We start from the raw sequence: 49,559 nt of genomic DNA on the forward strand, positions 1-49,559 counted from the left end.
TACCTCAGGTTGAAGGATAACCTCAGGCCAGCGCGGTCAATGTGGGAGATTGTTGGGGCTGCTTTGCAGCCCATCGCAGGCAAGCCAGCTCCCACAAGGACCGCGCAGGCCCTTGAACTCTGTGCACAACCCCTGGTTTCCTCAAGTGGAAGGATAACCTCAGGCCAGCGCGGTCAATGTGGGAGATTGCTGGGGCTGCTTTGCAGCCCATCGCAGGCAAGCCAGCTCCCACAGGGACCGCGCAGGCCCTTGAACTCTGTGCCCAACCCCTGGTTTCCTCAGGTTGAAGGATAACTTCAGGCCAGCGCGGTCAATGTGGGAGCTGGCTTGCCGGCGAATGGGGCGCAGAGCGCCCCCAAAGATCTCAATACCAACGCGGCTCGCCAGCCGGGCGCTTCTTGAAGCGCTTCATGCTCCACATGTACTGGCTCGGGTACTCGCGCACATAGCGCTCGACCACCTTGCTCATCGCCGCCGCCGACACATTCACGTCGGTGCTGTACATCTCTTCCGGTGCCGCTTCGAGGAATACCTTGAAGCCCGAGCCATCCGGCAGCCGCAGGGCATGCAGGAACACCCCCACCGCCTTGCCACCCGCGAGCATGTTCGGCACGAACTTGCTGGTCAGCGCCTGGGTGCCAAGGAACGGCACGAACACACCCGCCGATTCCGCCGGTTCCGGGTCAGCCGGAATGCCCACCTGGCCACCGCGGCGCACTTCCTTGATCACGCTAAGGATGCCTTCCTTGGTCGAAGGCGCCACGCGGTTGCCCATCTGCACGCGCTGCTCACGCAACAGGTCGTCCACCGCCTTCAGCTTCGGCGGCCGGTAGAAGATGATCGGTTTGCACTGGTTGCAGTAGAAGTGGTTCAGCACTTCCCAGTTGCCCAGGTGGCTGGTGATACCCACCACGCCCTTGCCCGAGGCCAGGGCCTGCTCCAGCACTTCCAGGCCATGCACTTCTTTGACCAGCTCAAGCGAACGCTGCGGCGGCCAGATCCAGGCACAGGCGCTTTCGACAAAGGACTTGCCGATATCGCGCAGCGCCTGGCCGACCAGTTGCTCACGGGCAACCGGGTCCATTTCGGGGAAGCACTTGGCCAGGTTGATCCGCACCACGTTGCGCGAACCGTTGGGGAGCTTCCACATCAGCCAGCCGATGCCGGCACCCACGCGCTGCACAGCGCCCCAGGGCAGCTTGGCAAACAGACGCAGCACCCCGACCATCAGGGCGCCCTTGAACTTTTCCACAGGCGAATTCCTTATTTCAGCAAGGCGCGCATTGTAACCCCTCAGCGCAGCAAGGCGGGGTAGCGATCGCAATCGGTGGTGTGGTCCATGACCATGCCAGTGGCCTGCATGAAGGCGTAGCAGATGGTTGGGCCGACGAAGGTGAAGCCGGCTTTTTGCAAAGCCTTGCTCATCGCCTTGGCTTCATCGGTCACCGCCGGCACCTCGCTGCGGCCGGTGAAGTGGTTAACCTTCGGCGCGCCGCCAACGAACGACCACAGCCATTCGGCGGGGTTATCCACAGCCAGCCAGGCCTGTGCATTGCGCCGGGCAGCCTTGAGTTTGAGGCGGTTGCGGATGATACCGGCATCCTGCATAAGTTCTTCGATGCATTCATCGCTCATGGCCGCCAGTTTCACCGGGTCGAAGCCATGCATCACTTCGCGATAACGCTCGCGTTTGCGCAAAACGGTGATCCATGACAGCCCCGCCTGGAACCCTTCGAGCAAAAGCATCTCGAACAGCAACGCCGGGTCACGCTGGGGCGTTCCCCATTCCTGGTCATGGTAGGCCTGGTACAACGGATCGTCGGTACACCAAAAGCAGCGTGGCATAAGGCTCCAATGAGTAGAGGGCGAGGCGAATCAGGTTATACTCCCGCTCTTTACATCCGCATCCCCAGATACAGGTGAATTTCGTGAGCCAGCCTACGCCAGCCGTGCGTACCTTCCAAGACCTGATCCTCGCCCTGCAAAACTACTGGGCAGCTCAAGGTTGTGTGGTGCTTCAGCCCTACGATATGGAAGTAGGCGCCGGCACTTTCCACACCGCTACATTCCTGCGCGCTGTGGGTCCAGAAACCTGGAACGCCGCCTACGTGCAGCCTAGCCGTCGCCCTGCCGACGGGCGGTATGGCGAAAACCCCAACCGCCTGCAGCACTACTACCAGTTCCAGGTAGTGCTCAAGCCGAACCCGGCCAACTTCCAGGAGCTGTACCTTGGCTCGCTGAAAGCCATCGGCCTGGACCCGCTGGTGCACGACATTCGCTTTGTCGAAGACAACTGGGAATCGCCGACCCTCGGCGCGTGGGGCCTGGGCTGGGAAATCTGGCTGAACGGCATGGAAGTCACCCAGTTCACCTACTTCCAGCAGGTAGGTGGCATCGAGTGCTACCCGGTCACCGGTGAAATCACCTACGGCCTGGAGCGCCTGGCCATGTACATCCAGGGCGTAGACTCGGTGTACGACCTGGTATGGGCCGATGGGCCGTTCGGCAAGGTCACCTACGGTGACGTGTTCCACCAGAACGAGGTGGAGCAGTCGACCTACAACTTCGAACACGCCAACGTCGAGAAGCTGTTCGAACTGTTCGACTTCTACGAAAGCGAAGCCAACCGCCTGATCAAGCTGGATCTGCCGCTGCCGACCTACGAAATGGTGCTGAAGGCCTCGCACACCTTCAACCTGCTGGACGCCCGCCGCGCCATCTCGGTAACCGAGCGCCAGCGCTACATCCTGCGCGTACGTACCCTGGCCCGGGACGTGGCACAAAGCTATCTGCAAGCCCGCGCACGCCTGGGCTTCCCGATGGCCACCCCTGAACTGCGTGACGAAGTGTTGGCTAAGCTGGAGGCTGCACAATGAGTGCTCAAGATTTCCTGGTAGAACTGGGCACCGAAGAGCTGCCACCCAAGGCCCTCGCCAGCCTCGGCGACGCCTTCCTGGCCGGTATCGAGAAGGGCCTGCAGGCCGCTGGCCTGAACTACACCGGCAAGCAGGTATACGCCGCGCCGCGTCGCCTGGCCGTGCTGATCCGTCAGCTGGACGTGCAACAGCCTGACCGCAGCATCAACATCGACGGCCCACCCCTGCAGGCTGCATTCAAAGACGGCGAGCCGACCCAGGCTGCCCTGGGCTTCGCCAAGAAGTGCGGTGTAGAGCTGGCCGAAATCGACCAGAGCGGCCCCAAGCTGCGCTTCTCCCAGCACATTCCAGGCAAGGCTACCGCCGGCCTGCTGCCAACCATCGTCGAAGATTCGCTGAACGACCTGCCTATTCCCAAGCGCATGCGCTGGGCGGCCAGCCGTGAAGAGTTCGTGCGCCCGACCCAATGGCTGGTGATGCTGCTGGGCGACCAGGTAGTCGATTGCACCATCCTGTCGCAGAAGGCTGGCCGAGAATCCCGTGGCCACCGCTTCCACCACCCGGAAAACGTGCTTGTCACTACCCCGGCCAACTACGTCGAAGACCTGCGCAAAGCCTACGTGCTGGCCGACTTCGCTGAGCGTCGCGAGCTGATCAGCAAGCGCACCGCGGAGCTTGCCATGCAGCAGGAAGGCACAGCCATCGTGCCACCGGCGCTGCTGGACGAAGTGACCGCCCTGGTCGAGTGGCCGGTGCCGCTGGTGTGCTCGTTCGAGGAACGTTTCCTCGAAGTGCCGCAGGAAGCCCTGATCACTACCATGCAGGACAACCAGAAGTACTTCTGCCTGCTGGACAGCGAAGGCAAGCTGCTGCCGCGCTTCATCACCGTGGCCAACGTTGAAAGCCGCGACCCGAAGCAGATCGTGCAAGGCAACGAGAAAGTCGTGCGCCCACGCCTGACCGACGCCGAGTTCTTCTTCAAGCAAGACAAGAAACAACCGCTGGAAACCTTCAACGAACGCCTGAAGAACGTGGTGTTCCAGGCTCAGCTGGGCACTGTGTACGACAAGGCCGAACGCGTTTCCAAACTGGCCGCCTTCATCGCCCCGCTGATCGGCGGCGACGCCCAGCGTGCTGGCCGTGCCGGCCTGCTGTCGAAGTGCGACCTGGCCACCGAAATGGTCGGCGAGTTCCCTGAAATGCAGGGTGTTGCCGGTTACTATTACGCGCTCAACGACGGTGAGCCGGAAGACGTCGCCCTGGCCCTGAACGAGCAGTACATGCCACGCGGTGCTGGCGCCGAGCTGCCGCAGACCCTCACTGGTGCTGCCGTGGCCATTGCCGACAAGCTCGACACCCTGGTCGGCATCTTCGGCATCGGCATGCTGCCTACCGGCAGCAAAGACCCGTATGCCCTGCGCCGTGCCGCTCTGGGCGTGCTGCGGATCCTGATCGAGAAGCAGCTGGACCTGAACCTGACCGGTGCGGTCGAGTTCGCGGTCAAGCAGTTCGGTGCCAAGGTCAAGGCTGCCGGTTTGTCCGAGCAGGTGCTGGAGTTCATCTTCGACCGCCTGCGTGCGCGTTACGAAGACGAAGGCATCGACGTGGCCACCTACCTGTCGGTACGTGCGCTGCAGCCGGGCTCCGCCCTGGACTTCGACCAGCGCGTACAAGCGGTGCAGGCGTTCCGCAAGCTGCCGGAAGCCGAGGCCCTGGCTGCGGTGAACAAGCGTGTGTCGAACCTGCTGAGCAAGGCTGAAGGCGCCATCGCCGAACAGGTCGAGCCGAAGTACTTCGACAATGCCAACGAGTTCTCCCTGTACTCGGCCATCCAGCAGGCCGACCAGGCCGTGCAACCGATGGCTGCTGCACGCCAGTACAGCGAATCGCTGGCCCGCCTGGCGGCCTTGCGTGATCCGGTCGACGCCTTCTTCGAGGCGGTGATGGTCAACGCCGAAGACGCCAAGGTACGTGCCAACCGTTATGCCCTGCTCAGCCGCCTGCGCGGCCTGTTCTTGGGCGTGGCTGACATTTCGCTGCTGGGGTAAGCCTTGAAACTGCTGATTCTCGACCGTGACGGGGTCATCAACTACGACTCCGACGCCTACATCAAGACGCTGGAAGAGTGGATCCCGATCCCTGGCTCGGTCGCAGCGATCGCGCAGTTGAGCAAGGCGGGCTGGACGGTGGCCGTGGCCACCAACCAGTCCGGCATTGCCCGTGGTTACTACCCGCTGGCAACCCTGGAGGCCATGCACGCGCGCCTGCGCGAGCTGGTGGCCGAGCAGGGCGGCGAGGTGGGCCACATCGTGTATTGCCCGCACGGGCCGGACGAAGGCTGCGATTGCCGCAAGCCCAAGCCTGGCATGCTGCGGGCGATTGCCGAGCATTACCAGGTGGGCCTTGAAGGCGTCTGGTTCGTCGGCGACAGCAAAGGTGACCTGGAGGCCGCCCTGGCCGTCGGTGCACAACCCGTGTTGGTGAAAACCGGCAAGGGCGAACGGACCCTGGAAAAAGGTGTCCCGGAAACTACACTGATTTTCGACGATCTGGCTGCTATCGCCAGAGAACTAATTTAAACAGTGCGCCTACGGGCGCATTTTTCTCAGGCGGGCATGCCCCGCAATGGTACAAGCCACTATGTCGATCCTGCAGGCGATCAGAATCTTTCTTTTTTACCTGCTGCTGGGCACCAGTTCACTGCTGTGGTGTTCGCTGAGCTTCTTTGTCGCGCCATTCTTGTCGTTCCCCAAGCGCTACAAGTTCATCAACGTGTACTGGTGCCGCTGCGCGCTGTTTTTGGTGCGCACCATCCTGGGCATCGACTACAAGATCACTGGCGCCGAGAACGTGACGGCTGAGCCCTGCGTGATCCTGTCGAACCACCAGAGCACCTGGGAAACCTTCTTCCTGTCCCAGTATTTCTCGCCACTAAGCCAAGTGCTCAAGCGCGAACTGCTGTACGTGCCGTTCTTCGGCTGGGCCATGGCCATGCTGCGGCCGATCGCGATCAACCGCGACAACCCCAAGGAAGCGCTGCGCCAGGTGGCGAGCAAGGGCGATGAGCTGCTCAAGCAGAAAACCTGGGTGCTGATTTTCCCGGAGGGTACCCGCGTGCCGTTTGGCACCATCGGCAAGTTCTCCCGCGGCGGTACCGCGCTGGCGGTGAATGCCGGGCTGCCGGTGCTGCCGATTGCCCACAATGCCGGCAAATTCTGGCCGAAGAATGGTTGGGGCAAACGCGCCGGTACCATCGAGGTGGTGATTGGCGAGCCGATGTATGCCAACGGCACCGGGCCACGTGCCATCGCCGAGCTCAACGACCGCGCTCAGGCGTGGAACGAGGCGACCCAGCGGGCCATGGGTTCGCTGCCTCCAGCGGAAGAAAAACCGCAGGAGCAGATGGCCTGAGAATCTGTGGATAACTTGTGAGCAGTTTTTCCATGAAAAGCTTGAAATAGGCTCTAAGTGATTGAATTAACTGTTTATTTCTCTACATGACATTTTTCTGAAAAGCGTGCATAAGTTTTTTCGGGGCATAAAAAAACCGGCTTTTACAGCCGGTTTTTTTATGGCTCCATGCAGGCACGGATCGCTTTGTGTAGGAGCGGCCTTGCGTCGCGATCGGGCCGCAAAGCGGCCCCAGCAATTTGTGCATCAAGGCAGACATCCTGGGGCCGCTGTGCGGCCCGATCGCGACACAAGGCCGCTCCTACAAGGGTTCCCATCGGCCGTTAGATCTTGTCGATATCCACATCCTTGGTTTCTTTCAGGCAGAAGATCCCCACCACCAGGCTGATCCCGGTGACCAGCACGGGGTACCAAAGCCCGTAGAAGATATCCCCGGTATACACCACCAGCGCGAACGACACCGTCGGCAGGAAGCCACCGAACCAGCCGTTGCCGATGTGGTAGGGCAGCGACATTGAGGTATAGCGGATGCGGGTGGGGAACAGCTCGACCATCACCGCCGCCAGTGGCCCGTAGGTCATGGTCGCGATCAGGATCATCGCCACGATCAGTATCACCACCATCACCTGGTTGACCTGCGCCGGGTCGGCCTTGGCCGGGTAGCCAGCCTGTTCCACCGCCGTACGCATGGCCGCTTCGTCGAAGCCGTTGATGGTCTTGTCGCCAATGTTCACCACCACATCACTACCGGCCACGCTCACCGAGCTGTACGGCAGGCCCTGCTTGACCAGGAAGGTTTTGACCTTGTCGCACGGGCTGTCGAAGCGTGCTTTACCAACCGGGTCGAACTGGAAGGTGCAGCTTTGCGGGTCGGCCGTTACCACGATGGGTGCATGACGGCTGGCGGCGTCGATCTGCGGGTTGGCGTAGTGACTCAGCGCCTTGAACAGCGGGAAGTACAACACGGTGGCCAGCAGCAGGCCGAGCATGAGGATCGGCTTGCGGCCAATACGGTCGGACAACCAGCCAAAAAATACGAAGAACGGTGCACCAATCACCACACTGATGATCAGCAGGGTGTTGGCCTGGGCCGGGTCCATCTTCAGCATCTGGGTCATGAAGAACAGCACATAGAACTGCGCCGTGTAGAAGGTCACGGCTTGCCCGGCGTTGATGCTGAACAGCGCGGTAAGCACCACCTTCAGGTTCGGCCAGGAGGTGAACGATTCACGGATCGGCGATTTACTGACCTTGCCCTGAGCCTTCATTTTCACGAAGGCCGGCGATTCGTGCATGCTCATGCGAATCCACGTGGAGATGGCCAGCAGCACAATCGACAGCAGGAACGGCAGGCGCCAGCCCCAGGTTTCGAACTGGTCGCCACTGATGTAGCGGCTACCTAGCACCACCAGCAGCGACAGCAACAGGCCCAGGGTGGCGGTGGACTGGATGAAACCGGTGTGGAAGCCACGCTTGCCCTGCGGCGCATGCTCGGCCACATAAGTAGCCGCACCGCCGTACTCACCGCCCAGCGCCAGCCCTTGCAGCATGCGCAGGATCACCAGGATGATCGGTGCAGCGATGCCAATGCTGGCGTAGGTGGGCAACAAGCCCACCGCGAAAGTGGACAGGCCCATCAGCACAATGGTGACCAGGAAGGTGTACTTGCGCCCGATCATGTCACCCAGTCGGCCGAACACCAGCGCGCCGAACGGCCGCACCAGAAAGCCGGCGGCAAATGCCATGAGGGCGAAGATAAAGGCCGTGGTGTCGTTCACACCCGCAAAGAACTGCTTACTGATGACCGCTGCCAGCGCGCCATAGAGAAAAAAGTCATACCACTCGAAAACCGTCCCGAGGGATGACGCGAAAATGATCTTGCGTTCTTCACGGCGGCTTGGGCTGCTGGCCGCCGCACCCTTTTCCTGGATGTAATCCGACATCGTTGCTGTCCTCGGCCCGCAGGCCACAGTGATTATTCTTGTTGTTCCACTGCCGACAGCTTTCGACCGCAAGCTGCCGCTACTGCACGCACCCGGGTCAGGGCGTCGGTAACGCGTCTTCGTTCAAGTAGGTTTGGGTAGCCGCTCCTTTGAGGATCAGTTGCGCCGCCTTCTCGGCGATCATCAGGGTGGGGGAACAGGTATTGCCAGAGGTGATCTGCGGCATGATCGAAGCATCAGCCACGCGCAGGCCGGGGATGCCATGTACGCGCAGCTGGTTATCCACAACGTCCATGGCGCCATTGCCCATGCGGCAAGTACCGACCGGGTGGAAAATGGTGGTACCGATCTTGCCGGCGGCGTCGAACAGATCCTGCTCGGTTTGCAGGGCCGTGCCTGGCAAATATTCACTAGGCTCGAACGCGGCGAGGGCTGGGGCCTGGACAATGCGCCGGGTAAGGCGGATGGCATCGGCGGCAACGCGCAGGTCCTGGGGGTCGCTGAGGTAGTTGGGGTCGATCAATGGCGGGCTGTTCATGTCGGTGTTGCGAATATCGATACGCCCGCGACTGGCCGGGCGCAAGTTGCACACCGAAGCGGTGAATGCCGGGAACCGATGCAACGGTTCGCCGAAGCGCTCGAGTGACAGCGGCTGCACGTGGTACTGCAAGTTGGCAGTGGCCTGGTCCGGGCTGGAACGTACGAACGCGCCGAGCTGGCTCGGCGCCATGGTCAGCGGGCCGCTGCGGTCGTAGAGATAGCGCAGGCCCATGCCCATCTTGCCCCACAGGCTGTTGGCCATCTGGTTCAAGGTGCGGGTGTTGCGGACCTGGTAGATCAGCCGCAGTTGCAGGTGGTCCTGCAGGTTGCCACCAACGCCAGGCATGTCATGACGCACACCGATGCCCAAACCTTCCAGCAGTTGGCGAGGGCCAATGCCGGAGCGCTGCAGGATGCCGGGCGAGCCGACAGCGCCAGCGCAAAGAATGATTTCGCGGCGTGCGGCAAACTCGTGCCAGGCACCTTGCCAGAGTGCCTTCACCGCCCGTGCGCGGGTGTTGTTGAGCAGTACCTGGTCAACCTGCACGCCGGTCAGCACGGTGAGGTTGGCGCGGTCCTTGATCGGCCGCAAGAACGCCTTCGAGGCATTCCAGCGCACACCGCTGCGCTGGTTGACCTGAAAGTATCCACAGCCCTGATTGTCGCCGGTGTTGAAGTCATCGACCTTGCCGATGCCGCTTTGCTCGGCAGCATCGCGGAAGGCATTGAGGATTGGCCAGCTGTAGCGCTGGCGCTCGACTCGCCATTCGCCGTCACTGCCATGGTGTTCGCTGGCGCCGGCAAAATGGCTTTCGCTGGCCTTGAACAGTGGCAGCACGTCCTTCCAGGCCCAGCCGTCGTTGCCTTGCTCGGCCCAGTGGTCATAGTCAGCGGCCTGGCCGCGCATGTAGATCATGCCGTTGATCGAGGAACAGCCACCGAGCACCTTGCCCCGTGGATAACCCAGTGCGCGACCACCCAGGCCGGGCTGTGCCTCGGTCTTGAAGCACCAGTCGGTGCGTGGGTTGCCGATGCAATAGAGGTAACCGACGGGGATATGAATCCAGGGATAGTTATCACGCCCGCCCGCTTCCAGCAGCAGCACGCGGCAGGCAGGGTCGGCGGACAAACGATTGGCCAGCAGGCACCCGGCGGGACCGGCCCCTACGACCACGTAATCGAAGACAGAATCGGCTGATGGCATGTGCAACCTCGGGCCTGATTATTATTCTTGTCCCGATCCATCTTAGTGAGTAATTTCGTGGGGGAAACACGAGATTTCGCGCAGCCGTTGTGCGTTTTAGCACAGCGACCATCATTGCGACGGTGCGGTCCTGTAGGAGCGGCCTTGTGTCGCGATGGGGCGCGCAGCGGCCCTGAATTCAGCAAACTCGGTCCATCTGAAAAACCGCAGGTGCTGATTCAGGGTCGCTGCGCGCCCCATCGCGACGCAAGGCCGCTCCTACAAGGGGTACGCCGTCTGGATGCATAGGGACAAGCATGTTCGACTGGAACGATCTGCGGTTTTTCCTCGAGTTGCAGCGCAGCGGCCGCCTGCTTACCGCCGCCAAGCGCCTCAATACCACCCACAGCACCGTGGCCCGGCACATCGAGAGCATCGAGCAGAGCCTGGGCACTGCGCTGTTCGTGCAACATGCCCAAGGCTACGAACTGACCCCTTCAGGCCAAGCCTTGCTCAAGCACGCCGAAGCCATGGAGAACGTTGCCCTGCTGGCGCAGGAAGAAATCACCCAGGCCATTACCCCGCTGGGCAAAATTCGCCTGGGGGTGACCGAAGGCATCGGCATCATGTTCTTCACCCCACGCATGAACGCCCTGTTCGAGCGCTACCCGGGGCTGGAAGTGGAATTGGTAGCAGTGCCGCGCTTCGTCAGCATCCTCAACCGCGAAGCGGAAATCAGCATCCACCTGGAGCGGCCCAACGCCGATTTGCTGATCACGCGCAAACTCACCGACTACCGCCTGGCGCTGTACGCCAGCCAGGCTTACCTGGACCGTGCGCCGCCACTGCACAACCGCGAAGACCTGGCCCGGCACAACTGGATCGGCTACGTCGACGACCTGTTGTTCAGCCAGGAACTGCTGTTTCTCAACAGTTTCTGCCGGGCACCCAACGTGGTGTTCCGCAGCACCAGCGTGATCGCCCAGCAAACCGCCGCCCGCGCCGGGCTAGGCATCGCCGTGCTGCCCAACTACATGGCCCGCCATGACCCTACACTGGTACGCGTGCTGCCTGGCGAAACCATCCAGCGCAGCTACTGGATCTGCACACGCCGCGAGCTGCACAAGTCGGTGCGCCTGCGGGTAGTGTGGGACTACCTGCTGGCGCTGTGCGCAGAAGAGCAGAGCGAGCTGCTAGCTCAGTAGCGCCTTGCCGGCCAGCAACAGGGCCGCGGCCCAGCCTGCTACGGCAAACATCTGCTGCAGGCGCGGCCCGGCCAACCTGGCCGCCAGCGGCCGCGCCAATAGCAAGCCGAGCACTGCACCAACGGCAAACGGGGCACCCACCTGCCAATGCATGACACCCGCAAGGCTTGCGCTGACCACACTGCCGGTCGATACCAGGGCAATCACCGCCAACGAGGTTGAAACGATGCTGGCCATGCGCAGGTTGGTGTAGCGGTTAAGGGCCGGGATAATGACGAACCCGCCGCCCACACCGAGCAGCCCGGACAACAAACCCGACAACGCCCCGGTGAAGGCCAGTGCGCGTGCACAGGGCAGGGTCCAGCGCAAGCGCCCCTGAAGCGGGTTCAACACACAAGGCTCGATAAAGCGGTGAGCATCATTGCCTTCGCCGCGTAGTTCCTTGGCCGCCTTGCGCCAGATGCGCAGGCAGGCATAAACCAGCATCCCGGCGAACACCAACTGCAAGGGTGTATTCGGCAAACGGTGCGCCAGCATCAACCCGAACGGCGCTGCCGCCACACCCATCAGGGCAATGAACAATGCCGCCCTGTAGCGCACCAAACCTTGGCGCAAGCCCAGCACCGCACCCACCGCCGCAGCAAGACCTACTGCCAACAGGCCGACCGGTGCCGCCTCCACCATCGACAACCCAAGGCCGAACACCAGCAGCGGCACGGCGAGAATCCCACCCCCTGCGCCGGTCAACGCCAGCACTGCGCCGATGATTGCACCCAGGCCTGCGCCCAGCAATTGTTGTTCGATCACTGCCCACCCTCGGCTGCCAGCGGCTGTGGCCGCGCCAGCCACTCGCGGCCCTTGAGCATGCCTTGCCAGTACAGCGGCGGCAGCGCCTGAGCCTTGAGCAACCAGGCCAGGCGCGTCGGCTTGCGGCCATCCAGCAGCCAGTTGGGGAAGCTCGGGGCCAGCTTGCCGCCATAGGTGAACTCGGCCAGCACAATCTTGCCGCGCTCAACGGTTAGCGGGCAGGAGCCATAGCCGTCGTACTGGGCCAGGGTCGGCAACCTGCCCAGCGCCACCAGCACGTTGTTGGCCACGACCGGTGCCTGCTTGCGAGCAGCCGCAGCGGTCTTGGCGTTGCTGGTATTGGCTACATCGCCCAAGGCATGAACGTTGCCGTACTTGCGATGGCGCAGGGTGTGCGGGTCGACATCGACCCAGCCGGCGCTGTCGGCCAACGGGCTTTGGCGGATGAAGTCCGGCGCGACCTGCGGCGGCACCACATGCAGCATGTCAAAGGCCTCGGTGCAGGTTTCGCTGCTGCCATCGGGCAGGCTACGCACGAAGGTGGCGCGTTTGTTCGGGCCGTCCACGGCTACCAGCCGGTGAGAGAACTTCAGGTCCACGGCGTACTTTTTGATGTACTTCATCAGTGCGGGCACGTAGTCCGCCACGCCGAACAATACTGCGCCGGCATTGAAGAAGCTGGCCTTCACCGCCCCCAGATGGCCGTTGCGCAGCCAGTGGTCGCACGAGAGGTACAGTGCCTTCTGCGGCGCACCGGCGCACTTGATCGGCATGGGTGGCTGGCTGAACAGGGCACGGCCTTGCTTGAGCTTTTGCACCAGTTCCCAGGTATAGGGTGCCAGGTCGTAGCGGTAGTTGGAGGTGACACCATTACGGCCCAGGGTCTCGCTAAGCCCTTCGATCGCGGCCCAGTCCAGCTTGAGGCCGGGGCAGACCACCAGCTGTTCATAGCTGATGGCGCGGCCATCTTCGAGCATGACCAACTGGCCCAACGGATCGAAGCCCTGAACGCGCGCCTTGACCCAGCGCACACCGCGCGGAAGGGTCGAGGCCATGGTGCGGGCGGTGCTCGGTGCATTGAACACACCGGCGCCGACCATGGTCCAGCCGGGCTGGTAGTAGTGCACCTCGGCGGGATCGATCAAGGTGATGTCCAAAGACGGGTCGCGGCTGATCAGGCTGGAAGCAGTGGCGATACCAGCGGCACCGGCACCGACGATGACCACCTTGTGGTGGTCGGTAGTGGCAGGGGACAACAAGGCAGGCATGGCGGTAAATCCTGGAAATCTGGCTATGGGGGCAGGGCGCTTACAGCTTGTTCAGCGGAATCTTCAGGTAGCTCACACCGTTGGCTTCCGGCGCAGGCAGTTGGCCGCTGCGCATGTTCACCTGCACCGAAGGCAGGATCAGCACGGGCATGTCGAGGGTCTTGTCACGGGCTTCGCGCATGGCGACGAAGCTGTCCTCATCGACACCCTGGTGGATGTGGATGTTGCTGGCGCGCTGCTCGGCCACGGTGGTGACGTATTGCATTTCCCGGCCACCTGGCAGGTAGTCGTGGCACATGAACAAGCGGGTCTGGTCGGGGAATGCCAACAGCCGACGGATCGAGCGGTACAAGGTGCGGGCATCGGCGCCGGGGAAGTCGCAGCGGGCGGTGCCGTAGTCGGGCATGAACAGGGTGTCACCGACGAACACGGCGATCTCGCCAGCGTCCTCGATCATGTAGCTCATGCATGCGGGCGTATGCCCCGGGGTGTGCAGTGCGCGGGCACGCAGGTTGCCAATGCGGAAGCCTTCCTCGTCTTCGAACAGCACGTCGAACTGGCTGCCATCGCGGGCAAAACCAGGCTCGGCATTGAACAGGGCCCCGAACACTTTCTGCACCTGGGTGATGTGCGCACCGATGGCGGTATGGCCGCCGAGCTTTTCCTTCAGGTAGGCCGCTGCTGAAAGGTGGTCGGCGTGCACATGGGTTTCCAGCACCCAGCGCACGCTGGCATTCAGCTCGGCCACGCGCTCGATCAGGCGATCCGCCGACGTGCTGCAGGTGCGCCCGGACTTGGGGTCGTAATCCAGCACGCTGTCGATCAACGCGCACTGCCGGGTTTCACGGTCCATGACCAGGTAGCTGATGGTCGAGGTCGCCTTGTCGTAAAAGGCGTCCACGTGAAGGTTGTTGCCGATGATCATCACGTTCTCCAATTTATCCGCCGCGCCTTGTAAGGCGTAGGCAGTGACAGGAGGTTTATCAAGATGCATGCCAGGCTTTTTCCTGCGCATGGCTCAATGAAACCGGCCGGGCGCTGACAGCTGTGGGCAATACTGGCAGCACCAATGGCAGTCGACTGTCAGCCAATGGCAGTGTTTGGCAGTCCTTGTTACCCTGCGCCGGTCATCCAAACGGTGCCGTCATGCCTGAAGCCCATCCCCTCATCCTAGCCCTGGTTTCCTACCTTGAGCACGATGCCCTGCCCACCATCGTGCTGGACACCGACTACAACATCCTGGCTGCCAACGCGGCCTATCGCCGCCAGTTCGGCCAGCATGACCAGGCACCGCTGGGCGAAAAGTGCCACAAGGTCTCGCACCACTACGCCGTACCCTGCGACCAGGCTGGCGAGCATTGCCCGATGCGCAAGGCGTGGGACAGCAAGGTACCGGAGCGGGTGTTGCACATTCATCACACGCCACGTGGCCCGGAACATGTCGATGTCGAGCTGCGGCCGATTCTGGACGAGCAGGGCAGGGTGGTGGCCTTTGTCGAACGCCTGACTACCATCACGCTCGCTTCGGCACAGCCTCAGGAGCAGGGCCTGGTCGGCCGGGCGCCCGCCTTCAAAGCGGCCCTGGCCAGCCTGCAACGCGCTGCGCCAGCACAGATCCCGGTATTGCTGCAGGGTGAGTCGGGTACCGGCAAGGAGCTTTTCGCCCGCGCGCTGCACATGGGTAGCCCTAGGGCCACAGGCCCGTTGGTGGTGGTCGACTGCACCGGCCTGACCGAATCGTTGTTCGAGAGCGAATTGTTCGGCTACGAGAAGGGCGCGTTCACCGGTGCCAACCAGCGCAAGATCGGCCTGGCTGAAGCGGCCCATGGCGGTACGTTGTTTCTCGATGAAATTGGCGAAGTGCCGCTGGCGATGCAGGTGAAGCTGCTGCGCCTGATCGAGTCTGGCAGCTTCCGCCCGGTGGGCAGCCTCCGTACCGTGCATTCCGATTTTCGCTTGGTATCGGCGACACACAAACCGCTCAGGCAGATGGTTGCCGAGGGTAGCTTCCGCGAAGACCTCTACTACCGCATCAGCGGTTTCCCGATTCGTCTGCCGGCGCTGCGCGAGCGGGTAGAGGACCTGCCCTTGCTGGCGCAGAGCCTGCTACAACGCATGGCCGGCAAGTCGACGCCCAGCTTGAGCGACAATGCCTTGCAGCAGCTTGGTTTGCATCCGTTCCCGGGCAACATTCGCGAGCTGCGCAACATTCTGGAACGGGCACGGTTGTTTGCCGATGACGGGGTGATTCGGCCTGAGCATTTGCCGGAAGACATAGGGCCATCTTCGGTGGTGAAGTCAGGCGGACGGCGTAATGACCTGGGGGAGTTGGCGCAGGCCATTGAGCAGTTCAAGGGTTCGCGTAGCGAACTGGCCAGCCACCTTGGCATGAGTGAGCGCACGCTGTATCGCCGTTTGAAAGCACTCGGTCTGAACTAGGTAATGCAGTCAGACGCGGTCAGTGCAGCAGCGGCCTTGCATCGCGAAAGGGATGCGAAGCAGCCCCAGGGCTTTCGGCACAGGTGCAAAAATCTCTGGGGCTGCTGCGCAGCCCATCGCAGGCAAGCCAGTTCCCACAGGTACCGCGCAGTCCTCAAGAATTGCGCGGTCCTGTGGGAGCTGGCTTGCCCGCGATGGGCCGCAGAGCGGCCCCAATAGCGTAAGTGAACAGCATTACACCTTTACCGGACCTTTACCTCTGTCCTGACATTAAACGGTCAAAACCATGGTCTGATTGGTTAACCGTACAGAGGACCGCAACAAATGAATAAAACCCTAACCGTGATCTGTGCCGCGCTCATGCTCAGCGCACCTCTGGCCAGCTTCGCCCAGCCAGGCCCACCTGACCGGCACGACAGCGGCCCATCGCACCAGGGCAACCCTTCGCATGGCAAGCCGCAGCAACAAGGCCGTCATGACAATGGCCGCGGGCCAGCGTACCGCGACCCGAATTTCCGCCCGCAACAAGGCATGCCGGTACCGCATCAACAATGGCAACGCGGCCATGCAGTCGACCCGCACTACCGTGGCGACCGATACTGGGTGACAGACTGGAAAGCACGCCACCTGTATGCACCGCCGCGCGATCACCGCTGGTTGTACGTGAACGGGGACTATGTGCTGATGAATATTGCCAGCGGTGTTATCGTCAATATCCTCAGCGGTTACTGAAGGCCTGTTTCACGTGGAACGTAGGAGTGACCACTTATGAACATCCGCTCAATCCTCACCGACGACAACTACCGGGCAGTGCTCAAAGACATCTCTCCGATGTTCGAGAATGAGCCAGAACCAGGAACGCCTGAGGGAGATTTTTTTGAAACCATGATCACCTTGATCGAGGCTTACGAGACCAAGCATTTTCCGATGCAGTAGCCAGGCCCGATCGAAGCAATCTAATTTCGCACCAAGCCTGTAAAACCGGGGTTTTTACCCACCCAGAATTCTTTTCATTCCAGACCGATAAAAAGAAGAACCCCAGTAAAACTGGGGTTCGTTCAAACTAGCTTCTGGAGTAGGTGGGAACCGTGATGTAGGTTCACAAAATAGGTGATAGGCCAGACCCCGTGAAATTGGAATCTTCGCCATTTTTTTTGTGAAATGAAGGGGTGCTTTTCACAGAAAAGCCGAGAAATCCCTACTCACCAATCACAAAAGTTGATTGGCCTGGAAAGGGCCGTTTACGACCGACGCGTGACTTTTCGGTAAGGGATGAGGAGTAGTCGCAGCGATCCTTTAGCTCCTAGTCTGGCGACCTTGGGTTCAGAATCCGACTGGCAATGCCCGCCGTCACTACTTCAGAGGAACCAGCTTCCTCTGCTGCCAAAATTGCGGGGGCTCATGCTGGTACCCAGGCCCGACAAATGCGCAGTTGCAGCCCTCAATTGCAAGGCTATCCAAAGCGGCACGCGTGTCAATCAAGATCTGATGCATGACGATGGCCGGCCTCACGGAGGTGAAACCGGAGATTCAGAATGACTAAACCGACCCCGTAGACACCAACCTCCACGAAGGCCGCTATCGACCCAAAGCTGTCCTTCAAGAAAGGCAGCTAACGGCGAGAAGCGGTCATTTTGTATCTACAGGTTTCGGGGCGATTCACTCGTCTGATGCTCAGGAGCACCAGGATGGGCGTCAAGGAGGTGGTCATCTTGAGGTGGACTATGCTGACCAGTTGCTCTCAAATCTAATCGTGAGGTCCTCCATGGCAAACCCCAATCTGCTGGCTCTATTCAGAGATGAAGTCCTTCTGACCGGGCCTGAAAGCTCCCTACCTAGCAACCTATCTCAGTTCTGGCTTGAGGAGCTCCAGAATCATCTGGAGAGGTATTTCGACGGTTTGAACTCGGAGTCAGATGCAGAAGAGAAGGATCTCGACATCTCCCTCCCACTCGCAGCGATCATCCACATCTTGTTCGCAAAAAATGGTGGGGAGGAGATATCCGAGAGCTCTGAAAAGCTGTACGAGTATTTCCAAGACTACCGGCTCGAACTGGCCCTTGAAGAGATCACGCGAAAGACTCATGTGGCTGCCGAGGCTGCAACCATTGAGACCATCTTCACCAACCGAGACGTCCTGGTGGAGCAAAGCCCCCTTCTTCAATAGGTACCTCCACCGATGCCATCGCCGGCGGGCACGCTCCGAGGCATTGATGGAATGCATTTTGACGACTGCCGAGATCAGCGAATGAAAGAAATTGCTGCGCCGATGTTCGATCTAATCGCTTTGTCGCTTCCACGAGGGTTGGGGTTTGGGGACAGCCCGCCAGTAGGGGCATGGCTTAGTGAGGACGGAATTTCTTGTGCCGCTCTAACCCGAAATATCAATTCCGGCAGCTTCGGAATTGTCACCTTGCGGCGTCGTGTCGATAGCGTGTGGGTGCTCCTCAGCCATGGTGAGTGCACCACTGGCGAGTCCGAAGCCCGCGCCTCAATCAGCCATTTTCTCTATACCCAAGCCCATCCGCTTCCACTCCCTTCAGGTGAACGACGACGTGCTCCTCTAAGCAGAATGGGTAAGCGCACACCAAGCGTGGTGTTCAAATCACTATTTGATCCAAGCCGCCGTATTGGGGCGTGGGCGCTGAATCAACTGTATCTCGCACTGCCATCCCCAGACAGAAATTGGGTTCCCGATTGCCAGACTGAGAATTTTCACACCCGCCTCTGGGAAGCCCACCTATTAGCGATTTTTCGTGAACAGGGACTCTTGGTCACCCAGCCTAAAGAATCACCCGATTTTCACATCGAGAATAGGCTGGGAGATGAGGCCTGGGTTGAAGCAGTGACAGCCAACCCGGAAGAGCGGTATGAGCATTTTGGCGCCTCGCCGGTCCCCCCACCCGCTGACCGACATGAGCGTTTCTTAGGAGCGGCTGCAGAAAGGTTTGCGAGGACCATCCAAAACAAATTGGACAAGCGTTACGAATCCCTACCGCACGTGGAGGGTAAGCCGCTCATTCTGGCCTTAGCCGATTTCCATGCGCCCAGTTCAATGCTGTGGAGCAGGGAGTCGCTCATCAGCTATCTCTATGGCTTTGCAGTTCACTCATCTGCGCATCGTGGTACGCACCTGATAACTGTGGAGGAAGAGACATCTCTGCTATCAGGGCGCCCCAACGGCCTATTTACGCTAATGGAAAATGCCCATCTTTCAGCGGTCATTTTCACCAATGCCTGCACAGTGCCAAAGCTCAGCCGAGTGCCGATCTCAGGTGGAGCTCATCTAGACGGGTACCGATACTTGCGGTTTGGTGAGTTTTTCGACCGTTCTCCGGGAGCATCACGAGGTATCCCATTTCTGTTGGATGTAGCGTCCAGCGACTACGGTCAGCTCTGGCCGCAATATGGCTACGAGCCGTGGTCTGCTGAAGTGGAGGTATTCCATAACCCTATGGCACTATACCCGGTGCCTAATGAGTTGATACCAGAAGTCACCCACTGGAGAGAAGTAAACGGAAGAGTCGAGTGCGAATCTTTCTTTGATGTATCCATACTCCGATCCAGAACACTCGTCCTCAGTGCAAACGCTAAGGTTCCGTCACTCGATGAGTTGCTGACAGCAGCCAGTCCTCCAGAGCTCTGACGGCGGCGGGGTGGCCGCATCGTTGCCACGCAGGTAGATGAGAATTTCTCAGCAAGCTACCCAGCCAGGGGAAGGACATGAGATCCCCTGCGCAATTCAGGACCGTTGAAGCGTCACCTCTCTTCGGGTAAAAGCATGACCGTCATACAACGCTACAACAGCGTCATACCCGAGAGCATAGGAAGAAAAATGTCGATCCAAGGACTAAAACGATACTTTGGAAACAAGATTCACGCAGTGATAATGATGGCCCCGCTTAAGCGGGAAATGATACGCCTCGGCATATGCACCCTTATGGCGATTATTCTGAATATCATCTTGTATACCGGCGTTGAAGTAGACGGCACCATCAAGCCGTGGGCAGAAACCCCGATAAAACTGTTTGCATCGTCGATGTTATTCGCCTTCATGATCAAGGCTTTTCTGCCAGTTCTCGGCTGGACGATACTGAAAGCAATGCTGTTGAGTGCGAACAATGCCTTCAGCGGCATACTGAGTTTTTTGGGCAATCAGTTCACAGGCGTCATGTACTGTACCGGAATTATTATGGGTTCTATCACGATTAAATTGTATATGGTTTCCGGGGTTTTAGACTCTGAGTTTGCTTATCTGTCCGCAATCGTATTTGCTTCCGGGGTTTTATATTTCTATGTGCTGCAATGCGCCATTCAAAAAACAATGAGTCCGGCCCTGCGTACACCAGCAGTACCGCGTTAAACCACTAGGCTGTGACTATTCATCTCTGGTGCTCAGTAGGCGCTCGCTCTGCTGAACCCTCACCCATACACAACCATTAATGGACTGGCCCGCCTTCGACTTTATGAAGAAGGCGAGCGAGCACGTGACTGATTGCGCATGTATTCCGAGATGAGACTTTCGAAATTGATGTCCGCCTCCTCAACGAGAATATTGACGTGACAGTACAGCTCTTCAGGACCTCTGAGATAATTGAAAATCCTTGATCTAACGATGCCGCAAACCCCTTCTTTGACCGCCGTAGAGGGGAGGTTGATAACATCGCCAACGCACGGGATAAGAGCTAGGCCATGGTCGCTGTTGAAGACAATGTCAGCTGGACAGGCATCAATGCTGGCATCGGATTGTCCTTGCGAAACCTGCTGATAATCAATGCTATACCTCATGTACAGCCTACCTCATTTGTTGAGTGAGGAATCAGCGCCGCGGATCGTAAACAGAAACCTCAAGTTCGCAAGCGACGGGAGCATGTAGCGGATTTTCGGTACTAGAGAGCTTGGCAACTATCGTTTTTCAAGCACATACCCTACGCCCCGAAGCGTATGTATCAGTTTGGTCTCGAAAGGGTCATCTATCTTGGCTCTGAGTCTTCGAATCGACACCTCTACAACGTTTGTGTCGCAGTCAAAATTCATATCCCAAACCTGCGAAATAATTTGGGTGCGGCTCAGCACCACACCGGTATTACGCATCAGGTAATGCAGTAACGCGAATTCTTTCGTGGTCAGGTCAATGCGCTGACCGTCCCTGAATGCCCTGTGCCGGCTCTGATCAAGCTCCAGGTCAGCGACGCGAATGACCTCTACGGATGCAGGGTGATCTGACCTGCGCATCAAGGCGCGAACCCGGGCCAGCAGCTCAGGGAACTCAAATGGCTTGATCAGGTAGTCATCTGCTCCGTTCTCCAGCCCCCGGACCTTATCCGCCAGCCGGCTTCTCGCCGTCAGCATCATGATACGGGAAGGGCAGTTTTTACGACGCAACAACTCAAGGACCTGCCAACCGTCCATCTCTGGCAGATTTATATCCAGGATAATCAGCTCATATTCGTGCTGCTTAGCCAAGAATAATCCATCTGACCCGGTGTGGACGCAATCTACGACATAGCCACATTCCGTCAGACCTTGACGCACATACTCCGCAGTTTTTACTTCATCCTCAATTACCAGAATTCGCATGGGATTTTGTCTCGATATCACTGAGCAATTAACCGCGCACGCGCGCCGGCATTATTGAAAGGGATGGTAAATCAAAATGAGCGTGCCGGGGCTCAAATGACGGATTTGTAATTTCTAGGTAATACAGTTGATAGTCTGGCGGTATATCTTGTCGCGGTTTGGGTTTGACAGTTGCGGGCCCTCTCTCCAGCAGGTGATTTGACCTTATGAAGTATTGGGTTATTTTCTTCTTTGTGCTGGCTTCGTTCCGCTCAGATGACGGCGAGGTCGCTCACATTGAAGAGACTGGTCATTGGTGTAGTCATGAACTTCACCGGCATGCGATGCGTACAATCGAACGCCTACTTGAATTTTAGGCAAAAAAAAGGCGCCCAATGGGCGCCAAATATCCACCTTTTACCAAAGGAGCACTTAAGCCACTCAAGGTGAATGCGTAATGCTCGTTTTACTAACAGGACCCGCCAATGGATAACTGGCCCAGTTAGCGAATTACAGAATCGAAAGCGGGTACTCGATGATTACACGAGTTTCATCCAGATCCGATTCGAAAGCAGTGGCACGCGTGGTTGCCTGGCGCAACCGGAAGGACAGATCTTTTGCCGGACCGGTTTGGACAACGTATTTGACTTCGACGTCACGCTCCCAACGCTTCTGATTGTCGAGCGGGTTGCCGTTGTCGTCGGTGCGCATGTAGAACTGGTTAGCGTTCGAGTAATCCGCACCCGAGCCTCTGGCGTAGCGCGTCATGAACGTCAGGCCTGGAATGCCGTAGCTGGTGAAGTTCAGGTCATAGCGCAGCATCCAGGAACGCTCTTTCGGCGAGTTGAAGTCGCTGTACTGGATGGAGTTGTCGACGAAAATCGAGTCCGACTGACGCAGGTAGTCGAAATCGTCGTCGCCGTTGTTGCGCTGATGCGACAGGGCCAGGGTGTGGGCACCGTAACGCACACCGACCTTGGCACTCCAGATGTTGTTGTCGAATTCACCCAGGCGCTTCTTACCTTCATCTACGGCTTTGTAGTAGTTGAAGCCACCGATCAGCGCCAGATCGTCGCTCAGCGGGTAAACCACGCTTGTGCCGGCGTAGTACTGATTCCAGACGTCTTTCAGCTGGCTGGCGTAGACGCTCACAGTCCAGTTGTCGTTGATCGAGTAGTCACCGCCACCGTAACCGATCCATGGCGAGTTGACCGGGCCGCCGTAGAACGTCACGAAGTTGTCGTTCAGGTTGCTTGAGACCGGCTGGCTCATCGCATGCAGACGACCACCCTGGAGGGTAAGGCCCTGGATGCTGGTGTTCTCAACGGTCACACCGCGGAAACTCTCTGGCAGCAGGCGAGAGTCACCCGATGCGACGACCGGGGTCGATGGGAAGACATCACCCACTTTCACGATGGTATCGAACAAGCGGACTTTGGCTGCGCCGCCGACCTTGGTGTATTCGTCGCGAGCTTCACCCTTGTTATCAACGGGCAGCACGTCGAAGGAGCTACGGCCGCCGTTGCGCCCATCACCGGTGTCGAGCTTGAGGCCGATCATGGCAAAGGCATCAACGCCAAAGCCAACGGTACCTTGGGTAAACCCGGAGTTGAATTTGCTGATGATCGCGTGCGCCCAGGCTTCGGAGTAGCCGTTCGTATTGCCCTTGCCACTGTTGTAAGTGGGGGCGGTGCTGTCGCGGTTATCACGGTTGAAGTAGAAGTTACGGTTCAACACTGTAAGGCTGCTGCCTTCAATGAAGCCTTCTGGCTTGTCTTCAGCTTGTGCCGAAATAGCATAGCTTCCAGACAGCGCAGAAACTGCCGCCAAATACAGTGGTACTTTGATTTTCATCCGATGCTCCTTTGATTCACGGCAGTTTTTATTATGTTTACCGGCGCGGGTGTCGTTAGTTGTTCTGACCCGGCGGCGCGCCTAGCGTAGCGCGAGCTCATATTTGCAGGCCGAAGATAACGGGAGGGTGATAGGACAATTACAATTTCGTCATCTACCTGTTATTCGGCACCTTCGCACCGCGTGTTTGCCATCTCTGTTGCTTGTATCGAAATCATCGTGTCGGGTTGGGTTTCCCAGTATTTACGGGCATTACAAAGCTTTCTTACGAAATTGTAATTTTCTAGCCACCCCTCTGATAGCTACCGCTCATTAGAGTGCCATCACCTAATCAAGTGGGGCTTGGCAGCTGTTTCGGCGTTCTCGCCAAGCTTTATCGAAGTTTGTGCACGAGGACCATCAAAGTGCCCCGGTATAACCGCAATGTCTTACCCAAGACCCCCGTCTCGCCCTGGAAGATCGCTGCACTCTGTGCAGTCATCTCTGGGTTGATGGCGCCTGCAGCCCTTGCCCAAAGCATCAGCTTGCCCCAGGCGCTTTCGACGGCCATGGATGCCAACCCAGACCTGGCCGCGGCCAGGCAAGAAATTGGGATCGCTGATGGTGCTCGCAAGCAGGCCGGGCTTATCCCCAACCCCACAATCTCGTATGACGTGGAAGACACCCGTCGTAACACCAGCCAGACGACTGTCTCTCTCAGCCAGACCCTTGAGCTGGGCGGTAAGCGGGGGGCTCGTGTTGACGTCGCCACATACGGGCAGACCGCCGCACAGCTTGAGTTAGACCGTCGCGTTAACGGCCTGCGTGCAGATGTCGTCCAAGCCTTTTACGCCGCGTTGCGGGCCCAGACAGGTCTCGACCTGGCCAAGCAATCTCTCGAACTGACTGAGCGCGGTCTTCGCATCGTCGATGGCCGTGTTCGCGCAGGTAAGTCGTCCCCAGTGGAGGCGACCCGCGCTCAAGTGCAACTGGCCGAAGCCCAGCTGCAAGTTCGACGTGCAGAAACGGAAAAAGCGACCGCTTACCAACAGCTCGCTCAAATTACCGGGAGCTCAGTCACCGTGTTTGATCGACTCGAATCGCCAACCCTCTCCCCGGGCTTGCCACCTCGCACTGAAGATCTGCTGGCTAAGCTCGACCAAACAGCAGAAATGCGTCAGGCCGTGGTGCAGATAGACAAGAGCGATGCCTCGCTCGGCTCAGAGAAAGCTCAGCGTATCCCGAACCTTACTGTCAGTGTAGGTAGCCAGTACGACCGCTCTGTGCGCGAGCGGGTCAACACTGTGGGCCTGTCTATGCCTTTGCCGCTGTTCGATCGTAACCAGGGCAACATTCTTTCCGCTTCTCGTCGTGCAGATCAGGCCCGGGACCAGCGCAATGCTGTTGAGCTGCGCCTGCGCACCGAAACCCAAACCGCGTTGAACCAATGGTCCACCGCCATGCAGGAGGTCGAGTCCTACGACAAGACCATTCTGCCTTCAGCCCAACAAGCCGTAGAGACCGCAACCCGCGGCTTCGAGATGGGCAAATTCGGTTTCATCGAAGTGCTGGATGCCCAGCGCACCTTGATCGTCGCTCGTGGCCAATACCTCGAATCGTTGGCAGCGGCGACCAATGCGCGTGCGCAGGTGGAAAGGGTTTATGGCGAAGTCGGCTCAACCGCCGGCACTCGCTGAACGGGCCAAACATTTTCTTCGGCACACAGCCTTGAACAAGCCGGTGCCTACGATCAGCAGGAGTAGCAATGGATAACAAACGCAAGATCGCCCTCGCGGTAGCCGCTGTGGCAGCCCTCGGATTTGGCAGCCTTGCCTGGAACAACAGTTCCGGACAGCAGGCCGCCAGTACTGCCGAGCATGGCGCTAACGATGGCCATGGCGACGAAAAGAAAGCCGCATCTGCCGCCAAAGAGGAAGGTGATGAGGGCCATGGTGAAGAAGGCCACAGCGAAGAGGGCGGTGAAGAAGAGGGCAAGCTGACGCTCAGCGCTGAACAGATCAAGGCCGCTGGTGTTGCCCTGGAAGCTGCAGCGCCTCGTGACCTCGGTACCGTCGTGAGCTTCCCTGGCGAAATTCGCTTCGACGAAGATCGTACTGCCCACGTGGTTCCTCGTGTTCCTGGCGTTGTTGAGGCTGTCCAGGCCAACCTGGGCGAGACGGTCAAGAAAGGGCAAGTCCTCGCGGTAATCGCCAGCCAGCAGATCTCTGACCTGCGCAGCGAACAACAGGCCGCACAGCGTCGCGTCGAACTGGCGCGTGTGACCTTCGAACGTGAGAAGCAACTGTGGCAGGACAAGATCTCTGCAGAGCAAGACTACCTCCAAGCACGCCAAGCGCTGCAAGAAGCGGAGATCTCCTTGGCCAACGCCAAGCAGAAGGTCGGCGCAATCGGTGCCTCGGTTAACTCCGTTGGCGGTAATCGTTACGAGCTCCGCGCTCCCTTCGACGCCGTGGTAGTGGAGAAACACCTGACCGTCGGCGAAGTCGTCAGCGAGGCGACCAACGCCTTCATCCTTTCCGACCTGAATCAGGTCTGGGCGACCTTCGCAGTTCCGCCGACAGATCTGGGCAAGGTCACGACTGGCCGTGCAGTGAAAGTCTCTTCGCCTGACATGAACGTCGAGGTCGAAGGGAAGGTGGGTTATGTCGGCAGCCTGCTGGGCGAGCAAAACCGTGCAGCTACTGTCCGCGTCACCTTGACCAACCCCAACGGCGCCTGGCGTCCAGGCCTGTTCGTAAACATTGCGGTCACCTCCCAGACCGATCGAGTTGCCGTAGCGGTCCCTGAGCACGCTGTGCAGACCGTTGAAGACAAACCTTCGGTATTCGTACGCACCCCAGATGGCTTTGACACCCGCCCGGTAAAACTGGGTCGCCGCGACAATGGGTACGTGGAAATCATCGACGGTATTGAAGCCGGCGCCCAGGTAGCAACCAGTGGCAGCTTCACACTCAAGTCCGAGCTCGGCAAAGCTTCTGCCGAACACGGTCACTGATGCGAACTGACAGGATGATTTCTCATGTTTGAACGTATCATCAGATTCGCCATCGAGCAGCGCATCGTAGTAATGATCGCCGTTCTGATCATGGCGGGTATCGGTATCTACAGCTATCAAAAGCTGCCCATCGATGCGGTACCCGATATCACCAACGTCCAGGTGCAGATCAACACTGCAGCGCCTGGTTACTCGCCCTTGGAAACCGAACAACGGATCACGTTTCCAGTTGAAACGGCCATGGCCGGTCTCCCGGGCCTTCAGCAGACCCGTTCCCTGTCTCGCTCTGGCCTGTCTCAGGTCACCGTGATCTTCAAGGATGGCACTGACATCTTCTTTGCCCGCCAGTTGATCAACGAGCGGCTGCAGGTTGCGAAGGAACAGCTGCCAGAAGGTGTAGAGGCCGTCATGGGTCCGGTATCTACCGGCCTCGGCGAGATCTTCCTGTGGACTGTTGAAGCCGAAGATGGCGCGGTCAAAGAGGACGGTACGCCGTACACCCCGACCGACCTGCGCGTGATCCAGGACTGGATCATCAAGCCTCAGCTGCGTAACGTCCCGGGTGTGGCCGAGATCAATACCATCGGCGGTTATGCCAAGCAGTTCCTGGTTGCGCCGGATCCAAAGCGCCTGGCTACCTACAAGCTGACACTCAATGACCTGGTCGCAGCGTTGGAAAGTAACAACGCCAACGTCGGTGCCGGCTACATCGAGCGTAATGGTGAACAGTTGCTCATCCGTGCACCGGGTCAGGTAGGCAATATCGAAGACATCGCCAACATCGTGATCACCAGTGTGGATGGTGCACCGATTCGCATCAGCAGCGTTGCTGACGTCAGCATCGGTAAAGAGCTCCGTACAGGTGCTGCTACTGAGAACGGCCGCGAAGTCGTGCTCGGTACCGTGTTCATGCTGATTGGTGAAAACAGCCGCACCGTATCTCAAGCTGTCGCCGCCAAATTGGCGGACATCAACCGCACCCTGCCAAAGGGCGTGGTGGCTGTGACTGTTTACGACCGTACCAACCTGGTTGAAAAAGCCATCGCGACGGTGAAGAAGAACCTGGTGGAAGGCGCGATCCTGGTTATCGCCATTCTGTTCCTGTTCCTCGGCAACATCCGTGCGGCTCTGATCACCGCGATGGTGATTCCGCTGTCCATGCTGTTCACCTTCACAGGCATGTTCAACAACAAGGTCAGTGCCAACTTAATGAGTTTGGGGGCACTCGACTTCGGCATCATCGTCGACGGTGCCGTGGTTATTGTAGAAAACGCGATCCGTCGACTGGCTCATGCGCAACATAAGCATGGCCGCATGCTCACCAAAACCGAACGCTTCCACGAGGTCTTTGCCGCGGCGCGAGAAGCTCGCCGGCCGCTGATCTTCGGTCAGCTGATCATCATGGTGGTGTACCTGCCGATCTTCGCCCTCACCGGCGTCGAAGGCAAAATGTTCCACCCGATGGCCTTCACCGTTGTGATGGCGCTGCTGGGTGCAATGGTCCTGTCCGTTACCTTTGTTCCTGCAGCTATTGCCATGTTCGTCACTGGCAAGGTGAAGGAAGAGGAAGGCGTGGTCATGCGCACAGCTCGACTGCGCTATGAACCGGTTCTGCAATGGGTGCTGGGACATCGGAACATCGCTTTCTCGGCCGCAGTAGCCTTGGTCGTGCTCAGTGGTTTGCTGGCAAGTCGTATGGGTAGCGAGTTCATCCCAAGCCTCAGTGAGGGTGACTTTGCGATGCAGGCCATGCGTGTGCCTGGAACGAGCCTCACTCAATCTGTCGAGATGCAGCAGCGTCTGGAGAAAGCGGTGATTGCGCAGGTGCCTGAAGTTGAGCGGATGTTCGCACGCTCGGGTACCGCAGAAATTGCATCTGACCCGATGCCGCCGAACGCCTCTGACGCCTACATCATGCTCAAGCCTCAGGATCAGTGGCCTAACCCGAAGAAGCCTCGTGATGAGCTGATTGCTGAAGTGCAGAAGGCCGCAGCGGGTGTTCCAGGAAGCAACTACGAGTTGTCGCAGCCAATCCAACTGCGTTTCAACGAGCTGATTTCGGGCGTGCGTAGTGACGTCGCTGTGAAAGTCTTCGGCGATGACATGGACGTGCTCAACAACACCGCCAACAAGATCGCGGCAGCGCTCAAAGCGGTCCCGGGCTCATCGGAAGTGAAAGTTGAGCAGACATCCGGCCTGCCGGTGCTGACCATCAACATTGACCGCGAAAAAGCAGCACGCTACGGCCTGAACATCGCGGATGTTCAGAACTCGATCGCTATCGCCGTGGGTGGCCGTCAGGCCGGCACGCTGTATGAGGGCGACCGTCGGTTCGACATGGTAGTACGCCTACCAGAGACCGTTCGCACCGACGTAGCGGGTATGTCCAGCTTGCTGATCCCGGTACCTGCCAATGCGGCACAGGGTGCCAATCAGATCGGCTTCATCCCGCTGTCCCAGGTCGCCAATCTGGACCTGCAACTGGGCCCGAACCAAATCAGCCGCGAGAACGGCAAACGTCTGGTTATCGTCAGCGCCAACGTTCGAGGCCGCGATCTGGGGTCCTTCGTTGAGGAGGCGACCGCATCGCTGGACAAGAAGGTGCAAATCCCTGCGGGCTACTGGACGACTTGGGGGGGCCAGTTCGAGCAGCTGCAGTCGGCTGCCAAACGCCTGCAGATCGTTGTTCCAGTCGCCTTGCTGCTGGTCATGACCTTGTTGTTCCTGATGTTCAACAACCTGAAGGACGGCATGCTGGTCTTCACCGGTATTCCATTCGCACTCACCGGTGGTGTTGTGGCGTTGTGGCTGCGGGACATCCCACTGTCGATCTCGGCAGGTGTCGGCTTCATTGCACTGTCCGGCGTTGCAGTACTGAACGGCCTGGTGATGATTGCCTTCATCCGCGGGCTAAGGGAGGAGGGACGAACGCTCAGACAGGCAGTCGATGAAGGTGCATTGACCCGTCTGCGACCTGTTCTGATGACAGCCTTGGTAGCGTCCCTGGGCTTCATCCCGATGGCTTTGGCCACCGGCACCGGTGCCGAAGTTCAGCGGCCATTGGCGACGGTGGTGATTGGCGGGATCCTGTCCTCCACCGCACTGACCTTGCTGGTACTGCCTGCCCTGTATCACTGGGCACACCGCAAGGATGAAGACGGCGACGAGGCCGAAGTGGTTAGCTAACAGCCTCCGCTAAAGAGAAGCCCACAACACGTGTTGTGGGCTTTTTTGTTTAAAGTGAAGTAGATGCACTTACCTTTCAAAATTGTAAGTTTCTCGTCATGCCGGTGATGCCTATGCATTGCTAAGGTTACGCCCGAGAAGTTTTGAAATTGAGAGGGTTTTATGAAAAAGCTAATTATCGCTGCTGCACTTGTTGTTTTCTCGGTGGCTTCGCAGGCCAACACTTTCTCCGAGAGCAAGCAGCTTCAATACACCAAGGAACACCAGACCGCAGTGGCCAAGTACGCGGAGAAAAATGGCAAGCCAATGCCAGAGATTCAGGATTACAAATATGGCATGAAGATAGACGTTGCGAAATTCGTACGTCAGTCGCAGGACCCCCGTACCTGCCAGGTCTATCCACGGTTGATGACCTTCGAGGACTCCCAGGGCACGCTCAAGACTGTTCGTTACTCGATGTATTCGCAATGCATCAACAACAAGTAGTAAACGATTTGAACAGAACAATTAGAGAATTCATAAATGCCAGGCAGTGCCTGGCATTTTTTATTACGCCCGATACCCCATAGCTTCGAAATGTTAACGCCTGGGCTCGGGCAAACCGTGCAATAGATCTTAGCCAACCAACAGAGACGGCTCCCCAACTGCAGAGGGCAATTGGAAGCCTTGACCCCAGAAGGGACGAGTTATGAAGAGTTTGCTTGAACGCCCTGATGACCAAGCCGGGCATGAAGGTCATAGCCATGAGCATGGCGGCATTTTTGGAATGAACACAGAGCTGATTTTCGCGCTGATCTGTGGTGCTCTCCTGGGTGCCGGAGCTCTCGCAGGAAAACTTGGCCTGATTGATCGTCTGCCTCTGATTCTGTACGTGTCGGCCTACGTGTTCGGTGGATGGTTCACCACTAAGGAAGCGGTTACCAACATCCGTCAGAAACGCTTCGAGATCGACTCGCTGATGCTTCTCGCCGCAGTCGGTGCCGCGAGCATCGGCGCCTGGGCGGAGGGGGCTCTGCTGCTGTTCCTGTTCAGTCTGGGGCATTCCCTTGAAAGCTACGCGATGGGGCGGGCCAAGAAAGCGATTGAGGCACTGTCCAAGCTCGCACCAGCCACCGCGATCGTACGCAGAGCAAATGGCACGGTGGAGATGCCCGTGGAGCTGCTGGTTCCCGGTGACGTTGTCATCGTGCGCCCCAATGACCGCCTGCCGGCCGATGGTTTTGTAGTCGTAGGCTCCTCAAGTATCAACCAGGCGCCAGTAACCGGTGAGAGCGTCCCCTTGGACAAGCAACCTGTTCCTGATGCCGAACTCGCACGCAGCAAGCCAGATGCAGTGGATGCAGCCTCGAAAGTCTTCGCCGGTACCATCAATGGCGAAACGCTCATCGAGGTTGAGGTAACCCGGCGCTCTACGGAGAGTACCTTGGCGCGGGTCATCAAGATGGTCAGTGAAGCCGAAGTCAGGAAGTCACCGACCCAGCGATTCACGGACCGCTTCCAACGCATATTCGTCCCGTTGGTTTTACTGCTGGTAGTCGGGCTGCTATTTGCCGGCATTTTCCTTGACGAGCCGTTCCGTGACTCGTTCTACCGGGCGATGGCCGTACTGGTTGCAGCCAGCCCCTGCGCGCTCGCGATCGCTACACCAAGCGCCATTCTCTCTGGCATCGCCAGGGCAGCCCGAGGTGGCGTGCTGATCAAGGGCGGTGCGCCACTTGAAGAGCTTGGATCATTGAATGCCATGGCATTCGACAAGACCGGTACCCTGACCGAAGGGCGCCCACGTATCACCGATGTAATACCCATAGGCGGCACGCAGATCGAGGATCTGCTAAACGTCGCCATCGCTGTGGAGTCGATGAGCGACCATCCGCTGGCTGCGGCAATTGTGCGTGACGGTGAAGAGATGATTGGCACACGGCGCCGATTCCAAGCCAAGAACATGAGCAACATGATTGGCCGCGGCGTGCGTGCTGAGCTTGATGGGCAGTTCGTCTGGATTGGCAAGGTCGAGATGTTCGGTACCAATGGTATTCCCGCACTCAGCAAGGCAGCCCTGGAGGCTGCGGAGCGTCTACGTCAGTCAGGCCGTACCACCATGGTGGTACGGCGTGCTGACAAGGATCTGGGCGCTATCGGGCTATTGGACACACCCCGGGAGGGGGCCAAAGAGGCACTCCAGAAGCTTAGAGAGATGGGCATCGAACGCATGGTCATGATTTCTGGAGACCACAACCGCGTTGCAGAGGCTGTAGCCAAACAAGTTGGCTTAGATGAAGCGTGGGGAGACCTGATGCCGGAAGACAAGGTCAAGGCCATCAAAAACCTGCGCCTTAGCGCCAAGGTGGCCATGGTGGGTGACGGCGTCAATGATGCCCCTGCCATGGCCAGTTCGAGCGTTGGTATCGCAATGGGGGCTGCTGGATCTGATGTTGCCCTGGAAACGGCTGATATCGCGCTTATGGCTGACGACATCAGGCAACTCCCATTTGCGGTGGGGCTGAGCCGTCACACGCGATCGATCATCCACCAGAATCTGTTCGTCAGCTTGGGGATTGTGGCCATCCTGGTTCCGTCCACCATCATGGGCTTGAGCATTGGTGCCGCTGTTGCGATCCATGAGGGCTCCACACTGTTGGTCGTCTTCAACGCCTTGCGCCTGTTGGCCTACCGCAGAAGCACCTGATCCCTGAGCTTCAATCATGAAGCTAAGCAGGGAAATGACCTGAAGTAGAAGTACGGGTCGTGCGCGATCAGCGCACGACCCGTACTTTTCTCTCACTCGTCGATCCCGATGCGCTTGAGGCTTTCAAGGGCCTTTCCGCACTCAGGTGAGCCATGCCGTAAGCCGCAGGCCAATGCAGCTTTGAGGCTCATGACACCGGCTACGAAACCGACTTGATTGCCGACTCCGTGTCCGTCCGCAAATCCCTGATCATACGCAATCTCGACAAGCGCATTGATCGCCGCCAGGGTGTCCTGTTTGTTTTTACTCTTTTGCATATCTACTCCGCGAGCATTCAGCTCATATCGCTCGGTTAGGTGGCGGCGCCTTCAGGTTTGGGGTGAGCGAATCCCGCTCCCATAGCCAATCCCTAACGGGGGGCTCAGCCCGCCACCGTAAGGAAAATCAGCTATTGAGAGCAGATGACTCGTTTTGGTCACCCGTGCTGCTCGCCTCACCGCATTGGCACTGAGTGGGTACATCCGGGTAGTCGCTGTGATTCTCAATGAACAGCGTTCGGCAGGTTTCGCACCCATAGATCCGGGGCAGGGATTTAAGGCCGCTCGGAAGCACGTCACTCAGAGGCTCGTTATGCCAAGGAGCCCCGTCAAGGATTCTTGAACGCAGGATGTTTCCCAGGCGCCAGGTGTCACTTTGTGCGCGCCAGGACCACATCGGCGCAGAAAGCGAATACTGGATGAAGGTCTCTTGTGACTGCCTGGATAGCGGGTACTTGGGGCGGGTCCAGCCGGAATCGATGATGCTGAACCCCATGCCCATTTCTGCGCTCGGGTGGGTCTTTTCACCAAAGAAACGGTCATGCGTCGCTGGAGCCGTCGCATGATGGTCAGTCGGTGGGAATACCCACAGATAACACTCATCCCGGTTGACCATGCTGATGAGCTCGCTTGGCCCCCGCATGGGGGAATTTGCAGCCAGGGCGAAGCGATCCTTCCACGACATTTTGGGAGGCGGCGCAATACCAGCAGCGATGGCCAACGTGGCAGTCTTGGGGACGAAGCGATCGCCTAGCTCGTTCAGATCCAGGTTCTTGCAGAGAGCCTTGAAGGCCTTTTTGCGAGTCTTCGAGCTGAAGGAGGGGTCAAGGAGCAGGCGAACCTGGTTCACGCCGATTCCCGCAGTTCGTAGCACCTCAATGACTTCTTCAGCCACACCGACTGCTTGAAGATCGGTCAATCCTAAGCACGTTTTCGCCCGCTCGACCGCCGCGTAGAGGTTGTACTGCCGTGTCTCGTTGTCACGACAGACCTGAATTGGCAGCTTGTCTTGGATGGCAACTTGCGGTGCAACGGAGCCGATGGCCGCGTGGAACAGCTGGTGGAGGTGCAGATGAGAGTACGGGCGGCCAGAAGCCGAGAACGAGGCGTGCAGCTGAGCAGCGAGAGGTTGAAGCAGCTTTTTTGCAGGCATGACTATCCCCTAATGAGCGACGTTGGGGTAGCTGCGCTTGTAGGGCCGTTAGACGCGAAGCTGGACGTCGAATCAGGTTCAATCATGAATAGGAGTCAGGTTTGATTTGCTTGCACGGCCACCATGCAAAGCCCGACGCGGCAATCACATCAGATTCGCCGAGCTTTGGCAAGAGCGGTCATCGGTAAGCGAAAGCAGGTAGGAGGAGGGCGCTCCATGCTTGATCACCTCCAGAAACAGGAAAGCCGGAAGCACGTTGAGCGCTTCCGGCTTTCTCACGTCAGACTGATGAGAGGGATCAGAAGACGTATTGCAGGCGGGTCACGATGGCATTGCCGCTGTCGTCGCCCACGGTGTTCTCGTTGTTGTCGGTGCGCACGTTGATGTAGTTGGCACTGACTTTCACCGCCTCGTTGACGTACCAGTTCACACCCACCGTGTGGCTCTTGGCCTTGCGCTCGTTCGATTGGTCCGCCGCGGTGACCAGGTTGCCGTCTTCGACCTTGATATCGTCAAAGCGGTAGAAGACTTCCCAGGCCCCCAGTTCCTTGTTCTCTGGTTTGATAGTGTCGAACTTGGCACCATCGAGCTTGTAGATACGCGGCTCGCCGGTCAGGGTGTAAGCCATCTGGGCGTAGTAACCGGAGGCCTTCATGTCGTTGTTGGCCTGGTCAGCTTTCAGCTTGCGGCGAAGGTATTCCGCTTGAACCGAGAACGGGCCGGTGGCCCAGGCACCTTCGAGACCCCAGACCGAGTCGTCCTTCCACAGGCCATCTTGTGCAGCAGCACCGCCAAACAGCATGCGGTTGCCGTTGGTGCCGGCATCGCCGCCGCCATTGGTATCTACACCGCGGACGCCCAGACGCGAACGAATCCGGGTATCGACCGCACTGTTTTTGAGGTCGCGGTAAGCGTACTGAGCACCGACGTGCAGGACGTTGCCATCACTGTGCAGCGGTGCGAACACGCCACGTACGTTGTAGCGCTTGGTGCTGTCGCCATCCGAGTTGTTATTGGTTTCGCTGAAAACGCTACCGGAAACATAAGCCATGTCAGCGATGGTGCTGGTGGCTTGAACACCCATGCCGGCGTTGTCGTTGATCCAGTCCGCCAGGTCGTACGAGAGGTTCCGCTCCATGGCGGTGGTCCACTTCGAACTGGTGGCTTTCTCAAGACCGAAGTCGGTGTAGAAACGGCCAAAGCGCAGTTGCACCGGCTTGAAACCCGTGTAGGTCAGGCTGGCTTCGTCGAAGTAGCCGTCGGAGTCGTTGCCCGTGTTGCGGGAAAGGTCGTAGTTGAGCTGATACTTCCAGTCGCGGTACAGCACGCCACCGAGCTCAAGGTAGGCGCGACGGAAGTAGCCTGCGTCAGCGGTATCGCCATTCTTGGTGAAGACACCATCGAAACGGCCGTAGTCGGCCTGAACTCGGCCGCCCAGTTTGAAACTGAATTCCTTGTCAGAAGTCGATACTTCAAGACCGCCCTTGGTCTTCAGAACGATGTCAGCTCCGTCAGTGGTTACTGTTCCGGAGAATGCTTGCGAGGAAAATGTGCCTATTATTGCGGCAGCCAACAGCTTTTCCCGCATGTTCGAAGAACGGATCATTGCTTGCCTCTCGTATGTTAAGTGCTTAGCTACCGACGTTATATTTCGCCCTGCGCCGGCCTAAATTTATCTTGCAGATGGGAGCAGGCCACGGTTGTCACCTGCTGTAACAAGATGCCTTTGTTCTAAGCACTCTGACTAGGTTGCAAGCGAATATGACAGTTGTGTTTCTGTAGTGTTAACGGAGGAGTTTCAAACCTAACAAAACTGTTACCGAACAAGCCAGTCCTTCTTATCAAAGAAGCTCTTCTTGATCAATCTTCGAATTTCCAAAACCTGCGGATTGCGGACAAGCTTCGTTTTGATAACAAGATAGACATCTTTCTCCTCCAGGTCGTCCAGGAAACCCGGCACGGGTAGGATATTTCTCTCCAGTTTTCGGCTGTAGTCGGGCAGCACTCCAATACACGCACCGCCAACGACAAGGCCTCGTGATAGGTTGTAGCTCTTGACCCGAGTGGTACCGCCCTGATGCTCAGCCATTATCGATGCCCACTTTCGTGAGCCCGCCAAGATCTCTTCATCCCAAGGGACAACGAGCATGAAGTTGTGCAAATCCAAGCTCTCCACTGGAAGGGTGACGCTTCTTGAATAGCGGCTGGAAATGAACAGGGCGTGCCCAATCCGGCCAAGCCGTTCAAACCTATACGTAGGATGGCGATCAAGCGCGCCTTTATCATCTGGGCTCACCAAAGCGATACCCACATCGACTTCACACTCAGAAAGCATCTGCGTTGTGCATTCTGAATGGATTTCCAGCTGCATTTCGGCATGATCACGCACGTAGGCGACTAGATCGCGGTTTACGATGTCGTTCAGCACTGGCTCTGTGATCGCGATGGTAAGCCTGGGGACTTCCTTTTCACCGGACTTGCCAAGGCCGTCTGGGCCGAAGAGCTGGCACAGGTAATGGCTGACCCTCTCGCCTGTGCGGGTCAGGGCAAGCTTGTTGTGTTTGTAGACAAACACGGGAGCACCAATGTGCTCTTCCAGTTTCTCCAAGCGTTTCCGCAGGCCTACCACTGGCACATTGAGCCCTCGGGCAGCCTGTTTGAAACTGGCACAACGTGCTGTTGCGAAAAACTCTACGGCCAGCTGATCATCAATTGGCAAATCATCCAATATGTCAGGGCTGTAAGGAACAACGGTGCTTGTATATGTTTCATTTTGTGTAACCATTAGGTCCCCCTTAATTCGGGGAATCTATCTCAATGCCACCCGGTGTTTCCTTATCTTGTCAACATTGTAATCCACGGGTCATGCATGCGTTATCGGAAGGCTTTTATTTCGAAAGCGTAATTTTCAGGCAATCCCTCTGATATTGTAGCGTGCTAGCCTAGTGCGCCGACTTGTTACTTACCATATATAGATTCGGCTAATTACGCATTTACATTTAGTTCACTATTTTTTCACCTTTGCCTCCATAGGCTTTGGGCATGGAAAATCAAACCCCACCTCTTACTACCTTACTGATTCGTTATCTGGGGATCGGCTTCATAGCAACGGGAGTCCATTATGCGGTGTTCCTATTGCTGGTTACGACAGAATTCGTTACTCCGTTACTGGCCAGTATCTGTGGCGGCATGGTTGGCGCAATCGCGAGCTTCATTGGAAATAGGGCGCTCTGTTTTGTGGCAGATGGCTCTCGTAAGTTTCAGCCTGTCAGGTTTGCACTGGTCGCGTTAACCACAAACTTCGGCAATGGCGTGGGTATGTGGTTCCTCATCAAGTCGAATCTGTCACCGCTCATCTCCCAAGTCGTAGTGACCTTAAGCCTCACTGCACTTGGATTCATTGCACATCGTTTTTGGACATTCAATCATGCAGACATTACATCGCTTTCCCGAGCGCCCTGATCCCTTGTTAACCATCGTGGTCCCTTGCTTCCAGGAAGAGGAAACCATCCCCGAGTTCCACCAGCGAATCACCCGCGTGGTGAAGCGCTTACCCGTCTCCTGCGAAATCCTCTATGTCGACGACGGCAGTAATGACCGGACGGCCGACATTCTTCGCCACTATCAGGATGGGTCATCTGTACGTTGCCTGTCCCTGAGTCGCAACTTCGGCAAAGAGGCTGCACTGAGCGCCGGGATAGACCATGCCCGTGGCAGTGCGCTGATCTTCATTGATGTCGACCTGCAGGATCCACCAGAGCTCATCGCGGCCATGGTGGACTACTGGCAACGCGGCTACGACGTGGTGAACATGCAGCGCAACCTGAGAATCGGTGATTCGTGGTTCAAGCGCATGAGTGCCCGGGCTTACTACTGGGTCATGCAGCGCCTGGTGGAGAAGGTGGACATGCCGGCCGATGTCAGCGATTTCCGATTGATTGGGCCTGCGCCGCTGGCAGCCCTGCGGGCCCTGGATGAACGCTCCAGGATTCTCAAAGGCATGATCGGCTGGGTAGGCTTTCGTACCATCGAACTGCCCTACAATCGCACTGTTCGCCATGCCGGGAGCACCAAATGGAATGCAGCTGGCCTGTTCAATCTGGCCATCGAGAGCATCGTCAGCTTCTCTCGCAAACCACTGCGCATTTTCAGCCTCATCAGTTTCGGTCTTTTCGTCTCCAGCATCTGCTACATGCTTGCGTCGCTTGTGGCAGGCAGTTTCGACATCCATCACCTGATCGTCGGAATGGCTTCATTCATGTGCGTCGGTGTCGCCATGGTGGGGGAGTACCTGGGCGTGACACTCGCGGAAGTGAAGCGCCGGCCTCTCTATTTCCTGAAGCACAGCAACAAGGCAGATCCCGTGTCACTCCACCCTTCGATGGCTTCGATCGAGGGTAAGAAATGCTGAACCTGAAGAACGAGAGGACGCTGTGGTGGGTCCTGGGTTCGATTTTGCTATTGCGTTTGGTGGGGCTGGGCATCTACCCGCTGATGGACACATCTGAGGCCCGTTACGCTGAAATGGCTCGCAAGATGGTCGAGTTGAATGACTGGATCACGCCCATGTTCGACTACGGGGTACCGTTCTGGGGCAAGCCTCCGTTGTCCTTCTGGACCCAGGCCGCGAGCATGACGGTCTTCGGCGTTAACGAGTTCGCTGCGCGCTTCCCAGCGTGGCTACTCCACCTGGCAAGCTGTTTCATCATCATCAAACTCGGCACGCAGCAGATTTCTCGTAACGCCGGCATCTGGGCTGCCATTATTTTTTCCAGCACCACACTTGGCCTGGTCTCCAGCGGTGTTGTGCTGACTGACCCTGTTTTGTCGTTCTCGATTCTGCTGGCCAGCTACGGTTTCTGGCGTTGGATGAAGTGCGCCAGCAAGGCGGATGCCTACCTGATGTTCGCAGGTCTCGGGCTGGGCTTGCTTGCCAAAGGGCCGCTGACCCTGGTGCTTATGGGGGCGCCGGCATTCGCCTGGTTCGTTATCTACAAGGAATGGGGACGGGTACTGAGGCTTCCCTGGATTAGCGGCCTTGTACTCATGTTCGGTATATCCGTGCCATGGTATGTCGCGGCCGAGATGAAAACGCCCGGCTTCATGGAGTACTTCTTCGTTGGTGAGCACTGGAGCCGCTACGTCGTCAGTAACTGGGCAGGGGACCTCTATGGTAGTGCTCATGCCAAGCCGTACGGCAGCATCTGGATCCAGCTCGGATTGTCGCTACTGCCATGGGCCTTGTTTCTACCACTGTTGATCCGCAAGCGTGGATCGATGCAGCGCTTCAAAGCCTACCTCTGGCTGTGGGCCTTGGCGACACCGGTCTTCTTCACATTTGCAGGCAACATTCTGTGGACCTACCTGCTACCCGCGCTGCCAGCGTGGGCATTGCTGCTGTCTGCACGGGTCAGCGAAGTTGGCCCGAAGACCACCTGGGCTGCCGCTGCGAGCGCATTGGTGTTGCCAATCATCGGTGCGGGCATCATCTACGCCGGGGTACTAGAGGAGCGCCCTCAGAATCAGCGGGATGTGGTTCAAGCCTGGCTCAATGTGCAGTCTGCTCATTCCGCTCCCCTGATCTATCCTGGCCGCCGCTCATACTCGTCGGAGTTTTACAGCAGCGGGAAGTCCGAGAACATCAAGGATCCTGCCAAGTGGCCGCGGGATGGCTCGTTCTATCTGTCCAGGCGCTTGCGAGACAGCAAGGATGGTCTGCCCGCTGATCTAGCTTGCACATCGATCACCGAAGCGAACGCCAGCCAGCTCCTGCTGTGCCATTGGAAACGCCCCGCACAAGGTGCCGAGGGTCTGGCCGGAGAAAGCAATGCGGAAACGCCTCGCAAGAACGAAGGCTAAATTCCAAGCACAAAAAAGCCAGGTTTTACCCTGGCTTTTTTGTCGATTTCTTTCGTCATTTGAAGTCCTATTTAACCGCCGATTAATTGTCGGCTTGTTCCTTACCATCCTTGCTTTCTTTCTTTTGCTCTTGAGCGACTTGTTGTTTGTTCTGGTCCGAAGAGTCATCGCTCCATAGGCGAGCCTGTTCGGTTCGGAAGTTCTCGTTGAACTGTTTCGTTCGCTCGAAGCCGCCTTCAGCGTAAGCGGTACCCATGAGACCCAGCAGCAGGCTGCCAATAGCGATAGATTTGACAAATTTCATTGTGAACCTCGGTTCATACTAGGCCAACCTGATTAGCGGCCTTTGTTGGTTTGTAGTTTAGGAACGCGAAGCTAACGACAAGGTGAGTCAATAATTACAATTCCGTAATTTTGGCTGCAGATAGGATGCGTTAAATCTTCAAATCTGGAAGGATCATGTCTATCTCGGCACTGTCGAGGGCGACTTCGAATTTTCTCTTAAATTACAATTTTGATATCTAGCGCGTTAATTCAGCGCGGCGTTGTTGGCCGCCCTAGGAGATAGCCATGAATGACATAGAGCCCTGGGCAGTTGCTATCGGTGACTTTCGCCGCTGCACTGAAAAACTCACTGTCCAGCTCGATGAGCTGACCTCGCAGACGCGCACCTCCAGCGCTGTTCTGGAGAGGTCGAACGAACTGGTGGAGCAGGTGGACGCTGTCGGCCGGCAGATTCAGGAGGAGGTGCGAAAGGCGGAGAAGGCTTGGTCGAACGCGGAGGAGGTTGCCTTGCGCGCCGCTGCATCAGCGTATTCAGCTGCATGCCGCGGAGTCGACACCGCCATCCAGCCACTGATCTCGGAGCTTACAGCAGCGACAAAGGCGGCGGACGCCTCTATCCAGGAGCTCAAGCGGGCACCGGTGCTGGCCAAGCGTTATGTGATGGTGGTCGCCACGGCGTTCTTCATTCTGGCGCTGATCTGTGTCTACTCGACCATGCGCCTGATCGATGCCGCCGGCAGCGTAAGTGCTCAAGAGAAAGTGAATGCTCAGTACTTCTCACACCTGTGGAAAAACGCCAATCCTGACGAACAGAAGATTATTAAGTCGGTGATTCTGCGGTCGCCCATGGACCCTGTGGTCCTTCGGCACTGATGCATTGAGGCAAACAAAAGGCCCGTCGATTGACGGGCCTAATCGTGTCTGCGCAATTTAAGCGGCGGTCATTGCCGGCTGCATTTGCTGGGCTTCCGGAAAGTGAAGGTGGAACCAGGTGAAGTTTTCTTCGGTCACCTCCACGCTCGCCGATCCCTGGTGCAGACTCATGATCGACTGCACAATGGCCAAGCCAAGACCGGTACCGCCTTCGCTCCGTGCTCGGCTCTTGTCCACACGGTAGAACCGCTCAAACAAGTGCGCGTGGTGTTCCTTGGCAATACCACGGCCGGGGTTGCCGACACTCAACGTCGTACCGCTCGCACTATGCTGCACCTTAACGTAGACCGTGCGGCCGCGAGGGCAGTAACGGATCGCGTTCGAGACCAGATTCGAGACGGCACGTTGAACCATCAGGCGATTCCCGCGCACCACGTCATCACTGCCGGAGATCTGCAGCTGAATCTCGCCTTCTTCTGCTGAAATGCTGAAGAGATCGCACACTCGCTGAACCTCGTCGACCAAGGAGACGGATTCGAACTCCACCATTGATGCTGGATGACTGACCTGGGCCAAGAACAGCATGTCGGAAACCATGCGGCTCATGCGGTCCAGCTCTTCTGTGCACGACTCCAGAACCTCCCGGTACTCGGAAAGCGATCGTTCTCTGGTCAAGGCAACCTGGGCCTTGCCCATCAGGTTGGAAAGCGGTGCTCGAAGTTCGTGAGCAAGGTCGTCAGAAAACTGCGAGAGCTGCTGAACCCCATCATCCAGGCGAGCCAGCATGATGTTGATGCCGTCGGCGAGCATTTTGAGTTCTGCCGGCATCCCATCAGTTGGAAGGCGATGGTCGAGGCTCTCGGTTGAGATTTTCGAGGCGATCTTGAGGAACTTGGTCAGTGGTAGCAGGCCTCTGCGCACAGTCCACCAGCCAATGGCCAAGATCAGTGCGAGGATGACGGGGGACATCATCAAGGCCCAGGTCAGCAACGCATCGAGCAGCGCCTCACTGGATGACTGGTCCATGGTCATATAGACGCTGACCTCTGTTCCATCGCCCAAACGCATGATTCGAGAAGCACTCAGCAGAGGACGGTCCTGCGTATCACGCCATTCGTGCTCTTTGGGCTGGGCCGCCGGCTGAAACTTGTGCACCTCCAGATTGACCTGTTTCGAGCCAATCGAGAGCAGGGGAGTCTGATTCTGTGAGGTATCGAATATGCTCACATACAGGTTGTTGTGGCCCATGACCAAATCGACAAGCTGATGCGCATCCGCGTTGACGCCGGAGATGTCCGGGATGGTGGACAGGTTGTGAGCCATCCCCGCCATCTTTACTTCCAGGTCTGCTCTGGCATTTCTTTCCAGAGCCTTGCCTACCATCAGATAGCCAAAGGTGGCGAACAGAAGCAGCAACGCTGCGCTCATCAACCCAACTTTTAACCCCAGCTTTGCAGCCAGGCTGAATGGCCTCATGCGCGTTCCTCAAAAACGTACCCAACGCCACGAAGCGTGTGAATGAGCTTGGTTTCAAACGGGTCATCGATCTTCGAGCGCAAGCGCCGGATGGCTACATCGATGACATTGGTGTCGCAATCGAAATTCATATCCCAGACCAACGAGATGATCTGAGAGCGAGTCAGCGCTTCGCCCGTTCGGCTCATGAGCAGGTGCAGAAGCGCAAATTCCTTGGTGGTGAGATCGATGCGTGTGCCACCGCGGAAGACGCGATGGCGGACGGAGTCGAGTTCCAGATCGGCAATTTTCAGCGAGCTCTTCTCGACTAACTCATCACCACGGCGTTGCAGCGAACGGATGCGAGCAAGCAGCTCAGGGAATTCGAATGGCTTCACAAGGTAGTCATCCGCGCCGCCGTCCAAGCCCTTGAGCTTGTCATTGATGCGTCCGCGGGCGGTCAGCATGATGATGCGGACCCGGCTGGTCTTACGGATGGTTTCCAGCAGGTCCCAGCCGTCGATACCCGGGAGGTTCACGTCCAGGAGGACCAACGAATAGACATTAGTGTTGAACAAGTGCAGAGCATCTACACCGTTGTGCACGATATCTACGACATACCCGCTTTCGGATAGGCCCTGCTGAAGATATTCGGCAGTTTTAATTTCGTCTTCCACAACTAGAACGCGCATAACTTATCTCAAGGTGTGAGGAAGGAGTTGGCCTAATCCGCCAAGATTATGGTTGCAGGCTGTTCGAAAGTTTGGCTGAGGGTATGGCATGTGGTAGTCGCTACCTCTGTCCATACGCCGGGTCACCTGAGGACGCTTGAATCTTAACGCGAAGAAGCTGGCCGCGGCGAAATCCTACAAATTTGTAATGTAGCCGCAAGATTTCTGACAGTCATGCAGGCTCCACCCCTAAGCATAGCGGATTCTGGGGCCTGCGGCGGTGTATGACAGATTCGCCTGGCAGGTGGAATCGGCCAGGACAGGCAGCATTTCGGTCGTTAGCTTGCAAGGACTGGTACTGGCCTTGGATCGAGGGCGCCACGCAGGCAGACCCCATGCACGGCCGCAAACCGCAGCGCCTTTCTGCAAATTAGTTCACGTGGCGGCTCGATATTCTCTCGAATAATTATCTTACAATCTATTACATGTCCAAATTGTAATTGCACGATCATCTTGGTGTTAGCCTCCTTTGCTAGTTTAAGGGCAGCGGAAGAGGCATCGCTGCTTTGGAAATTGTCTCATTTCAAAGCAGCTTGGCAAGAGCACCGAGCAGTTGTTCGCGCCAGTGCATTCACCTGTAAACCATACGCTCCTTTGGTAGGTGAATTTTAGCGCCCCCCTACGGGCGCTTTTTTATTAAGGGACTTCTTATGAACACTACTGTATCAGCGATCGCCGTGTTTATGCTCTTTACATCACTAACAGCCAATGCCCAAAGCGGTATGGAGATCAATAAACACATCGAGCGTACTGCTAGAGAGGCTACAGCGGATTATGCTCAACGCGTAAAAAAGCCCATGCCTCAACTAGAAGACTACGCCTATGGCATGGACCTGGACGTTGGTAAGTTGGTGTATGTATCACCCAATGTGCGGTACTGCGGTAATGTAAGAAGCATGATGACCTACGAAGACTCGAAAGGCGAACTGCACATGGTTCGCTACCTGGTGAAGGGCGAGTGTGTTAATAGCCGTTAAGACTCATCAAGATGATCCCTGCGGCCACCGGATCATAGAAGCTCAATGCCGAACCGGCGCAGCAGTATGGCGAAGCCTCCGAAGCTGGCCATTGTGATGAGGATGCTGCTGATCAGTGTCGGCCAAAAGCCGAGCTTAGGTAGCAGCAATGGAAAAGCAATAAACATCGGCAGGGTCGGAAGCACGTACCAGAACGTGTACCAAGCATGGTTGGAGATCTTCTCCATGCTCTGGTTCTCTAAATAGAGCCAGACCAACGTCACGACCGTGACCAAGGGTAGGGCGGCGACCAAGCCGCCCAGCTTGTCGCTGCGTTTCGCCAGCTCTGACACGAGAATCACTATACCGGCAGTGAGTAGGTACTTCGTGATGATCCAGGCCATCGCTGAGCCTTCTGGAGGTTGTTGACGAGGGCAGGCGAAGCCATTCACCAACCCCCTTGAAGCGCTCCTGCCGTTTACGGCATCCCTCACCGCATTTTTTTTGCAACATCACCCTCAGCCAGGAGGGTGATGTGTTTGCATGGTGTTTACCGATCGGTCAGTGCGAGGGTGAGGGAACGCTCTCGTGGAAAGCTGCCCGCTCGATCTGGATGGTGCAGTGATGGATTTCGAATGCATCGCTGACAGCATCCACGACGGCCGCCAACACAGCATCCCCATCTGCAGAATCCCGAACCACTACGTGCGACGTCATCACGTTACTGCCACTGCTGACAGCCCACACGTGCAAGTCATGAACGTCCGTCACGCCATCTACTCCGAGGATGGTGGCCTCGATTGCCGTAACGTCGAGCCCCCTCGGGACACCCTCCATGAGGATCCCCAGGCTTTCGCGAAGCAACTGCCACGTCCGCGGCAGAACCCAAAGGCCGATCGCCACAGCGACAATCGTGTCGACCCAGGTCCAGCCGGTGAAGCGGATGATAAGTGCCGCGATGATTACGCCAAGCGAGCCGAGCATGTCGCTCCAAACTTCGAGGTAGGCTCCTTTGACGTTGAGGCTTTCGTTGCTCGCAGATGCCAGAAGGCGCATCGAAATTAGGTTGATGATCAGGCCGGCGATTGCGATCCACATCATCGCTCCGGTAGCGATCTCCGCCGGCATGAAGAAGCGCTGGTAGGCCTCATACAAGATGTACATCGCCACCAGGAAGAGCAGCACGGCGTTGAACGTCGAAGCCAGAATTTCCAGGCGCGCATAGCCGAAGGTTCTTTTCTGATCCGCCGGCCGCTTGGCTATCTGAAGTGCAATCAGTGAGATCGCCAAGGCGGCAGTATCTGTGAACATGTGAGATGCGTCCGACAGCAGCGCCAGGCTGCCGGTAATCCACGCACCGATCACTTCTGCAATCATGAAGCTGCCAGTCAAGCCGAGCGCCATGATTAGCTTCTTCTGATGCCCCTCGCGTACTGCAGCGCTGCCATGGTCATGATTTGAACCCACGTATTTCTCCTTGCGCAGGGTTGTGGTCTCGTTGGCCTTCCTGTCTACCTAGCCTTAGAGCGTCGCTTGGCCACACTGACTGCAAAATCTTGCTCCTGCACTCAGCAGCGAGCCGCAGGCGGTGCAACCACTCGATAGCGGTGTTCCGCAGTTTAGACAAAAGCGTGCTGACGGATCGTTGGCCGTCCGGCACTGCCTGCAGCCCTGCAGATCTTTGATGGGGGCAGGAGTGGGAGGGCGCCCGCCGTCATACACCTGATTACCGCCGTCGCAGCCCTGCTGCCGGCCATGGCGATCATATTGCTCGGCCCCATGTCCCCCGCTGTGGTGCTTGCCTCCACCGTGGTTTCCACGGCCATGGTGCCCGCCCAGGATGTTTTTGAAAAAGCTCATGGTATTCGCCCCTCATTGATGGGTGACATATTAACGAGCAAAAGTTGAAAATTATGTTCTGCTCGCGAGAAAGACTTGTAAGTTGAATTGAAAGTTCAAAATTAGCCTACGACAAAACGAAACCGTTTTGTTTGTGAAATTAAATTTATCTAGCTGAGCGGAGCATTGCTTTTGGTGGGTAGTATTCCCCTAATTTTGATCATAGCGTGATCAATGACAATCAAAACAGCAGTAATTGGATTTCTGTCAGCATTGTAATCCCGAGGTCATCGTGTCGTTATCAGGTCCCGGAAATAATGCGCTCAGCGAGATTCATTTCTCTTTTTATCCCTATGCCTCACACATACTAAGCGTCCCCAACGCCTAGGGGCCTAAGGCCTCTGACGCTCCGCACATTGCGCAATCGCTCAGCATCTGTCGACGGTTTGCCTTGTAGCTCCCGCTAACTCCATAGCTACCGCCATGGATAAGCAGCTTCCAGAGTTTGATAATGACACCTTCCAAATCCATTGTTCACACCCTGTTAAGCAAATGGATCTTTGCTATTCGCAATGCGCGGCAGAAAGGCATCAGTACTAATTTGCTAATCGGCCTGGTGACTTTTTGGTTACTGCTATTCGCGAACGCTGAGCTCTGGAACGTGCTCTGGAAGCTGGTATTCAAAACCGATGAAGTGAACTGGCAGCTAGCGGCTAGCCTCCCAGTCATAGTATTCGCATGGGTGTTTACCGTTCTGAGCTTGCTGTCATGGGGGCGGCTGGCCAAACCCATACTGTGCCTGGTACTGATCAGCGCGTCTTTTGCGAGTTACTTCATGAATGCCTACGGCATCGTGATCGATTACACAATGTTCACCAACGTTGTGGAGACCGACGTCGCTGAGGCAACCGAGCTGCTGAATTGGAAGCTCGGTCTTTGGGTCGCAATGGTTGGGGTGTTGCCCGTCTACCTGATTGCCCGGGTTCCCCTCCGGCGCAAGCCTTGGGCCAAAGCTTTGGTCAGCAGGTTCATTGCTCTGTCGCTCGCTCTGTTGACCTTATCTGGCATCGCGTTGAGTCAGTACCAGTCGTATGCCTCCTTGCTGCGCAACAATCGGGAGATCCGGCTGATTCTGGTACCTACCAACTTGTTTGCGGCTGGCCATGGGTACCTGAAGCGTCAGCTGGCCTCACCTAAAACGCTGACGGCCATTGGTACTGATGCGGTAGTTAATCGACAGGGTGCGGCTCGTAAACCCAGGCTGCTGGTACTGGCAGTAGGAGAGACCGCTCGCTCCGCCAACTTCTCCCTCAACGGCTACTCCCGTGAAACGAATCCGGAACTAGAAAAGCGAAATGTCATTAGCTTCACGAACGTGAGCTCCTGCGGTACCGCTACCGCGGTCTCGCTGCCATGCATGTTCCTGGACGTGGGTAAGGCCCAGTACAAAGATGGCTTGGCCAAGAGCCGAGAAGGGCTGCTCGACGTGCTTCAACGCGCTGGCATCAGTGTCATGTGGACTGACAACAACTCGGGGTGCAAAGGGGTCTGCGACAGGGTTCCCAACCACAAGGCTGCCTCTCACGCGGATTCCCAACTGTGCACCAGCGAGGAGTGTAAGGACGGGGTGCTGCTCACGGAGATGCAAGACTTCATCAAGCGCCAGGAAGGCGATGCTGTCCTGGTGCTCCACTACAAAGGCAGTCACGGCCCGGCCTACTACAAGCGCTACCCCTCGCAATTCAAGAAATTCGCACCGGTGTGCGAGACCAACGAGCTCGACAAATGTAAGCAGGAGGAGGTGGTCAATGCCTACGACAACTCAATCCTCTACACCGATTATGTGACTGCAAATCTCATCGATATCCTGGCGGCCAACACCAAGTTCGACACTGCGCTGATGTACGTTTCGGACCACGGCGAATCGCTGGGGGAGGGTGGGCTCTATCTACACGGGCTGCCTTACGCGATGGCTCCTGACGAGCAAACAAAGGTGCCGTTGGTACTTTGGATGTCTGACTCGCTCGCGAAGAGCGAAAAGGTCAACGTGGGTTGTTTGAAAGCTCAAACCACGTCACCGCTGAGCCACGACAACCTGTTCCACACCGTGCTCGGCATGATGAACGTCCAGACGTCTTCGTATCGCTCAGCGCTGGATTTCACTGCCCCTTGTAAGCCCTTTGTCGGAGGCTCTTATTCTGGCCTCTGAATGTTCGATGTGGACCGGATCATCGGCCAGGCGGTTCTGCACCAGCCTGCTTTGACAGCTGAGAGAAGCTGGACTAATTACATAGCTGCATTCAACAACCCAAGCGGAAAAGGAAGTTTTGCATGAGCATCAAGCCAGGCCCAAAGCGCACCAATGAAGATGGCACTCCGGACAAAAGGCAGCGAGTCACCCCTGAAAAGCAGAAGGACCATCCGGACCTGAAACCCCACAAGCACAAAAAGGGGGAGTAAGAAAAAAGCAGCTCTCGGGAGCTGCTTTTTTTTTGGGGCTGTGTGCAAACCCTCCCGACCGTCTCGCTGATCAATCGGACCGCGTCGTGAGTCTTCCGCTTGGCTTGATGGATTCTGAAGCTACCTCCGGATCGGTTATCCCTTCAGTGCGGACGACGAGACTGATATCCCAGAGCGTTGAGCTGATACTCGCTGACAGCCCGAAATTGTGATTCTGCGATTTGACGCAGGCGCTCAACCTCTTCGGCAGATGAGCCAGAAGCCTGCGCCTCGTGGTATTGCTTCATCGCATCCACTGCGTCGGTATACATGGGGTGGTCGGGGAGAAGAGCTGGCATCTTTTTCGTCATGTAGCGGCAGGTCCTCACTGGATAGTCGACGGTGGTTTACCTGCTTTGAGGAGCTGAAAATCAATGACCGCCTGATAGAGCGAATCTGCCAATGGGTGAAGACGCTGTACCTCAAGGTCTGGCAATCCAGCAGCCTCCGCTTCGTGGGCCTGTCGGATAGCTTCAAGCGCTTGCCTCATCAGTGGCTCACCAGCCTCGACCATTCCAATGAATGTGCGCTTCACAACATTTTGCTCCATTCAGCTGAAGATGAATTATAGGACACCGCGGCGTGGCAAGGCCCCGAGCAGCATAGGTGTTCGACGCCCGACTGAACGAATCAATGAGGAGCGCGCTGGCCTGGGGAGTGGCCAGGGCGCGTGTCGTAGCTACGTTGTAAACCACTTTTTTTCACTGTAAACCACTGTGGTTACAGTGAAAAAAAGTGGTTTACAACAGGCCTCCTCAGGCCTGAGTCAGCTCCAGCAGATCGCCCAGTTCCTCCCGGGCCATCTTCACTCTATCCATTCTGCGATAAGGATGATCAACCGGCATCCGGATAAGGGATTCGAACCAAGCCGAATCGAATTTGATGACTTCCTTGTGAATGTGCTCAAGCTCACCTCCGCGAGGCTGTGACACTACAAACTCCATGCTTTCAACCAAGCCGGACGCTTCACTGTCTTTGACGATTCGATGGCGGATGAAACTCATTTTGAGATCAAAATATGCCGCCTTCGAACCAGGCACCTTCTTCGATTCCAGCCGACCAGTGCTGCTGATTTCCGCCCCTGGCACCTCAGCGGCAATAGCTTTCACCAGCTCAGCATTTCCAATGACCTTCTGGCCAAACAGGCGGGTGGCGTCCGACATGTAAGCAAAGATCCATGGCACATTGCGAAGCGTCGCGCCGGTATAGAGGTAGCCACGCTCTCCCTTGTAACGCTGCAGCATGCCTCTCAACGCGTTCTCGGAAAGGACCAGTTGGGTCTCTTTCTCCAGGATGTAAACCACGCGATCGAACTGTTCGATCAATAGCTTGAGAATCTTCCGTGGGACGCCGTCAAACCTGGTTTTTCGTTCTGTTTTCTTGTGCTGGCGAGGCTGGAAGTACGGGCAATCGTTACGGGCCTCACTATCAAATGGAGCGATGCCGCGAATGCTCTTAGTAGCATGTTTCCCGAATGGGTTCTTCACGTTAGGCGGTAGCTCATACAGCCCAACCAGCTGGACAGGGTTGTCGCATGCCGGGCATACGTAAGCGTCCGGCGAACTCACCTTCCGAACTCCAGCATTAAGGGCGATGGTGTCCGCGTATTTTTAAGCGGACGCGATCACCCTTATCGCCAG

The 49,559-nt window shown here is 57.4% G+C and carries 44 protein-coding genes and 2 pseudogenes; 23 read left to right on the plus strand and 23 right to left on the minus strand.

Annotation, left to right across the window (positions count from 1 at the left end):
* Positions 1-364 precede the first annotated feature (364 nt).
* Positions 365-1,252, minus strand: coding sequence for a lysophospholipid acyltransferase (locus tag ACI2KG_RS12565; protein WP_400613029.1), 888 nt, complete (start codon positions 1,250-1,252; stop codon positions 365-367).
* A 41-nt stretch (positions 1,253-1,293) separates the two neighbouring features.
* Positions 1,294-1,845, minus strand: coding sequence for a DNA-3-methyladenine glycosylase I (locus tag ACI2KG_RS12570; protein ID WP_404662133.1), 552 nt, complete (start codon positions 1,843-1,845; stop codon positions 1,294-1,296).
* An 83-nt stretch (positions 1,846-1,928) separates the two neighbouring features.
* Here ACI2KG_RS12570 and glyQ point away from each other — a divergent pair, with 83 nt between their 5' ends.
* From glyQ to ACI2KG_RS12590, 4 genes are read left to right on the plus strand one after another with little or no spacing between them, the layout of a single operon-like run.
* On the plus strand, positions 1,929-2,876 hold the full coding sequence (gene glyQ / locus ACI2KG_RS12575) for a glycine--tRNA ligase subunit alpha (protein ID WP_012312032.1): 948 nt from the start codon (positions 1,929-1,931) through the stop codon (positions 2,874-2,876).
* The gene (gene glyS, locus ACI2KG_RS12580) at positions 2,873-4,924 is read left to right on the plus strand and encodes a glycine--tRNA ligase subunit beta (protein ID WP_201200340.1); all 2,052 of its coding nucleotides are present in this window, start codon (positions 2,873-2,875) and stop codon (positions 4,922-4,924) included. The genes glyQ and glyS overlap by 4 nt, the downstream gene beginning before the upstream one ends.
* A 3-nt stretch (positions 4,925-4,927) precedes the next feature.
* The gene (gmhB, locus tag ACI2KG_RS12585; protein ID WP_404662134.1) at positions 4,928-5,455 is read left to right on the plus strand and encodes a D-glycero-beta-D-manno-heptose 1,7-bisphosphate 7-phosphatase; all 528 of its coding nucleotides are present in this window, start codon (positions 4,928-4,930) and stop codon (positions 5,453-5,455) included.
* A gap of 46 nt (positions 5,456-5,501) precedes the next feature.
* Positions 5,502-6,287, plus strand: a complete 786-nt coding sequence (locus tag ACI2KG_RS12590) for a lysophospholipid acyltransferase family protein (RefSeq protein ID WP_404662135.1) — start codon at positions 5,502-5,504, stop codon at positions 6,285-6,287.
* 323 nt (positions 6,288-6,610) lie between these two features.
* On the opposite strand, the gene ACI2KG_RS12595 is transcribed toward ACI2KG_RS12590, so the two are convergent.
* Positions 6,611-8,230, minus strand: a complete 1,620-nt coding sequence (locus ACI2KG_RS12595) for an MFS transporter (protein WP_404662136.1) — start codon at positions 8,228-8,230, stop codon at positions 6,611-6,613.
* 97 nt (positions 8,231-8,327) lie between these two features.
* On the minus strand, positions 8,328-9,974 hold the full coding sequence (locus tag ACI2KG_RS12600; protein WP_404662137.1) for a GMC family oxidoreductase: 1,647 nt from the start codon (positions 9,972-9,974) through the stop codon (positions 8,328-8,330).
* A 296-nt stretch (positions 9,975-10,270) separates the two neighbouring features.
* Between ACI2KG_RS12600 and ACI2KG_RS12605 the strand changes: the two genes are divergently transcribed.
* Entirely contained in the window at positions 10,271-11,158 is an 888-nt protein-coding gene (locus ACI2KG_RS12605; protein ID WP_404662138.1) for a LysR family transcriptional regulator, read from the plus strand.
* On the opposite strand, the gene ACI2KG_RS12610 is transcribed toward ACI2KG_RS12605, so the two are convergent.
* From ACI2KG_RS12610 to ACI2KG_RS12620, 3 genes are read right to left on the minus strand one after another with little or no spacing between them, the layout of a single operon-like run.
* Positions 11,147-11,965, minus strand: a complete 819-nt coding sequence (locus ACI2KG_RS12610) for a sulfite exporter TauE/SafE family protein (protein WP_404662139.1) — start codon at positions 11,963-11,965, stop codon at positions 11,147-11,149. The two genes, ACI2KG_RS12605 and ACI2KG_RS12610, sit on opposite strands and share 12 nt — an antisense overlap.
* Entirely contained in the window at positions 11,962-13,233 is a 1,272-nt protein-coding gene (locus ACI2KG_RS12615; protein WP_404662140.1) for an FAD/NAD(P)-binding oxidoreductase, read from the minus strand. The genes ACI2KG_RS12610 and ACI2KG_RS12615 overlap by 4 nt, the downstream gene beginning before the upstream one ends.
* A 40-nt stretch (positions 13,234-13,273) precedes the next feature.
* The gene (locus ACI2KG_RS12620) at positions 13,274-14,158 is read right to left on the minus strand and encodes an MBL fold metallo-hydrolase (protein ID WP_404662145.1); all 885 of its coding nucleotides are present in this window, start codon (positions 14,156-14,158) and stop codon (positions 13,274-13,276) included.
* A gap of 221 nt (positions 14,159-14,379) precedes the next feature.
* On the opposite strand from ACI2KG_RS12620, the gene ACI2KG_RS12625 reads away from it, so the two are divergent.
* The 6 genes and pseudogenes from ACI2KG_RS12625 to ACI2KG_RS12650 all read left to right on the plus strand — a co-directional run bounded on the left by ACI2KG_RS12625 (position 14,380) and on the right by ACI2KG_RS12650 (position 20,035).
* Positions 14,380-15,672: a sigma-54 interaction domain-containing protein gene (locus tag ACI2KG_RS12625; RefSeq protein WP_404662141.1), complete on the plus strand. Its 1,293-nt coding sequence runs from the start codon at positions 14,380-14,382 to the stop codon at positions 15,670-15,672.
* Between the two features lie 324 nt (positions 15,673-15,996).
* Positions 15,997-16,404, plus strand: coding sequence for an RcnB family protein (locus ACI2KG_RS12630; RefSeq protein WP_404662142.1), 408 nt, complete (start codon positions 15,997-15,999; stop codon positions 16,402-16,404).
* 36 nt (positions 16,405-16,440) lie between these two features.
* Positions 16,441-16,605: pseudogene (locus ACI2KG_RS12635) on the plus strand (transcriptional regulator); the annotation flags it as partial.
* An 832-nt stretch (positions 16,606-17,437) separates the two neighbouring features.
* The gene (locus tag ACI2KG_RS12640; RefSeq protein ID WP_153428583.1) at positions 17,438-17,839 is read left to right on the plus strand and encodes a hypothetical protein; all 402 of its coding nucleotides are present in this window, start codon (positions 17,438-17,440) and stop codon (positions 17,837-17,839) included.
* Between the two features lie 51 nt (positions 17,840-17,890).
* On the plus strand, positions 17,891-19,318 hold the full coding sequence (locus tag ACI2KG_RS12645) for a hypothetical protein (protein ID WP_196997244.1): 1,428 nt from the start codon (positions 17,891-17,893) through the stop codon (positions 19,316-19,318).
* Between the two features lie 189 nt (positions 19,319-19,507).
* A complete protein-coding gene (locus ACI2KG_RS12650; protein WP_012269855.1) occupies positions 19,508-20,035 on the plus strand; it encodes a hypothetical protein in 528 nt (175 codons plus the stop codon).
* A gap of 101 nt (positions 20,036-20,136) precedes the next feature.
* On the opposite strand, the gene ACI2KG_RS12655 is transcribed toward ACI2KG_RS12650, so the two are convergent.
* The 3 genes from ACI2KG_RS12655 to ACI2KG_RS12665 all read right to left on the minus strand — a co-directional run bounded on the left by ACI2KG_RS12655 (position 20,137) and on the right by ACI2KG_RS12665 (position 23,085).
* Complete coding sequence (locus tag ACI2KG_RS12655) at positions 20,137-20,460, minus strand: hypothetical protein (protein WP_010951457.1); 324 nt, start codon at positions 20,458-20,460, stop codon at positions 20,137-20,139.
* 117 nt (positions 20,461-20,577) lie between these two features.
* Positions 20,578-21,252, minus strand: coding sequence for a heavy metal response regulator transcription factor (locus ACI2KG_RS12660; protein ID WP_003253420.1), 675 nt, complete (start codon positions 21,250-21,252; stop codon positions 20,578-20,580).
* Positions 21,253-21,741: 489 nt separating this feature from the next.
* Positions 21,742-23,085 carry an OprD family porin gene (locus tag ACI2KG_RS12665; RefSeq protein ID WP_003253422.1) on the minus strand — a complete coding sequence of 448 codons (1,344 nt, stop codon included), beginning with the start codon at positions 23,083-23,085 and terminating at the stop codon, positions 21,742-21,744.
* A gap of 404 nt (positions 23,086-23,489) precedes the next feature.
* Between ACI2KG_RS12665 and ACI2KG_RS12670 the strand changes: the two genes are divergently transcribed.
* The 5 genes from ACI2KG_RS12670 to ACI2KG_RS12690 all read left to right on the plus strand — a co-directional run bounded on the left by ACI2KG_RS12670 (position 23,490) and on the right by ACI2KG_RS12690 (position 31,952).
* Positions 23,490-24,761, plus strand: coding sequence for a TolC family protein (locus ACI2KG_RS12670; RefSeq protein ID WP_010951456.1), 1,272 nt, complete (start codon positions 23,490-23,492; stop codon positions 24,759-24,761).
* Positions 24,762-24,829: 68 nt separating this feature from the next.
* Positions 24,830-26,080 (plus strand): efflux RND transporter periplasmic adaptor subunit, encoded by a 1,251-nt coding sequence (locus tag ACI2KG_RS12675; RefSeq protein ID WP_010951455.1) that lies wholly within the window; start codon positions 24,830-24,832, stop codon positions 26,078-26,080.
* Between the two features lie 24 nt (positions 26,081-26,104).
* Complete coding sequence (locus ACI2KG_RS12680) at positions 26,105-29,266, plus strand: CusA/CzcA family heavy metal efflux RND transporter (RefSeq protein WP_010951454.1); 3,162 nt, start codon at positions 26,105-26,107, stop codon at positions 29,264-29,266.
* A 162-nt stretch (positions 29,267-29,428) separates the two neighbouring features.
* Positions 29,429-29,752 (plus strand): DUF2790 domain-containing protein, encoded by a 324-nt coding sequence (locus ACI2KG_RS12685; RefSeq protein ID WP_003253432.1) that lies wholly within the window; start codon positions 29,429-29,431, stop codon positions 29,750-29,752.
* Positions 29,753-29,954: 202 nt separating this feature from the next.
* Positions 29,955-31,952: a heavy metal translocating P-type ATPase gene (locus ACI2KG_RS12690; protein ID WP_404662143.1), complete on the plus strand. Its 1,998-nt coding sequence runs from the start codon at positions 29,955-29,957 to the stop codon at positions 31,950-31,952.
* Between the two features lie 92 nt (positions 31,953-32,044).
* Here the strand turns inward: ACI2KG_RS12690 and ACI2KG_RS12695 are convergent, their stop codons facing one another.
* The 4 genes from ACI2KG_RS12695 to ACI2KG_RS12710 all read right to left on the minus strand — a co-directional run bounded on the left by ACI2KG_RS12695 (position 32,045) and on the right by ACI2KG_RS12710 (position 36,207).
* Positions 32,045-32,269, minus strand: a complete 225-nt coding sequence (locus ACI2KG_RS12695; RefSeq protein WP_010951451.1) for a hypothetical protein — start codon at positions 32,267-32,269, stop codon at positions 32,045-32,047.
* Between the two features lie 127 nt (positions 32,270-32,396).
* Positions 32,397-33,422 (minus strand): hypothetical protein, encoded by a 1,026-nt coding sequence (locus tag ACI2KG_RS12700; protein ID WP_010951450.1) that lies wholly within the window; start codon positions 33,420-33,422, stop codon positions 32,397-32,399.
* Between the two features lie 298 nt (positions 33,423-33,720).
* Positions 33,721-35,028 (minus strand): OprO/OprP family phosphate-selective porin, encoded by a 1,308-nt coding sequence (locus ACI2KG_RS12705; RefSeq protein ID WP_009395904.1) that lies wholly within the window; start codon positions 35,026-35,028, stop codon positions 33,721-33,723.
* A gap of 210 nt (positions 35,029-35,238) precedes the next feature.
* Entirely contained in the window at positions 35,239-36,207 is a 969-nt protein-coding gene (locus tag ACI2KG_RS12710) for a LysR family transcriptional regulator (protein WP_010951447.1), read from the minus strand.
* Between the two features lie 257 nt (positions 36,208-36,464).
* On the opposite strand from ACI2KG_RS12710, the gene ACI2KG_RS12715 reads away from it, so the two are divergent.
* The 3 genes from ACI2KG_RS12715 to ACI2KG_RS12725 are packed head-to-tail and all read left to right on the plus strand — an operon-like array spanning position 36,465 to position 39,281.
* A complete protein-coding gene (locus ACI2KG_RS12715; RefSeq protein ID WP_010951446.1) occupies positions 36,465-36,884 on the plus strand; it encodes a GtrA family protein in 420 nt (139 codons plus the stop codon).
* On the plus strand, positions 36,850-37,833 hold the full coding sequence (locus tag ACI2KG_RS12720) for a glycosyltransferase family 2 protein (RefSeq protein WP_010951445.1): 984 nt from the start codon (positions 36,850-36,852) through the stop codon (positions 37,831-37,833). The genes ACI2KG_RS12715 and ACI2KG_RS12720 overlap by 35 nt, the downstream gene beginning before the upstream one ends.
* Positions 37,827-39,281 (plus strand): phospholipid carrier-dependent glycosyltransferase, encoded by a 1,455-nt coding sequence (locus ACI2KG_RS12725; RefSeq protein WP_010951444.1) that lies wholly within the window; start codon positions 37,827-37,829, stop codon positions 39,279-39,281. The genes ACI2KG_RS12720 and ACI2KG_RS12725 overlap by 7 nt, the downstream gene beginning before the upstream one ends.
* An 82-nt stretch (positions 39,282-39,363) precedes the next feature.
* Here ACI2KG_RS12725 and ACI2KG_RS12730 read toward each other — a convergent pair whose 3' ends face one another.
* The gene (locus tag ACI2KG_RS12730; protein WP_010951443.1) at positions 39,364-39,585 is read right to left on the minus strand and encodes a hypothetical protein; all 222 of its coding nucleotides are present in this window, start codon (positions 39,583-39,585) and stop codon (positions 39,364-39,366) included.
* Between the two features lie 266 nt (positions 39,586-39,851).
* Between ACI2KG_RS12730 and ACI2KG_RS12735 the strand changes: the two genes are divergently transcribed.
* Positions 39,852-40,439, plus strand: a complete 588-nt coding sequence (locus ACI2KG_RS12735) for a hypothetical protein (protein ID WP_010951442.1) — start codon at positions 39,852-39,854, stop codon at positions 40,437-40,439.
* Between the two features lie 57 nt (positions 40,440-40,496).
* Here ACI2KG_RS12735 and ACI2KG_RS12740 read toward each other — a convergent pair whose 3' ends face one another.
* A complete protein-coding gene (locus ACI2KG_RS12740; protein ID WP_010951441.1) occupies positions 40,497-41,915 on the minus strand; it encodes a heavy metal sensor histidine kinase in 1,419 nt (472 codons plus the stop codon).
* Positions 41,912-42,586 carry a heavy metal response regulator transcription factor gene (locus ACI2KG_RS12745; protein WP_003253457.1) on the minus strand — a complete coding sequence of 225 codons (675 nt, stop codon included), beginning with the start codon at positions 42,584-42,586 and terminating at the stop codon, positions 41,912-41,914. The genes ACI2KG_RS12740 and ACI2KG_RS12745 overlap by 4 nt, the downstream gene beginning before the upstream one ends.
* 689 nt (positions 42,587-43,275) lie before the next feature.
* On the opposite strand from ACI2KG_RS12745, the gene ACI2KG_RS12750 reads away from it, so the two are divergent.
* Positions 43,276-43,602 (plus strand): DUF2790 domain-containing protein, encoded by a 327-nt coding sequence (locus tag ACI2KG_RS12750; protein WP_010951440.1) that lies wholly within the window; start codon positions 43,276-43,278, stop codon positions 43,600-43,602.
* 32 nt (positions 43,603-43,634) lie between these two features.
* Here ACI2KG_RS12750 and ACI2KG_RS12755 read toward each other — a convergent pair whose 3' ends face one another.
* The 3 genes from ACI2KG_RS12755 to ACI2KG_RS12765 all read right to left on the minus strand — a co-directional run bounded on the left by ACI2KG_RS12755 (position 43,635) and on the right by ACI2KG_RS12765 (position 45,441).
* Entirely contained in the window at positions 43,635-43,985 is a 351-nt protein-coding gene (locus ACI2KG_RS12755; RefSeq protein ID WP_011953105.1) for a DUF3147 family protein, read from the minus strand.
* Between the two features lie 157 nt (positions 43,986-44,142).
* Positions 44,143-45,048 carry a cation diffusion facilitator family transporter gene (locus ACI2KG_RS12760; protein WP_010951438.1) on the minus strand — a complete coding sequence of 302 codons (906 nt, stop codon included), beginning with the start codon at positions 45,046-45,048 and terminating at the stop codon, positions 44,143-44,145.
* 54 nt (positions 45,049-45,102) lie between these two features.
* Entirely contained in the window at positions 45,103-45,441 is a 339-nt protein-coding gene (locus tag ACI2KG_RS12765) for a zinc ribbon domain-containing protein (protein ID WP_079732563.1), read from the minus strand.
* Between the two features lie 490 nt (positions 45,442-45,931).
* Here ACI2KG_RS12765 and ACI2KG_RS12770 point away from each other — a divergent pair, with 490 nt between their 5' ends.
* Entirely contained in the window at positions 45,932-47,629 is a 1,698-nt protein-coding gene (locus ACI2KG_RS12770; protein ID WP_003298414.1) for a phosphoethanolamine transferase, read from the plus strand.
* A gap of 122 nt (positions 47,630-47,751) precedes the next feature.
* The gene (locus ACI2KG_RS12775) at positions 47,752-47,880 is read left to right on the plus strand and encodes a hypothetical protein (RefSeq protein WP_003253468.1); all 129 of its coding nucleotides are present in this window, start codon (positions 47,752-47,754) and stop codon (positions 47,878-47,880) included.
* Between the two features lie 143 nt (positions 47,881-48,023).
* On the opposite strand, the gene ACI2KG_RS12780 is transcribed toward ACI2KG_RS12775, so the two are convergent.
* From ACI2KG_RS12780 to ACI2KG_RS12790, 3 genes and pseudogenes are all read right to left on the minus strand, one after another.
* Positions 48,024-48,230, minus strand: a complete 207-nt coding sequence (locus ACI2KG_RS12780; protein WP_003298411.1) for a hypothetical protein — start codon at positions 48,228-48,230, stop codon at positions 48,024-48,026.
* Between the two features lie 14 nt (positions 48,231-48,244).
* Entirely contained in the window at positions 48,245-48,454 is a 210-nt protein-coding gene (locus ACI2KG_RS12785) for a hypothetical protein (protein WP_003298409.1), read from the minus strand.
* Positions 48,455-48,674: 220 nt separating this feature from the next.
* Positions 48,675-49,466: pseudogene (locus ACI2KG_RS12790) on the minus strand (hypothetical protein); the annotation flags it as partial.
* Positions 49,467-49,559: the final 93 nt, after the last annotated feature.

The organism is Pseudomonas sp. NPDC089407 (genome assembly GCF_044900445.1).
In the GTDB taxonomy this organism is placed as follows: Bacteria; Pseudomonadota; Gammaproteobacteria; order Pseudomonadales; family Pseudomonadaceae; genus Aquipseudomonas.

Excerpts from the sequence above, each read along its gene's own strand:
- ACI2KG_RS12665 (WP_003253422.1), bottom strand. The coding sequence starts at position 23,085 with ATGAAAATCAAAGTACCACTGTATTTGGCGGCAGTTTCTGCGCTGTCT.
- ACI2KG_RS12660 (WP_003253420.1), bottom strand. The coding sequence starts at position 21,252 with ATGCGAATTCTGGTAATTGAGGATGAAGTAAAAACTGCGGAGTATGTG.
- ACI2KG_RS12705 (WP_009395904.1), bottom strand. The coding sequence starts at position 35,028 with ATGATCCGTTCTTCGAACATGCGGGAAAAGCTGTTGGCTGCCGCAATA.
- ACI2KG_RS12650 (WP_012269855.1), top strand. The coding sequence starts at position 19,508 with ATGTCGATCCAAGGACTAAAACGATACTTTGGAAACAAGATTCACGCA.
- ACI2KG_RS12750 (WP_010951440.1), top strand. The coding sequence starts at position 43,276 with ATGAACACTACTGTATCAGCGATCGCCGTGTTTATGCTCTTTACATCA.
- ACI2KG_RS12735 (WP_010951442.1), top strand. The coding sequence starts at position 39,852 with ATGAATGACATAGAGCCCTGGGCAGTTGCTATCGGTGACTTTCGCCGC.
- ACI2KG_RS12590 (WP_404662135.1), top strand. The coding sequence starts at position 5,502 with ATGGTACAAGCCACTATGTCGATCCTGCAGGCGATCAGAATCTTTCTT.
- ACI2KG_RS12755 (WP_011953105.1), bottom strand. The coding sequence starts at position 43,985 with ATGGCCTGGATCATCACGAAGTACCTACTCACTGCCGGTATAGTGATT.
- ACI2KG_RS12680 (WP_010951454.1), top strand. The coding sequence starts at position 26,105 with ATGTTTGAACGTATCATCAGATTCGCCATCGAGCAGCGCATCGTAGTA.
- ACI2KG_RS12725 (WP_010951444.1), top strand. The coding sequence starts at position 37,827 with ATGCTGAACCTGAAGAACGAGAGGACGCTGTGGTGGGTCCTGGGTTCG.
- ACI2KG_RS12690 (WP_404662143.1), top strand. The coding sequence starts at position 29,955 with ATGAAGAGTTTGCTTGAACGCCCTGATGACCAAGCCGGGCATGAAGGT.
- ACI2KG_RS12720 (WP_010951445.1), top strand. The coding sequence starts at position 36,850 with ATGCAGACATTACATCGCTTTCCCGAGCGCCCTGATCCCTTGTTAACC.
- ACI2KG_RS12630 (WP_404662142.1), top strand. The coding sequence starts at position 15,997 with ATGAATAAAACCCTAACCGTGATCTGTGCCGCGCTCATGCTCAGCGCA.
- ACI2KG_RS12715 (WP_010951446.1), top strand. The coding sequence starts at position 36,465 with ATGGAAAATCAAACCCCACCTCTTACTACCTTACTGATTCGTTATCTG.
- ACI2KG_RS12695 (WP_010951451.1), bottom strand. The coding sequence starts at position 32,269 with ATGCAAAAGAGTAAAAACAAACAGGACACCCTGGCGGCGATCAATGCG.
- ACI2KG_RS12620 (WP_404662145.1), bottom strand. The coding sequence starts at position 14,158 with ATGATCATCGGCAACAACCTTCACGTGGACGCCTTTTACGACAAGGCG.
- ACI2KG_RS12600 (WP_404662137.1), bottom strand. The coding sequence starts at position 9,974 with ATGCCATCAGCCGATTCTGTCTTCGATTACGTGGTCGTAGGGGCCGGT.
- ACI2KG_RS12645 (WP_196997244.1), top strand. The coding sequence starts at position 17,891 with ATGCATTTTGACGACTGCCGAGATCAGCGAATGAAAGAAATTGCTGCG.
- ACI2KG_RS12700 (WP_010951450.1), bottom strand. The coding sequence starts at position 33,422 with ATGCCTGCAAAAAAGCTGCTTCAACCTCTCGCTGCTCAGCTGCACGCC.
- ACI2KG_RS12770 (WP_003298414.1), top strand. The coding sequence starts at position 45,932 with ATGACACCTTCCAAATCCATTGTTCACACCCTGTTAAGCAAATGGATC.
- ACI2KG_RS12615 (WP_404662140.1), bottom strand. The coding sequence starts at position 13,233 with ATGCCTGCCTTGTTGTCCCCTGCCACTACCGACCACCACAAGGTGGTC.
- ACI2KG_RS12685 (WP_003253432.1), top strand. The coding sequence starts at position 29,429 with ATGAAAAAGCTAATTATCGCTGCTGCACTTGTTGTTTTCTCGGTGGCT.
- ACI2KG_RS12765 (WP_079732563.1), bottom strand. The coding sequence starts at position 45,441 with ATGAGCTTTTTCAAAAACATCCTGGGCGGGCACCATGGCCGTGGAAAC.
- ACI2KG_RS12675 (WP_010951455.1), top strand. The coding sequence starts at position 24,830 with ATGGATAACAAACGCAAGATCGCCCTCGCGGTAGCCGCTGTGGCAGCC.
- glyS (WP_201200340.1), top strand. The coding sequence starts at position 2,873 with ATGAGTGCTCAAGATTTCCTGGTAGAACTGGGCACCGAAGAGCTGCCA.
- ACI2KG_RS12655 (WP_010951457.1), bottom strand. The coding sequence starts at position 20,460 with ATGAGGTATAGCATTGATTATCAGCAGGTTTCGCAAGGACAATCCGAT.
- ACI2KG_RS12605 (WP_404662138.1), top strand. The coding sequence starts at position 10,271 with ATGTTCGACTGGAACGATCTGCGGTTTTTCCTCGAGTTGCAGCGCAGC.
- ACI2KG_RS12740 (WP_010951441.1), bottom strand. The coding sequence starts at position 41,915 with ATGAGGCCATTCAGCCTGGCTGCAAAGCTGGGGTTAAAAGTTGGGTTG.
- ACI2KG_RS12625 (WP_404662141.1), top strand. The coding sequence starts at position 14,380 with ATGCCTGAAGCCCATCCCCTCATCCTAGCCCTGGTTTCCTACCTTGAG.
- ACI2KG_RS12775 (WP_003253468.1), top strand. The coding sequence starts at position 47,752 with ATGAGCATCAAGCCAGGCCCAAAGCGCACCAATGAAGATGGCACTCCG.
- ACI2KG_RS12595 (WP_404662136.1), bottom strand. The coding sequence starts at position 8,230 with ATGTCGGATTACATCCAGGAAAAGGGTGCGGCGGCCAGCAGCCCAAGC.
- ACI2KG_RS12570 (WP_404662133.1), bottom strand. The coding sequence starts at position 1,845 with ATGCCACGCTGCTTTTGGTGTACCGACGATCCGTTGTACCAGGCCTAC.
- ACI2KG_RS12640 (WP_153428583.1), top strand. The coding sequence starts at position 17,438 with ATGGCAAACCCCAATCTGCTGGCTCTATTCAGAGATGAAGTCCTTCTG.
- ACI2KG_RS12780 (WP_003298411.1), bottom strand. The coding sequence starts at position 48,230 with ATGACGAAAAAGATGCCAGCTCTTCTCCCCGACCACCCCATGTATACC.
- ACI2KG_RS12710 (WP_010951447.1), bottom strand. The coding sequence starts at position 36,207 with ATGGTTACACAAAATGAAACATATACAAGCACCGTTGTTCCTTACAGC.
- ACI2KG_RS12730 (WP_010951443.1), bottom strand. The coding sequence starts at position 39,585 with ATGAAATTTGTCAAATCTATCGCTATTGGCAGCCTGCTGCTGGGTCTC.
- ACI2KG_RS12745 (WP_003253457.1), bottom strand. The coding sequence starts at position 42,586 with ATGCGCGTTCTAGTTGTGGAAGACGAAATTAAAACTGCCGAATATCTT.